Source organism: Acidovorax sp. BLS4 (genome assembly GCF_032929295.1).
Lineage (GTDB): Bacteria > Pseudomonadota > Gammaproteobacteria > Burkholderiales > Burkholderiaceae_C > Paracidovorax.
On the sequence record NZ_CP136797.1, the window covers coordinates 4,705,278 to 4,762,948 of the forward strand.

42 protein-coding genes, 1 tRNA gene and 1 pseudogene (2 of these 44 cut by a window edge) are annotated in these 57,671 nt (G+C 68.2%); 18 read left to right on the forward strand and 26 right to left on the reverse strand.

Going from position 1 to position 57,671, the window contains the following annotated elements; translation table 11 throughout:
• Positions 1–30, forward strand: partial view of an MATE family efflux transporter gene (locus R1Z03_RS21755; protein ID WP_317360456.1) — the end only. 1,341 nt of this gene lie to the left of the window's left edge; 30 of the gene's 1,371 nt are visible here — the last part of the coding sequence; the start codon falls outside the window, past its left edge; the stop codon is at positions 28–30.
• 206 nt (positions 31–236) lie between these two features.
• Positions 237–1,247 carry a tripartite tricarboxylate transporter substrate binding protein gene (locus R1Z03_RS21760; protein WP_317355056.1) on the forward strand — a complete coding sequence of 337 codons (1,011 nt, stop codon included), beginning with the start codon at positions 237–239 and terminating at the stop codon, positions 1,245–1,247.
• A gap of 7 nt (positions 1,248–1,254) precedes the next feature.
• Here the strand turns inward: R1Z03_RS21760 and R1Z03_RS21765 are convergent, their stop codons facing one another.
• The 4 genes from R1Z03_RS21765 to R1Z03_RS21780 all read right to left on the reverse strand — a co-directional run bounded on the left by R1Z03_RS21765 (position 1,255) and on the right by R1Z03_RS21780 (position 7,959).
• Entirely contained in the window at positions 1,255–1,680 is a 426-nt protein-coding gene (locus R1Z03_RS21765; protein WP_317355058.1) for a hypothetical protein, read from the reverse strand.
• Complete coding sequence (locus R1Z03_RS21770) at positions 1,681–6,576, reverse strand: RHS repeat-associated core domain-containing protein (RefSeq protein WP_317355061.1); 4,896 nt, start codon at positions 6,574–6,576, stop codon at positions 1,681–1,683.
• A 65-nt stretch (positions 6,577–6,641) separates the two neighbouring features.
• Positions 6,642–7,073: a DUF1795 domain-containing protein gene (locus tag R1Z03_RS21775; RefSeq protein ID WP_284399712.1), complete on the reverse strand. Its 432-nt coding sequence runs from the start codon at positions 7,071–7,073 to the stop codon at positions 6,642–6,644.
• A gap of 34 nt (positions 7,074–7,107) precedes the next feature.
• On the reverse strand, positions 7,108–7,959 hold the full coding sequence (locus tag R1Z03_RS21780; RefSeq protein WP_317355065.1) for a DUF2345 domain-containing protein: 852 nt from the start codon (positions 7,957–7,959) through the stop codon (positions 7,108–7,110).
• A gap of 81 nt (positions 7,960–8,040) precedes the next feature.
• Here R1Z03_RS21780 and R1Z03_RS21785 point away from each other — a divergent pair, with 81 nt between their 5' ends.
• From R1Z03_RS21785 to R1Z03_RS21800, 4 genes are read left to right on the forward strand one after another with little or no spacing between them, the layout of a single operon-like run.
• Entirely contained in the window at positions 8,041–8,460 is a 420-nt protein-coding gene (locus R1Z03_RS21785) for a phosphopantetheine-binding protein (protein ID WP_317355068.1), read from the forward strand.
• Positions 8,460–17,528 carry a non-ribosomal peptide synthetase gene (locus R1Z03_RS21790; RefSeq protein WP_317355071.1) on the forward strand — a complete coding sequence of 3,023 codons (9,069 nt, stop codon included), beginning with the start codon at positions 8,460–8,462 and terminating at the stop codon, positions 17,526–17,528. Before R1Z03_RS21785 ends, R1Z03_RS21790 begins: the two co-directional genes overlap by 1 nt.
• A gap of 1 nt (position 17,529) precedes the next feature.
• The gene (locus R1Z03_RS21795) at positions 17,530–20,805 is read left to right on the forward strand and encodes an amino acid adenylation domain-containing protein (protein WP_317355074.1); all 3,276 of its coding nucleotides are present in this window, start codon (positions 17,530–17,532) and stop codon (positions 20,803–20,805) included.
• 29 nt (positions 20,806–20,834) lie between these two features.
• Positions 20,835–24,947, forward strand: a complete 4,113-nt coding sequence (locus tag R1Z03_RS21800) for an amino acid adenylation domain-containing protein (RefSeq protein WP_317355077.1) — start codon at positions 20,835–20,837, stop codon at positions 24,945–24,947.
• 50 nt (positions 24,948–24,997) lie between these two features.
• On the opposite strand, the gene R1Z03_RS21805 is transcribed toward R1Z03_RS21800, so the two are convergent.
• The 6 genes from R1Z03_RS21805 to fhuF form a co-directional block, all read right to left on the reverse strand.
• Positions 24,998–27,388 (reverse strand): TonB-dependent siderophore receptor, encoded by a 2,391-nt coding sequence (locus R1Z03_RS21805; protein WP_317355080.1) that lies wholly within the window; start codon positions 27,386–27,388, stop codon positions 24,998–25,000.
• Positions 27,389–27,557: 169 nt separating this feature from the next.
• Positions 27,558–28,589, reverse strand: coding sequence for a FecR domain-containing protein (locus tag R1Z03_RS21810; RefSeq protein WP_317355083.1), 1,032 nt, complete (start codon positions 28,587–28,589; stop codon positions 27,558–27,560).
• Between the two features lie 7 nt (positions 28,590–28,596).
• Positions 28,597–29,208: an RNA polymerase sigma factor gene (locus tag R1Z03_RS21815; RefSeq protein WP_317355086.1), complete on the reverse strand. Its 612-nt coding sequence runs from the start codon at positions 29,206–29,208 to the stop codon at positions 28,597–28,599.
• A 597-nt stretch (positions 29,209–29,805) separates the two neighbouring features.
• Positions 29,806–31,140, reverse strand: a complete 1,335-nt coding sequence (locus tag R1Z03_RS21820) for a lysine N(6)-hydroxylase/L-ornithine N(5)-oxygenase family protein (RefSeq protein WP_317355089.1) — start codon at positions 31,138–31,140, stop codon at positions 29,806–29,808.
• The gene (locus R1Z03_RS21825; protein WP_284429172.1) at positions 31,124–31,993 is read right to left on the reverse strand and encodes a formyltransferase family protein; all 870 of its coding nucleotides are present in this window, start codon (positions 31,991–31,993) and stop codon (positions 31,124–31,126) included. The genes R1Z03_RS21820 and R1Z03_RS21825 overlap by 17 nt, the downstream gene beginning before the upstream one ends.
• Before the next feature lie 229 nt (positions 31,994–32,222).
• Positions 32,223–32,990 carry a siderophore-iron reductase FhuF gene (fhuF, locus tag R1Z03_RS21830; RefSeq protein ID WP_317355094.1) on the reverse strand — a complete coding sequence of 256 codons (768 nt, stop codon included), beginning with the start codon at positions 32,988–32,990 and terminating at the stop codon, positions 32,223–32,225.
• Between the two features lie 248 nt (positions 32,991–33,238).
• Here fhuF and R1Z03_RS21835 point away from each other — a divergent pair, with 248 nt between their 5' ends.
• Both R1Z03_RS21835 and R1Z03_RS21840 read left to right on the forward strand, forming a co-directional pair.
• Complete coding sequence (locus tag R1Z03_RS21835; RefSeq protein WP_317355097.1) at positions 33,239–35,023, forward strand: cyclic peptide export ABC transporter; 1,785 nt, start codon at positions 33,239–33,241, stop codon at positions 35,021–35,023.
• A gap of 192 nt (positions 35,024–35,215) precedes the next feature.
• Entirely contained in the window at positions 35,216–36,274 is a 1,059-nt protein-coding gene (locus R1Z03_RS21840) for a formylglycine-generating enzyme family protein (RefSeq protein ID WP_317355102.1), read from the forward strand.
• 94 nt (positions 36,275–36,368) lie between these two features.
• Here R1Z03_RS21840 and R1Z03_RS21845 read toward each other — a convergent pair whose 3' ends face one another.
• On the reverse strand, positions 36,369–36,764 hold the full coding sequence (locus R1Z03_RS21845; RefSeq protein WP_284429168.1) for a hypothetical protein: 396 nt from the start codon (positions 36,762–36,764) through the stop codon (positions 36,369–36,371).
• A 65-nt stretch (positions 36,765–36,829) separates the two neighbouring features.
• Positions 36,830–37,936 (reverse strand): hypothetical protein, encoded by a 1,107-nt coding sequence (locus tag R1Z03_RS21850; protein WP_317355105.1) that lies wholly within the window; start codon positions 37,934–37,936, stop codon positions 36,830–36,832.
• Positions 37,937–38,144: 208 nt separating this feature from the next.
• On the opposite strand from R1Z03_RS21850, the gene R1Z03_RS21855 reads away from it, so the two are divergent.
• Positions 38,145–38,360 (forward strand): hypothetical protein, encoded by a 216-nt coding sequence (locus tag R1Z03_RS21855; protein ID WP_317355107.1) that lies wholly within the window; start codon positions 38,145–38,147, stop codon positions 38,358–38,360.
• Between the two features lie 251 nt (positions 38,361–38,611).
• Entirely contained in the window at positions 38,612–39,655 is a 1,044-nt protein-coding gene (locus R1Z03_RS21860; protein ID WP_317355109.1) for an alpha/beta hydrolase, read from the forward strand.
• Between the two features lie 84 nt (positions 39,656–39,739).
• On the opposite strand, the gene R1Z03_RS21865 is transcribed toward R1Z03_RS21860, so the two are convergent.
• Both R1Z03_RS21865 and R1Z03_RS21870 read right to left on the reverse strand, forming a co-directional pair.
• A complete protein-coding gene (locus R1Z03_RS21865; RefSeq protein ID WP_317355112.1) occupies positions 39,740–40,318 on the reverse strand; it encodes a hypothetical protein in 579 nt (192 codons plus the stop codon).
• Positions 40,315–40,803 carry a type VI secretion system amidase effector protein Tae4 gene (locus R1Z03_RS21870; RefSeq protein ID WP_317355115.1) on the reverse strand — a complete coding sequence of 163 codons (489 nt, stop codon included), beginning with the start codon at positions 40,801–40,803 and terminating at the stop codon, positions 40,315–40,317. Before R1Z03_RS21870 ends, R1Z03_RS21865 begins: the two co-directional genes overlap by 4 nt.
• Here R1Z03_RS21870 and R1Z03_RS21875 point away from each other — a divergent pair.
• From R1Z03_RS21875 to R1Z03_RS21900, 6 genes and pseudogenes are all read left to right on the forward strand, one after another.
• Positions 40,754–41,047 (forward strand): phage virion morphogenesis protein, encoded by a 294-nt coding sequence (locus R1Z03_RS21875; protein WP_317355118.1) that lies wholly within the window; start codon positions 40,754–40,756, stop codon positions 41,045–41,047. The two genes, R1Z03_RS21870 and R1Z03_RS21875, sit on opposite strands and share 50 nt — an antisense overlap.
• Before the next feature lie 133 nt (positions 41,048–41,180).
• Positions 41,181–42,329 carry a TIR domain-containing protein gene (locus R1Z03_RS21880; protein WP_317355121.1) on the forward strand — a complete coding sequence of 383 codons (1,149 nt, stop codon included), beginning with the start codon at positions 41,181–41,183 and terminating at the stop codon, positions 42,327–42,329.
• Positions 42,330–42,605: 276 nt separating this feature from the next.
• A complete protein-coding gene (locus R1Z03_RS21885) occupies positions 42,606–42,734 on the forward strand; it encodes a hypothetical protein (protein ID WP_317355124.1) in 129 nt (42 codons plus the stop codon).
• A gap of 15 nt (positions 42,735–42,749) precedes the next feature.
• Positions 42,750–43,133: pseudogene (locus tag R1Z03_RS21890) on the forward strand (hypothetical protein); the annotation flags it as partial.
• The gene (locus R1Z03_RS21895; RefSeq protein ID WP_317355126.1) at positions 43,130–43,276 is read left to right on the forward strand and encodes a hypothetical protein; all 147 of its coding nucleotides are present in this window, start codon (positions 43,130–43,132) and stop codon (positions 43,274–43,276) included. The pseudogene R1Z03_RS21890 and the gene R1Z03_RS21895, both read left to right, overlap by 4 nt.
• Positions 43,276–43,500 carry a hypothetical protein gene (locus R1Z03_RS21900; protein WP_317355128.1) on the forward strand — a complete coding sequence of 75 codons (225 nt, stop codon included), beginning with the start codon at positions 43,276–43,278 and terminating at the stop codon, positions 43,498–43,500. The genes R1Z03_RS21895 and R1Z03_RS21900 overlap by 1 nt, the downstream gene beginning before the upstream one ends.
• A 147-nt stretch (positions 43,501–43,647) precedes the next feature.
• Here the strand turns inward: R1Z03_RS21900 and R1Z03_RS21905 are convergent.
• From R1Z03_RS21905 to R1Z03_RS21940, 8 genes are all read right to left on the reverse strand, one after another.
• Positions 43,648–43,735, reverse strand: a tRNA-Ser gene (locus R1Z03_RS21905).
• A 48-nt stretch (positions 43,736–43,783) separates the two neighbouring features.
• The gene (ureG, locus tag R1Z03_RS21910) at positions 43,784–44,452 is read right to left on the reverse strand and encodes an urease accessory protein UreG (RefSeq protein WP_317355130.1); all 669 of its coding nucleotides are present in this window, start codon (positions 44,450–44,452) and stop codon (positions 43,784–43,786) included.
• Entirely contained in the window at positions 44,449–45,189 is a 741-nt protein-coding gene (locus R1Z03_RS21915) for an urease accessory UreF family protein (RefSeq protein ID WP_317355133.1), read from the reverse strand. Before R1Z03_RS21915 ends, ureG begins: the two co-directional genes overlap by 4 nt.
• 11 nt (positions 45,190–45,200) lie before the next feature.
• Entirely contained in the window at positions 45,201–45,884 is a 684-nt protein-coding gene (gene ureE, locus R1Z03_RS21920; protein WP_317355136.1) for an urease accessory protein UreE, read from the reverse strand.
• An 8-nt stretch (positions 45,885–45,892) separates the two neighbouring features.
• Complete coding sequence (gene ureC, locus R1Z03_RS21925; RefSeq protein ID WP_284429153.1) at positions 45,893–47,635, reverse strand: urease subunit alpha; 1,743 nt, start codon at positions 47,633–47,635, stop codon at positions 45,893–45,895.
• 51 nt (positions 47,636–47,686) lie between these two features.
• Entirely contained in the window at positions 47,687–48,019 is a 333-nt protein-coding gene (locus tag R1Z03_RS21930; protein WP_272564743.1) for an urease subunit beta, read from the reverse strand.
• Between the two features lie 48 nt (positions 48,020–48,067).
• A complete protein-coding gene (locus tag R1Z03_RS21935; RefSeq protein ID WP_317355142.1) occupies positions 48,068–48,673 on the reverse strand; it encodes a HupE/UreJ family protein in 606 nt (201 codons plus the stop codon).
• A gap of 54 nt (positions 48,674–48,727) precedes the next feature.
• Positions 48,728–49,030: an urease subunit gamma gene (locus R1Z03_RS21940; protein ID WP_092745910.1), complete on the reverse strand. Its 303-nt coding sequence runs from the start codon at positions 49,028–49,030 to the stop codon at positions 48,728–48,730.
• 134 nt (positions 49,031–49,164) lie between these two features.
• Here R1Z03_RS21940 and R1Z03_RS21945 point away from each other — a divergent pair, with 134 nt between their 5' ends.
• Positions 49,165–52,827, forward strand: coding sequence for an ATP-binding protein (locus R1Z03_RS21945; RefSeq protein ID WP_317355148.1), 3,663 nt, complete (start codon positions 49,165–49,167; stop codon positions 52,825–52,827).
• 11 nt (positions 52,828–52,838) lie between these two features.
• On the forward strand, positions 52,839–53,900 hold the full coding sequence (locus R1Z03_RS21950; protein ID WP_372588285.1) for a response regulator: 1,062 nt from the start codon (positions 52,839–52,841) through the stop codon (positions 53,898–53,900).
• A 41-nt stretch (positions 53,901–53,941) separates the two neighbouring features.
• Here the strand turns inward: R1Z03_RS21950 and R1Z03_RS21955 are convergent, their stop codons facing one another.
• The 4 genes from R1Z03_RS21955 to R1Z03_RS21970 form a co-directional block, all read right to left on the reverse strand.
• Complete coding sequence (locus R1Z03_RS21955) at positions 53,942–54,736, reverse strand: hypothetical protein (RefSeq protein WP_317355152.1); 795 nt, start codon at positions 54,734–54,736, stop codon at positions 53,942–53,944.
• On the reverse strand, positions 54,726–56,573 hold the full coding sequence (locus tag R1Z03_RS21960; protein ID WP_272569783.1) for a potassium transporter Kup: 1,848 nt from the start codon (positions 56,571–56,573) through the stop codon (positions 54,726–54,728). Before R1Z03_RS21960 ends, R1Z03_RS21955 begins: the two co-directional genes overlap by 11 nt.
• A gap of 288 nt (positions 56,574–56,861) precedes the next feature.
• Positions 56,862–57,551 carry a DUF3334 family protein gene (locus R1Z03_RS21965; protein ID WP_317355154.1) on the reverse strand — a complete coding sequence of 230 codons (690 nt, stop codon included), beginning with the start codon at positions 57,549–57,551 and terminating at the stop codon, positions 56,862–56,864.
• A gap of 62 nt (positions 57,552–57,613) precedes the next feature.
• Positions 57,614–57,671 carry the end of a GntR family transcriptional regulator gene (locus R1Z03_RS21970; protein ID WP_284429148.1) on the reverse strand. The gene runs 620 nt beyond the window's last position, so only the last 58 of its 678 coding nucleotides appear in the window; its start codon lies beyond the right edge, outside the window; its stop codon occupies positions 57,614–57,616.

Here is a 57,671-nt window from a genome sequence, read left to right on the forward strand (position 1 = left end):
ATGACGGCCAAGACAGGATCGTCAGGCTGACGCGGGACAGGAATGGGTCGATGCAAACTCTCAGCACTGATCCATAACTAGATACGATGTATATTATGTAAAATCACTAAAGCACGGATGCTTGCGTGATCTGCTTTGAGTCTCACCATGCCACGCCCACCTTGCATTAAGCTGAGCAAGCCCCTGCATCTGCATCACCCGCAGTTTGCTTGACTACAACGATATGGAGACAAGCCATGCGCATTTCACATCCGGCGGTACTCAGCCGCCGTCGCCTCGTTCTCTCAGGCTCTGCAGCCGCCGTTTCGGTTCTGCCATGGCGCATCGGGAGTGCCCAATCCACCTGGCCCACGAAACCACTGCGACTGGTGGTCCCATTTGCGCCCGGCGGCAGCTCCGAAATCGTGGCCCGCGCGGTCGCTGCAGAAATGTCCAAGACCATCGGTCAGAACGTGTTCGTGGACAACAAGCCGGGCGCTGCAGGAAACATCGCCATGCAGGAAGTCGCCAACAGCACCGACGAGCACACATTGATCCTGGGCCATATCGGTACGCTGGCCGTCAACCCCTACATCTTTCCGAAGCTGCCATACGACGCCAACCGTGACTTTGCGCCCATCACGCTGGTGTCCAAAGTGCCAAGCTTGTACGTGGTGCATCCGGATCTGCCGATCAAGAGTCTTTCGGAATTCATTGCCTATGCAAAAGCCCGTCCGGGCCAGCTCAATTACGGTTCTGCGGGAAATGGCAGCGCTGGCCATCTGGCATTCGAGTATTTGAAGATGGTGACCGACACGTTCATGTTGCACGTGCCGTATCGGGGAACGGGCCCCATGCTCACCGACCTGATGGCCGGCCGTCTGCAGGCCGCAGCCGTGGGCGCACCGGCCCTGCTGCCTTTCATCAAGGCCGGGAAATTGCGCTGCATTGCCACGGGAACCGCACAGCGGCTTCCCCAATTGCCGGATGTGCCCACGGTGGCTGAACAGGGGTTCAAAGGTTTCGAAATGACCCAGTGGTACGGGTTGATGGCCCCCAGCAAATGGCCCAAAGCCCATCTGGCCAAACTGGAAACCGAGGCCGTCAAGGCAGCGCGAAGCTCTCTGGTCAAGGAAAAGCTGTCTCAGGAAACGGCTTTGGCGGTTGGAAACACCAGTGCGGAGTTCGACGCTTTCATCAAATCAGAACAGGCTCGCTGGAAACCCGTCATTGCGCGCGCCCAGATCAAACCCGAAGGAATGGGCTGAAGATCAGCTAAGCGCGGCGAAAAAAAGGCCACTGACTCGTGTCGATCGAGAAATCACTGGACTCTTCATCGCCACGAAACTCAAGGCGATTGAGGAAGGGGTCCAAAACGACCGCGGTGAAGCCTCCTGGATCGAGTTGCAGCAATTCGATGGACACGCCTTGGTGCATCCAGCGCTCGCACAGCGAGAGAAAGTCGCCATTCAGAAAGATGCTGCACAGCGATGACGGCTGGAGCGCGTTGATTTGTTCAACGTGCTCCACAAACTTGAGTTGCAAACGCACCAAGCCGTCTTCTGCCACCCAAAACTCGCTGTAGCTTCTTTTGAACCCGAGGTCTTTCTCGTAGAAATTTCGCGCTCGTTCTTCGCCATGGCGCGGTATCGGCACATGGATCCACGTGGCGATGTACTCGTTGGAAAAGGAAGAATCCATTCAGCATCCCAGTTTGGATTTTGGCCGGCCGCTCACAGGCGCCGCGGCTCGCGCGGCAGCAATGGCCGCTGCGTTTCCTCGCGCCGGTTTGACGCCAAGGTCCGTCAAGGCCTGTTTCTCCGCAAGGTAAAAAGAGCTTCGATTTTCTGCGCCATCAGCCCCGATATCGATGAATTTATAACCTTCTGCATGGCGATCATTGATCCAGTCGATATTGCCTTGCACGGCCTTGCGCTCCCATTCGTAGGAACTCATGGTTTCGGTGGAGGCGCCACTGGAACGGATGACTCCAGGCCAGTCCTTCTTGATCGTTCTGAACTCGTGTCCCGACAGCCGGGGGTTCTCTCTCATCGCCTTGGCATAGGCCTCCACGGCGCCCTGCCCCTCTCCGATGATGACGTACTTTTCCAGGCCCCAAGGGTCGGTCCACCGCAATGGATTGTCCGCATAGAGATGCAGATGGCTGCCACCCGCCAGCCCGATGGGGTCGGCGCTGATGAAGCGCCCGATGTCCGGGTCGTAGAAGCGGAACGTGTTGTAGTGCAGCCCTGTGTCACGGTCCAGGTACTGCCCCTGCAGCCGCAGGTTCTGCTCGATCGCCTCGCCCCGGCCGTGCGCCTGCGCCTCGGGGATGGCGCTGCCGTCGATGCGCACCGCCTCCCACTGCTCCTTGAGCGCCCCGCCCCAGGTGCGGTAGCTGGCGCGCCAGCGCACCTGGCCCTCGGGGTCGGTCAGTTCCTCCGGCAGGCCCGAGGGGTCGGCATGGAAGTAGTAGATCTGCGCGCCGTCCGGCGCCTCTTCGCGTGGCGCGGCCTGTTCCCTGGCCCGCCCCGTGGCTGGCACCGTCGCCTGCACAGCTTCGACCGCCCTGCCCCCTTGCGCATCGATGCGCGCCAGCGGCACATAGCCGCCCGGCTCGTACACATAGCTGGTCACCCGCGTCCCGCGGCGTTCCTCGATCAGCCGCATTCCCTCCCACACGAACTCCGTCACTCCGAACGCGTCCTCGCTCGCCACCCGCCGCCCCAGCGCGTCGTAACGGTAGCGCGTGACCTGGCGCGTTGCCTCGGCCGTGCCCGGGCGGCGCACCGTGGTCACGGCCACCAGTTGGTCCTCCGCATCCCACTCGAAGTGCTGCAGCGTGTGCCGCCCGCTCTTTTTCTGGACCAGGCGGCCCAGGCCGTCGTAGGCGTAGCGCTTGTCTTCGTACACGCGCACGAGGTTGTCGCGCAGGTAGCCGCGCGAACCGGCGCCCGCCGGTCCCGCTCCCACCCCATGACTTGCCTGCGAGTCCATCAGGTTGCCGGCGGGGTCGTAGTCGAAACGCTCCTGCGTGCGCTCGGGGCCCGAGGCGCCCGATGCATTCGGCGCGCCCTGCCCGGCCCCCGGCCCCATGCGCAAGGCCTGCAGCACCCGCCCGGTGCCGTCGTACTGGAAGCTGCTGCGCCCCTTGTGGCTGTGCACGCTGTCGCGCAGCTCGCCCGCCGCGCCGTAGCGGTATTGCTTGAGCAGGCCGGTGGCATGGCTGGGGCCGTGCTCGGCCAACTCCACCTGCTGCTGATGCCACTCGCGCTCCCAGCCCTCCGCCTGCAGGCCCGCATCCGAGCGCGTCCAGCTGCCAACGCGCCGCCCCAGCGGATCGAGCAGATAGCGCGTTCCCAGGCTGCCCTGGCTGCGGTGCACTTCGCGGTGCAGCGCATCGCGCTCGAAGTCGGCGATCAGCCGGTGCGCCTCGCTCGCCGGCACGGCAGTCAGGTCATCGCCTTCTTCTCTTGCCGCTTCGCCCCCTTCAACCGCTTCGGCCGCCAGCGATTCCCGCAGGCCCAGGCCGATGCGGTGCAAGTGCCCCGAGCCGTAGCGCAGGTAGTTCACGCTGCGCTGCAGCACCCGGCCGCCGGGCCGGGCGACGGCAGGCAGTTCGGTGCGCGTGCGGTGCCCGAGTGCGTCGTGCGCGTGGCGCAGGCGGTGGGTGTGCCCGGTGACCGCATCCGTGGCGTGCTCGGCCACCAGATGGCCCACGGCGTCGTATTCGAAGCGCACGGTGTGCAGCAGCTCTTCCCGGGCGGGATCCTGGTGGTCAGGTTCGCCATCTCCTTCTTCTACCACCCGCAGGCGCGCGGCCTCCACCACCCGCCCCGCGGCATCGTGCCGGTAGCGCAGGATCTGGCCCTGGCAGCGCTTTTCCATGAGGCGCCCGAGCGCGTCGCGCACGATTTCGGTGCGCCGCGCGGGCATGGCGCTCTGCACCTTAAGTCCTTGCGCCAGGGTGCCTTCGGCGGCCTGGGTTTCGATGTCCCCGAACACGTCATCGCCCCCGCCCGCGTGATGGGTGATGGCGGTGACCTGGCCGTCGGGGTTGTATTCGAGCGCGATGCGCGTGCCGTCCAGGCGCACCTCTTCGATAAGCCGGTCGCCAGCGTCGTAGCCGAAGCGGTAGCTGGCGCCGTTTTCTGTCGTGAACTCGGCCATGCGGTGCGCCGCGTCGTAGCGCACGCCACTTTGCCGCCCTTCGGCGTCCACGCGCCACAGGCGCTGGCCCCGCGCGTTGTAGCCATAGCGCGTGGCGCGCGAGAGTGCATCGGTGTGCTGCACGAGGCGCCCGGCGCTGTCGTGCGCGAAGGTCTGGCTGCTGCCGTCGGGCAGGGCCACGGACACGAGGCGCCCGCGCGCATCGAAGGTGCTGCGGGTGACCTGCCCGAGCGCGTCGGTGACACTTTGCAACTGCCCATGCCCGTCGTAGGCGTAGTGGGTGCTTTGTCCGGAGCAGTCGGTGTGGCGCATGAGCAGCGCGCGCTCGTTCCACACGAGGGTGCTGCGCCCGCCCCGCGCGTCGGTGATCTGCACGGGCAGGCCGCTGGCGTCCCAGGCGGTCTCAGTGGTGCGGCCGTCCGGCGTGGTTTCGGTGGTGGGCAGGCCCCGGTCGTCGTATTCCCAGCGCCAGGTGGCGCCGTCGGGCCCGGTCACGCGCAAGGGCACGAACCAGCGGCTGTCCCACAGGGTACGTGTGAGGCGGCCCAGCGGGTCGATGATGCCGGTCTGCAGGGCGTTCTCGTCGTACTGAAACGTGATGGTGGCGCCGCTGGGCCGTGTGCAGGTGAGCAGTTCGCGCCGCTCGCTCCAGCGCAGCTGCCAGGTGTGGCCCAGGGGGTTCTGGTATCGGGTGAGGTTGTGATGGCGGTCCCATCGCCAGCGCTGGCAGCGGCCCAGCTGGTCGGTGGCGGTCGTTTCGCCGCCGGTGGATTGCGCCCCCCGGTTCGCAATGCCGTCCTCGCCGGTCAGGGTGTAGGCGATGTCGTAGGTTTCGCCGTCCTCGGTCCAGTGGCGCACGACGCGGCGGTCGCGCAGGCGCTGGCCCTGGGGGCCACGCGCGCCGTCCTGGCGCTCGGGGCCGCTGGCCTGCGCGGCGCTCTCCCAGGCGTAGTGGCACGCAAAGCCGCCGGCATCAACCTGCAGGACCATAAGGCGTTCGGCATAGGCAAAGCGCCGGGTGAGGCTGCGCGTGCGGTCGAGCACTTCGGTGAGCTGGCCAGGCACGGGGTCTTCGGGCGAATGACCGGGGCCCTGGCGATCCTGATGGGGACTCTCGGCCGCATAGCGGTAGCTGGCGAGCAGGCCCAGCTGCTCGCCGGGGGCGGCCTGTACCAAGTGGATGGACTGCACCTGGCGGGCCTGCCCCGCGTAGTCCAGCCGCAGCACCCGCCCCAGGTGGTCGGTGAGGCCCACCAAGCGCCGCGCGCTGTCGTAACGCAGCGCGATCCAGTGCCCGAAACGGTCGCGCAGGCGCAGGAGCTTGAGGACATGGGTGCCGGGCTCTTCGGGCGCCGGGCCGAATTGCTCGTGGATGTGGTCGAGGCCGCTGACTTCGAAGTGCCCCCCGGCGGTGCACCCAACGATGAAGCCCTCTCCAGTGTTGAAGAGGGCGTTGCCTGGTTCGACCCAGGGCAGCTCGATGTGCCGCCCCTGCGGATTGACGTAAACGAGGCGCCCGGCCTGTCCACTGCCGGACGCTGGGCGAACCACGTGCAGTTCGATGTCGTAGGGCACGCTCCAGCCCTCGCCGTGCGCGGTGTCCTGACGGTGGTCGTGGTTGCTGTAAAAGCGCCGCCATTCGATGGGCAAAGGCCCGGGGAGCACGAAGTCGGTGTCGCGGCTGCCGTCCAGGACCTTGCCGCCCGTCGCGGGGTGCACGGGATAGCCGATCAGGGACCGGAACCCGCGCCCGAGCCACTCGCCGGCCATGCCGACGACGGCGCCCATGGCCAGGCACCCCACCCGCCCCAGGAAGTTGCCACGCCCCATGGCCAGGCCGACACCGATCTCCAGCGCGGTCTCCCACCACAGCTTGTCGTCGGCGACGTTGAGGTAGGCAGTCTTGTTGCCGCCGAAGAAGACGGTGTCCGCGCCGGTGGCGATCTGCGCGGCGCACATGAGCTTGTCGCCCTTGCGCGCAGCGGGAAAAGTTTCGATGAAGACGCTGTCGGTGCCCTCGGCGATGAAATTGGGATTGGGAGAGGAGTGCTTGGTGCAGGCGGTGAAATCGGCGACGGCCCGCATGGCCAGGCGTTTTTCGATGAGAACGGTGCCCGCCCCCTGCGCGCCCAGCTTGCCCGTGATCTCCAGTTCACCGATGTCCTCGGTCATCTCCTGGATCTTCTTTTCCTTGTAGCTGCTCCAGCCGGTCGCCCCTCCGATAAAGCCGGCCAACAGGCCGCACGCCAGGATCGCCCCGCAGCCCATGGTGGCCACCGATACCCCAGCCAACAGCGCCACCGCACCTGCCACCAGCAAGGTCTCCACCATCCCCGACGCCAGCCGCAACCCCACCCGCGCCAGCCTCGACCACACCGACACGTGCCCGATGTCGTCGCCCAGCCTCGCCGCCGCCAGTCCACCCATGTTTTGTCTCCATCTTTTTTCAAGCCGTGCCTTCAGGCACGTGCGTTCGGGTCGTCGCCCCGTCGTCACTCACGCAAGACGAAACTCCCCAAGACATCGCTCACCATCTTGTGGTGCTCATCGGTGAAAGGGACCGGCAGCGAGAACGTCAGGCTCAGCACCTGGCGCGTGTCCGGCAGCAGGAACAGCGACTGCACGTGGTAAACCGTTTTGCCCTGCTGCTTGTAGCTCACCGAAAACTTCGAGCCGCCGATTTTTTGGCCGGCCCCCAAAAATGCGGGCTCGATCTCGCTGCGGGTGAATTTGCTCACTTGCCGGGAAAGATCGTTCAACTGGCGCTTCAAGAACTCCGGAGGCGTTTCGTCCGCCTCCAGCGGGTCCTTCGAGATCGCGATGGTCATGCCGCCGGAGCCGGGCTCGGGCGCCAGCAGGTGCATGGTGCGGTCCGTCACATGGGGCGGTGCCGTGATGTGGCCTTCTTGGAAGTGATAAAGCATGGTTTTTTCCTCTGGAGGCCTCGGGCGGAGGGCCTCAGCAATTGAGGTTGATCTTTTTCCCGAACTGGTCAAGGTCGTCCTGGAAGTTGAAGACGCCTTTCACGCCATTGAGCACGATCGTGCCATCGGCCTTCAAGGTGATGGACGCCGCGCCGCAAACCAGGGTCACGCTCTCTCCCGCCACCTGCGTGATGTTCTTGCCCGCGTTCACGAACACCGTGTCGCTCTGCGCATTCACCACCACGTTTTCCTTGGCCAGCACGTTGGCGTTCAGGCTGGTGGAGGACAGCGATATGTTCTGCTCCGCCACCAGATTCATGTTGCCGGTTTGGGCCACGGAGGCAACGTCCCCGCCCGAGACCATGTTGCTTTGCCCGCCCGAAGTCACATGCGTGAGCATGCCGGCCTTGGCCAACTGCGTGAGTTGCGCGCCACTGGAGATGGTCACGTGCTGCTGGGCATGCACCGACGTGCTCTGGCCCGAACTGACGACGATGGGCTTGGGACTGATCATGCTTTGCCCTTCCGGGCTCACGATGGACACGATCGGCTTGGTGATGTCCTTGGACAAATCCATCAGGCCACGCGCATCCGGCATGGCAGGGTCGGTGTTGGTGGGCATGGCCGTTTCCGCGCCCCCTCCTCCATCGCCACCCGAGCGGGAACTTGCCATCTTGGCCAGCGAGGCCAAGCCGCCCGCCGCGCCCCCGGTCATGGCCGCAATGCCTGCCCCCATGCTGGCGATCTGCGAGGACTTGGCATCCGCCAATGCGCCGATGGTGGCGTTCACCGACGACACGGCCTGCCCGGCCTCCTGCATGAGTGAAGAGGTGTTGGCCAGCGTCGCACCCAGCTGATCGAACCCGTCCGGGTTGTTGCTCGCCACCTTGGAGGTGAAGTCCTGCGGGTACGTGGTGATCAGCAGCCCCTTGTCCGCCCGGATCGACGCGAGAGGCTGGGCAAGGCGTTGCCGGACTACATGGTGCCGGGGGCGGTGGTGGTGCAGCCGGGGCTGCCGCTGAATGCCAACGGCAAGGTGGACAGGAAGGCACTGCCGAAGGCGCAGTTCGGAGGGGGTTCGGGGTACGAGGCGCCGCAGGGGGAGATCGAAGGGGCGCTGGCGCAGATCTGGGCCGAGGTGCTGGGGGTGGAGCGCGTAGGGCGCAATGACCATTTCTTCGAGCTGGGTGGTCACTCGCTGCTGTCCACCAGGCTGGTCGCCCGCGTGCAGGACCGATTGCACACCGAACTCACGATCCGCCAGGTCTTTCAGTCCCCGGTGCTGCGGGACATGGCTGCCTTGCTCGTGCCAGCACAGGGCCAACGCCCTGCGGCGCAGGCCCTGTCGGACATCGACGCATTGATTGACAGCATGGAGACCCTTTGATGGAAGCCGTTGCCACCCGCCGCATCGCTGAGCGCTTTTCCCGATTGACGGCTGAACAACGCCGCGTCGTCTACCAGAAAATCCGCGCCGAGGGCCTGAGTCCCCACCAGTTCCCGATCCTGCCGCGCGATGCCGCATGGCGGGAGCGTTCGCCACTGTCGTATGCCCAGCTTCGCCAGTGGTTCCTCTGGCAGATGGACCCGCAGAGCACGGCGTATCACATCAGCGCGGCATTGCGGTTGCGCGGCGCGCTGGACGAGGCCGCGGTGCGCGGCAGCTTGGCCGCACTGGTGGAGCGCCACGAGGCGCTGAGAACGGTCTTTCGCACCGGCACGCAGGGCGAGGTCGAGCAGGTGGTCGGCACCGCGATGCCGCTGGACTGGCGGGTGGTGGATCTGACGCCGCAGCCGGTGGCAACAAGGGAAGCCGCTGCGCTCGCCGAAGCTCAGCGCCTTTGCAATGCGCCTTTCGATCTCACCGCGGGGCCACTGTTGCGTGCGGCACTGATCCGCCTGGCACAGGACGAGCATGTGATGGTGGTGGTGATGCACCACATCGTGTCCGACGGCGCTTCGCTGCAGGTGATCGTGGACGAGTTCGTCGCGCAGTACCGTGCCCAGGTGTCGGGCGACCCCGTCAGCTTGGCGCCTTTGCCCATCCAGTACGCGGATTACGCCGCCTGGCAAAAGCAATGGCTGGAAGCCGGTGAAATGGAGCGGCAACTGGCCTATTGGACCCAGCAGCTCGGAGGCGATCAGCCCGTGCTGCAACTGCCGGCCGACCATGCACGGCGGGCCGATGGCCGCTACCGCTGGGCGCGGCACCGCATCGAGTTGGCACCGGATCTGGCGCTGGGGGTGCAGCGCTGTGCCCAGGCCTGCGGTGGGACACCGTTCATGGTGCTGCTGGCCGCATGGCAGATCCTGCTGCAGCGGTGTACGGGGCAGGACGACATCCGAGTGGGCGTGCCCCTGGCCAATCGCCACCGTGTGGAGACGGAAGGCATCGTCGGCTTCTTCGTGAACACCCTGGTGATGCGTGCGGTGGTGGATGACCGCGCCACCCTGCAGTCCGTACTGGCCCGCGTGCAAGAGGCTGCGCTGGGTGCCCAGTTGCACCAGGATTTGCCCTTCGAGCAACTGGTTCAGGCGCTGGGCGTCGACCGCAGCCTGGACCATCCTCCGCTGTTCCAGGTGATGTTCAACCACCAGCGCGGCGATTTCGATGCACTCACCCAGTTGCCGGGCCTCTCGCTGCAGGCCTACGACATCGGTGGGCAGGCAGCGCAGTTCGAATTGACGCTGGACATTCGCGAGCATGCCGATGGCCGGATTCACGCTGCGTTTCATTACGCATCCGAGTTGTTTGATCCGGAGACCATCGAGCGCATGGCCCGCCAGTACCAGGCGGTGCTGCGGGCGCTGACACAACGGCCTGAGCAGGCGGTAGGAGAGCTGGACCTGCTAGATGTCCGTGAGAGAGAGCGGCTGCAGGGTTGGGGAGCGCGCGGGAGGGTGGCTGAGCCGGTGGGGGAGGGTTTCCTGCACGCGCGGATCGAGCGCCATGCGCGGGCGCGGCCGGATGCCGTTGCCCTGGTGCTGGGCGATCGGCAGCTGAGCTACGGAGAGCTCAACCGCCAGGCCAACCAACTGGCCCACCACCTCATCGGTCGCGGCGTGGGCCCCGAGGTCCGGGTGGGCCTGGCGCTGGAGCGGGGCCTGGAGACGGTCGTTGGCATGCTCGCCATCCTCAAGGCCGGGGGGGCCTACGTGCCCCTGGACCCGCAGTACCCAGCCGATCGCCTGGCCTACATGGCGCAGGACAGCGCCGTGGCCCTGGTGCTCACCCACAGCGCCTTGCGCGGATCGCTCGCCTGGGCCGAAGGCCTGCCTACCGTGGAGCTGGACACCCTGGATTGGCAGGGCGAGGCTGGGGGTAACCCCGGCATCGCCGTGCACCCCGAGGGGCTGGCCTACGTCATCTACACCTCCGGCTCCACCGGGCGGCCCAAGGGCGCGCAGCTGAGCCACCGCAACGCCACGCGGCTGCTGGATGCCACCCAGCCGTGGTTCCACTTCGGGCCCGAGGACACCTGGACGCTGTTTCACTCCTACGCCTTCGACTTCTCCGTGTGGGAGATCTTCGGGGCCCTGTGCACCGGGGGGCGGCTGGTCATCGTGCCGTACTGGGTCAGCCGCTCGCCGCAGGACTTCGTGCAGCTGCTGCGCGAGCAGCAGGTCACCGTGCTCAACCAGACCCCCTCGGCCTTCGGTCAGCTCATGGAGCAGCAAGAGGCCTACGAGAGTGGGCTGGCGCTGCGCTGGGTCATCTTCGGGGGCGAGGCCCTGGAGCCGCAGCGGCTCAGGAAATGGATCGAGCACTGGGGCGATGCCCGGCCGAGGCTCATCAACATGTACGGGATCACCGAGACCACCGTGCACGTCACCTACCGGCCCGTGACGCGGGCCGACCTGGATGCGGCGCGCAGCCCCGTGGGCGTGGCCATCCCGGACCTGGGGCTGCGCGTGCTGGACAGCTCGCTGCAGCCCGTGCCCATCGGACTGCCGGGCGAGCTGTACGTGGCGGGCGAGGGGCTGGCGCGGGGGTACCTGGGGCAGGCGGCGCTCACCGCGCAGCGCTTCATCGCTGCGGAGGGGGGACAGCGGCTGTACCGCACGGGGGACCGGGTGCGCTGGAGCGCGGGCGGGGAGCTGGAATACCTGGGGCGCATCGACCATCAGGTGAAGATCCGGGGGTTCCGGATCGAGTTGGGGGAGATCGAGGCGCAGTTGCTGGCGCAGCCCGAGGTGAGGGAGGCGGTGGTGCTGGTGCAGGAGCGCGACAGCGGTGCGAGGCTGGTGGCGTACGTGTCGCCGCAGGCGGGGCAGGCGATCGAGCTCGGGGCGCTGAGAGGGCGGCTGGGGCAGGGGCTGCCGGAGTACATGGTGCCGGGGGCGGTGGTGGTGGTGGCCGAGGGGTTGCCGCTGAACGGCAACGGCAAGGTGGACCGCAAGGCGCTGGGGCAGATGGGGATGGAGGGGGCGGGGGAGCAAGAAGGCCTAAGGGCGCGGGAGTACGAGGCGCCGCGGGGGGAGGTGGAGCAGGCGCTGGCGCAGATCTGGGGGCAGGTGCTGGGGCTGGAGCGCGTGGGGCGCCATGACAACTTCTTCGAAATCGGGGGACACTCCCTGGTGGCGCTGCGCCTTCTTGACCAGGTGCGCCAAAAGGGCTGGCCGGTCCAGGTACGCACGCTGTTTCAGCACCCGGAGCTGGCGGATTTTGCCCAGGCCCTTGTGCAGGAGCCGGCCCCTGCGGAAGTATCGGTGCCGCCCAACGGGATTCCGCCCGGCGCCTCGGCAATCCACCCGGAGATGCTGCCCCTCATCGCGCTGGAGCCCGCACACATTCAGCAGATCGTTGCGCAGGTGCCGGGCGGTGCGAGCAACATCCAGGACATCTATCCCCTGGCGCCGCTGCAGGACGGCATGCTGTTCCACCACCGCCTGCAGCGCGAAGGCGACGCATACATCACGCTGCATGCGCTCGGTTTCGACAGCCAGGAGCGGCTGGAGCGCTTCATTGACAGCTTCAACCAGGTCATCGAGCGCCACGACATTCTCCGCACGGCTGTGCTGTGGGACGGCCTGCCCGAGCCGGTGCAGGTGGTCTACCGCCATGCGCCCCTGCAATTGCAATGGATGGAGGCGGACCGCAATGCCGACGATACGGCGGTGCCTCAGATGGCCGTCGCCGAACGGCTGGCCGCGCTGGTGGACCCCGCGCGTCACCGGATCGACGTGCGCCGCGCACCCATGATCCACGCGGTGGCCGCGCACGATGCCTCTGTCGGCCGCTGGCTGCTGCAATTGCCCAGCCACCACCTGGTGCTGGACCACACCACGCTGGAACTGATCATCCAGGAGATCGCGCTGATCCAGCAGGGCCGGGCGCAGGAGTTGGGCCCGTGCATGCCGTTCCGGCAGTTCGTGGCGCAAGCCCGGCGCGCCAACGGCCAGGCCGACCACGAGGCGTTCTTTCGCTCCATGCTGAGCGATGTGGATGAGCCCACCGCACCGTTCGGGCTGCACGATGTGCAGGGCGATGGAACGCAACTCGCGCAGGCCGGCCTTTTGCTGGAGGCGGGCCTGGCCTCCCAGGTGCGGGCACAGGCTCAGCGGCACGGCGTGAGTGCGGCGACGCTGTTCCATCTGGCCTGGGCCATGGTGCTGGCACAAGCCACGGGCAAGGACGACGTCGTTTTCGGCACCGTTCTGTTCGGCCGCATGCAGGGCGGAACCGGCGCGGATCGCGCCCTGGGTCTTTTCATCAACACGCTGCCCTTGCGCGTAAGGCTCGGTGCGCAGGCCGTCGGTGCCTGCGTGGAGCAAACGCACCGTGCACTGAGCGATCTGCTGCACCACGAGCATGCCAGCCTGGCGCTGGCGCAGCGCTGCAGCGCACTCCAGGGCAACACCCCGTTGTTCTCGGCATTGCTCAACTACCGCTACAGCCCGCCCGCTGAGGGGCCTCAGAGCCCGATCTGGGACGGCATGGAGTGGCTTGGCAGCGAAGAGCGCACCAATTACCCGCTGGAGCTGGCCGTGGACGACCAGGGCACAGGCTTCACGCTCACGGCCAAGGTGGACCGGCGGGTCGATGCGCAGCGCCTGTGCAGCTGGATGAGGGCGGCCCTGGAAGGCCTGGTCGGCGCGCTCGCCACCGAGCCCGGTGCCCGGGTCTGTGAACTGACGGTGCAGGGCGAGGCGGAACGCCAGCAGTCGATGCGGTGGGGAACGAATGCCCGACGCTACGCCCCCTTCGTGCCAGTGCACCGCTTGTTCGAACAGCAGGTGCAATCCCGGCCCCAAGCCATCGCGCTGGTGGCGGGCGATGAGCAACTGAGCTACGAGGCGTTGAACCGGCGGGCCAACCAGATGGCGCACCGCCTGATTCGCCATGGGGTGCGCCCCGACAGCCGGGTCGGCATCGCCATGGAGCGGTCCGCGGCCATGGTCGTCTCGCTGCTGGCGGTGCTGAAAGCCGGCGGTGCCTATGTCCCGCTCGATCCGCAACTGCCGGCCCAGCGGCTGGCCCACATGGTGGCGGACAGCGGCATGGGTTGGCTCCTTACCCAGCCGCAGGTGCGCGCCCGGCTACCGCATACGGAGACATTGCCGGTGCTGGACTACGACTCCGCCGAGCTGGCGGGCGAATCCGAGCGAGATCCCCAGGTTCCGCTGCATGGCGATCACCTGGCCTATGCCATCTACACCTCCGGTTCCACCGGTCTGCCCAAGGGCGTGATGGTGCGGCACGAAGCCCTGGGCCATTTCCTGCGCAGCATGCAGGAGCAGCCCGGACTGGGCGCGGATGACGTGCTGGTGGCGGCCACCTCGCTGTCCTTCGACATCGCCGCGCTGGAGGTGTATCTGCCGCTCGTCACCGGCGCGCGGCTCGTGCTGGCCTCCCGCGAAGTCACGCGCGACGCCTCGGCGCTGGCCCGGTTGATCGAGGACTGCGGCGCCACGGCATTCCAGGCCACGCCTGCGGGGTGGCGCTTTTTGCTGACGAGCGGCTGGAGGCCCATGGCGGCGCGCCGTATTCGCGGCCTGTGCGGCGGTGAGGCCCTGCAGCCGGATCTGGCGCTCGCGCTGCAAGGCCTGGGGCTGGAGCTGTGGAACATGTACGGCCCCACGGAAACGACCATCTGGTCCACCGCGGGCCGCGTCGAAGGACCGCCCCGGCTGGGCCAGGCGATTGCGGCGACCGGGCTGCACGTGCTGGACGGCGCCTTGAATCCGGCACCCGCCGGCGTGCCCGGGGAGCTTTTCCTGAGTGGGGTCGGTCTGGCGCGTGGCTACCAGGGCCGGGCGGGTCTGACGGCCGAACGCTTCATCGCAGGCCCTGGCGGCGAACGCCTGTACCGCACGGGCGATCTGGCACGCTGGGGCGCTGACGGGCAGTTGGAATACCTGGGGCGCATCGACCATCAGGTGAAGATCCGGGGCTACCGGATCGAGCTGGGCGAAATCGAGGCGCAATTGCTCGCGCAACCCGAAGTGCGCGAAGCCGTGGTGGTGGCCAGGGAGGGCGCCACGGGCGCCACGCTGCTGGGCTATGTGGTGGTGCACGCCGGGCAGGGGGATGAGCCGGTCCCGCTGGCAGAGCAACTGGTGGCGCGGTTGGCGGCCACCCTGCCCAGCTATATGGTGCCTGCCGTGGTGATGGCGCTTCCAGCGCTGCCGCTGAACACCAACGGCAAGGTGGATCGCAAGGCGCTTCCGGACCCTGGCGTGGCGCCTGCACGGAATTTCGAACCTCCGCACGGGGCCGAAGAGCAGGCCCTGGCCGCCATGTGGTCCGAACTGCTGGGTGGGGTGCCCGTGGGTCGGCGCGATCACTTCTTCGAACTCGGCGGCCATTCGCTGCTGGCAGCGCAGCTCGCCTCGCGGGTGCGGCAGGCCTATGGCGTGGACCTGGCCTTGCGCCGCATCTTCGAAGAACCCGTGCTGCACGCCATGGCCAGCGACATTCGCAAGGCGCTTCACGGCGGGCTTGCCATGGCAGGCGGGCCGGCCCTGGTACCGGTGGAGCGCCAGGCGCACATGCCGCTGTCGCCAGCGCAGCAGCGCCTGTGGCTCGTGGACCAATTGCCCGGTGCCTCGGTGAAAAGCACCGCTTACAACGTGAGCGCCGCGTTGACGCTCACTGGCGCGCTGCACGTCCATGCGCTGCAGGGCGCCCTGGACACGATCGTGGCGCGCCACGAAGTGCTGCGAACCCGCTACGGCCAGGACGACGAAGGCGAGCCGGTTGCATACATCCTGCCGGCCAGCCCGTTGCCCGTGCCGATGCAGGATCTGTCGGGCCTCGACGCCGCGGCGCAAAGCCTCGCCGTGCAGGCAGCGCTGTCCGCCCACGCCAAAGCGCCGTTCGACCTGTCGTCCGGTCCGGTGTTTTCGGCCGCCCTGCTGCGGCTCGGCAGCGATCGGCACATGCTGCTCCTCTGCGTGCACCACATCGCGTTCGACGGCTGGTCGGAAACTGTTTTCGTGAAAGAGTTCGTGGCCCTCTACGCTGCGTTGAAGGACCATCGTCCCTCGCCGCTGCCGCCCCTCGCACTCCAGTACGCCGACTATGCCGACTGGCACCGCCGCCGGCTGGCGCCGGGGCGCACCGACACGCCAGCCTTCTGGCACGGCTATCTGGCCGGGGCGCCGGCCCTGTCCTCGCCCCGACCGGACCACGAACGTCCGGCCGTTGCGTCGACCGAGGGCCGTTCGGTGCGGCTGCGCATCCCCCGGGAATGTGCCGAGGCCCTGGGGGCCCTGGCGAGAAGGGAGCGGACGACGCTTTTCACCGTGCTGCTGGCGGCTTTCGAGTGGCAGATGCACTGCCAGACAGGCGCGGACGATCTGGTGATCGGCACCGACGTCGCGGGGCGCAACCACTCCGATCTCGAAGGCCTCATCGGCTTTTTCGTCAACGTGCTGCCGCTGCGCTCGCGCATGGAACCCGGGTTGACCTTCCTGCAATGGCTGGCGCGGACCAAGGACAGCACCTTGAGCGCCTTCGAACACCAGGACATGCCCCTGGACCAGATCGTGGAGCTGACCGGGCTGCCTCGCACGCGCCAGCACAACCCGCTGGTGCAGGTGCTGTTCGTGCTGCAGAACCTGCCGCAAAGCCGCTTCGAATTGCCGGACCTGGCCATCGAAGTGGCGACGCAGCCGGTCTCCACGTCCAAGTTCGACCTGGGGGTCTTCGTGGTCGAGGACGCGCAGGGCCTGGGTATCGAATGGGTCTACGCCACGCGCCTGTACCGGCACGAAACCATCGTGCGCGCCAGCGATGCCTGGGTCAGCCTGCTGCAGCAGGTGGTCGCCACGCCCGACGCGCCGCTCGAGCGCTTTGCCCTTCCTCTCTTTCAGGAGCCTTCAATGATGCTGTCTTCGTCGCTTGCGCCGAGCAAGCTGGAAAAACTCAAGAAACTCACCGTCAAGGGCCGTCCTGCCGCAGAGGCCGCGGCACGCTCTCCCGTGCGCATGTCCTTTCTCTCGGCGCAGCGGGAGTTTCCGTTGGTGATCGAGGCCACGGGCAACGACCTCGATCCGGTCGCGTGGGCCCGTGAGCAGCGCGGCTTCATCGAGTCCATGCTGCGCAAGCACGGCGGCCTGCTGCTGCGCAACCTGGGATTGAAGAGCCCGCAGGATTTCGAAGCGTTCGCCGAGACCATCGAGCCCGAGCTGTACGGGAGCTACGGTGACCTGCCCAAGAAGGAGGGGGGTCGCAACACCTATCGCTCCACGCCGTACCCCGAGCGCCAGATGATCCTGTTCCATAACGAAAGCTCGCACCTGGATCGCTGGCCCCGCAAGCAGTGGTTCTTCTGCGAACTGCCGTCGCCGGTGGGCGGCGCGACGCCCATCGTCGATTGCCGGGAGATGCTGCGCCGCCTGCCGGCGGACCTGGTGGACGAGTTCGAGCGCAAGGAACTGCTGTACCTGCGCACCTTCACGCCCGGCCTGGATGTGAGCTGGCAGGACTTCTACAAGACCGATCGCCGGGATGCGGTGGAGAGCCGCCTGGCGGCTGCTGGAATCGAGTGGCGCTGGCTGGATGGCGACACGCTGCAGACCCGCACGCGGTGCCCTGCGGTGATGGTCCACCCGATCACCGGCGAGCGGGTGTTCTTCAACCAGGTTCAGCTGCACCACGTGAGCTGCCTGGAGCCCGAAGTGCGGCAAGACCTGCTCGCCATGGTCGGAATGGAGCGGATGCCGCGGCATGTCTGCTACGGCGATGGCTCTCCGATCAGCGACGAGACCATGGCGCTGGTGGGCGAGGCCTACGAGGCGTGCGCGGTGCGCTTCGACTGGCGCCAGGGCGATGTGGTGATGCTGGACAACATGCTGGCCGCCCATGCCCGGGACCCCTACGAAGGCCCCAGAAAGATCGTGGTCGCCATGGGGGCCATGTACGACCGCGCCGCGCTGCAGGCGGTGCCGCCCGAAAGCGCGCAGGTGCTGTCTGCCGCCGCGTCCGTTCCTTCTCCGATCCCTGGTTGAAATGATGTCCACCCTCACTGATCTCGCTGAAACCACTTTCGCGCTCAGCCCTGAGCAGCGAGCCATGCTGTCGATGGCTGACGAGGACCCTGGAGCAGCGTCGCTGACCCTGGAGATCCGGACCTGCATCGAAGGCCCCCTGGATCCGCAGCGGCTGCGCGCCGCCGTGGAGTCTGCCCTGCGTTCGCACGGCGCCCTGTCCACGGCACTGCGGGCCGTGCCGGGGTATCGCGGGCTGCGGCAGCAGCCATTGGAATCGCTGCCTGCGCTGGACTGGCACGCCGGTGACCTGCGCGCGCCGGCCGCCGAGCGCGCCGCGCCTGCATCCGTCACCGCCCTGGAAGACTGGTGGCAAGGGGTGTCCGCCCTTCCGCTGGACCCGTCGCGTGCGGCGGTGCTGCGCGTGGGACTGGCGCGGACGGCGGACGCGCAACACAGGCTCGTGATCGCCGCGAACGCGCTGGCCGCGGACCAGGGCAGCCTGGTGGCGTTGCTCGATCAGGTCGTGCGTGCCTATGGTGGCGACTCCCCGCACGGGGGCGATGAGCCCTTCCAATATGCCCAGTTCGTGGAATGGCGGCAGGACCTGCAGGAGGGTGACGATGCCCGGCAGGGACAAACCTATTGGCGCAATCACGTGGAAGGCAGCGATGCCTTGCCAGCGCCTCGTCTGGATGCCTTGATGGATGGCCCAGCGGCCGTGTCAGGGAGGCGCCTGGCGCTGCGGCATGCGCAGGCGGTCGAACCGGTGCTCGCGGCCCAGGTCCAAGCTGCGGCCGATTCGGCAGGAACGCAGGTGCACACGCTGCTGCAGGCCGTGTGGTGGCTGCTGCTCTCGCGGTTGGCTGAGGAGCGCCGGTTCGTGGTCGGATGGCAGAACGATTGCCGGGACGACTACGACGTCATGCAAGGCAGCGTGGGCGCGTTCAGCAAGGTGTTGCCGGTGGTGGTGGACATTGCCCCCACCGAAGGGTTTGGGGATTGGCTCCGCCGGTTGGGCGCGACGCTCGATGCGCATGCGCAGGCTCAGGAGTTCTGCCCCATCGACGCACCTGCGCTGCCAGGGCTTGCGCGCTGGGGATTCCTGACCCGCCACGCGCCCGCCCGGCATGCGGTGGAGGGCACTGTCTGGCAGGTCGAGGCCTTGCCTGCGCCCTTGCCTTGCTTCGAATTGGTGCTGGATGCGCACTGGTCCGCCGGGGTGCCTGGCTCGCTGGCAATCCACGCCGCGGAAGGCCGCTGCAGCGAGGCTGCCGCTCAGGCACTGCTGATGCAATTCACCACGCTGCTCGCCGCGGCGGTGGCACAACCCCAAAGGCCGGTGGCCCGCCTTCCCCTGGTCGGTTCGCAGGAGCGCGCGCTTCTGATGTCGCTGAACGATGCGTTGCTGGATGCCGGGCCGCTCACGGTGGGCGAGCACATCGCACGCTGGGCCACACTGACGCCGGATGCCCCAGCCATCGAGGCGGGTGCGGAGCGCCTGAACTACCGTGAGCTTCAATCACGCGTGGACCGCATGGCGCAAGCCCTGCACGTCCACGGGCTGACTGCGGGCGGAGTGCTCGCCATCGAGCTGCCCCGGTCGCTCGATCTGGTGGTCGCCATGCTCGCGGTTTGGCGCGTGGGTGCGGGTTACCTGCCCCTGGAGCCCGAGTGGCCGGCCGCGCGTCGCGAAGCCGTGCTGGCGCATGCCCGGCCAGCGTACGTCCTTCGCGCAACGGAGTTGGGTGTGGAGTCGCCCACGCCAGTCCCATCATCCTGGCGCGACATCCATCTGACCGATCTGCAAAGCGCGGTGCCCTCCGAAACAGGTTGGCAACGCGCGCCGCAAATGGCCGATCTCGCCTACGTGCTCTACACCTCCGGATCGACCGGGCAGCCCAAAGGCGTGGTGATCGGGCAAGCGCAGTTGCTCAATTACGTGGCCAGTGCCACGCAGGCGATGGACCTGGGGCGGTGCCGGCGCTGGGCGCTGACCAGCTCGGTGGTGGCGGACCTGGGCAACACCGCTTTGTTCGGAGCGCTGTTCAACGGCGCCTGCCTGGTCATTGCCGAGCAAAACGAGGTCGAAGATGCGCAGGCGTTCGCGGCCTTCATGGCGCAGCGCCAGATCGATGCGATCAAGATGGTCCCGTCGCACCTGGAAGCGCTGCTCGAGCACGAAGCGCCGGTGCTGCCGCGCACCTTGGTGCTCGGCGGAGAGGCCACGCCCAGCGCCCTGCTGGAGCGCATCGCGCGCCTGGCACCACACTGCCGCATCTACAACCACTACGGCCCGACCGAGGCCACCGTGGGCGTGATGGTGCATGCCCATGGATCCGGCGCTACGCCAGGTGGAGGCACCTTGCCGCTCACCCGCGTGCTGGCCAACAACCGCGTCCATGTGCTCGACGAACACCTGCAGATGGTTCCGCAGGGGGGGCGGGGCATGCTCTTCATCGGGGGCGCGCAGCTGTGCCGCGGTTACCTGCACCGCGAGGCGGGCAGCGACGCGTTCATCGACGACCCCTTCAATCCGGGCGAGCGCCTGTACCGCACCGGCGACCTGGCCTGGCGACTGCCCGGCGGTGGCATCCGGCTGGCGGGGCGTGCCGACCACCAGATCAAGATCCGGGGCTTTCGCGTTGAGCCCGCCGAGGTGGAGGCCGCGTTGCTGTCGCACCCGAACGTGGCACAGGCCACGGTGTTCGCGCGGCCGGGCGATGGCGGTGCGCCGGAACTGGTGGCATGCGCCGTGGCCAGCGGCCCTGCGGCGCTGGCCATGGCGGCCGCCTTGCGGGACCATGTGGCCGCCCGCTTGCCTTCGGCCATGGTTCCCGCGCGCTGCGTGGTCCTGGCGCAGTTTCCCCGGCTTCCCAACGGCAAGATCGATCGGGTTGCGCTGGAGGCCCTGGCCGCCAGTGGAGGCGACGGCATCCCGTCCCGGCCACCGCGCGATGCCCTGGAGTACTTGCTGGCCGAGGCCATGGCGCAGCTTTTGCAAAGAGATGCCATCGGCGTGGACGACGATTTCTTCGACCTGGGTGCGCATTCGCTGCTCGTGATCAAGCTGGTGGCGCGCATCCGCAAGCTGCTGCAGCTGGAGGTGGCACCGGGCCTGGTGTTCGACCACCCCAGCATCTCAGCGCTGGCGGCGGCACTGCGGCAGGGCGAAGGCGACCAGGCCGCTCAGCTGGAGCAGCGGGCCCAGGCGCAGCGCGCGGCAGGTGCCGCGGCCCCGCAGGCCGAGCCGCACCGCGGCGAAGGGGCCGACGCACCCGCGACGGTTCACGCATGAGTCCCCACCGCCTGAAAAACGAAGACACCATGGATTCCATCGCAACCGCTGCCCCGTCCCGCGCCGCCGTCCCGCAGGCGCTTCGCATCCTGCCTTTGCAGGACGTGGAGGATGGCGACATCGTTCCGTGCACTCGCGCGGGCGACGACATTCCCCTGTCGTACGCGCAGGAGCAACTGAGGTTCCTCCAGTGCCTCGTGCCCGGCATGACGGCGTACAACCTGCCCCGGGTGCTGAAAATCGACGGCCCGCTCGATGCCGACGCCCTGGAGCGCGCCTTCCAGGCCGTGCTGGCCAGGCATGCGATCCTGCGCACAGCCTTCATCGAACGGGACGGCGTGCCTTGGCAGACGGTGCGGCCGCAGGTGCCGTTCCAACTCGAGTGCATCGATGCGACCGACCGTGCGGCCGAGCCGGCCGACGCCGTCGTGGCCGAGCTGGTCAGTGGACTGGCATCGCATGTTTTCGAATTGGGTCGTGCGCCTGCGCTGGTGGCGCGCCTCGTGAAACTGGGCGATCAACAGCATCTGCTCGGTGTCTGCCTGCACCACATCGTGACGGACGCGGCTTCCAATCCCATCCTGGCGCGCGACTTGGGAATGGCCTATGGGCAAGCCCTGCGAAGCCCGGGCCCGGTGCACCTGCCAGCGCTGCGCCTGCAGTATGGTGACTTCGCCGTCTGGCAGCGGGCACAGCTGGACAGCGGTGGTTTTGCGCGCCAGCTGGACCACTGGAACGCCCATCTGGGCCCGCACGTTCCGGCGCTGGAACTGCCCCTGGATGGGATCCGGTCGGAGGGGCAGAGCTTTCGCGGCGAATCGCTGAACTTCACGCTGGAACCGGCGCTGTGCGAGCGCCTCCTGAGGCTGTGCCGCGCCGAGCGTTGCACCCCCTTCATGGTGTTGTTGGCCGCCTGGCAGATGCTGCTGTGCCGCTACAGCGGGCAGACCGATTTCGGGGTGGGCGTGCCCAATGCCGGGCGGCACCGCGAATCGCTCCGCGATCTGCTGGGCTTTTTCGTCAACACGCAGGTTTTCCGCGCCCGGCTGTCGCCGCAGCAGACGCTGCGCCAGATTTGTCGCCAGGTCCGGGCCGATGCCCTGGCCGCGCTGGAGCATGCCGATCTGCCACTCGAAGCCTTGCTGGCCAGCCGCAAAGCGGCCCGGGAAGGCGGACGCAACCCGCTGTTCCAGGTGATGTTCAGCTGGCAGGTGGCCGACCCTTCGCTGGTGCTGGACTTGCACGGAGCGCGCGCGGAGTTCATCGATGCCGGCCCGGCCGGCGCCAAGGTGGACCTGTCGCTCAACGCGGTTCTGGATGCCGGTCAGATCCATGCCCGGCTCGAATACAACACCGACCTGTTCGGCCCGGACACGGCACAGCGGCTGCGTGCAGGCTTTATGCGGGTACTGGAGGCCCTGGCGGACCATCCCGATGGGCTGCTGGGAGAGCTGGACCTGTTGGATGTCCGTGAGAGAGAGCGGCTGCAGGGTTGGGGAGAGCGAGGGAGGGTGGCTGAGCCGGTGGGGGAGGGTTCCCTGCACGCGCGGATAGAGCGCCATGCGCGGGCGCGGCCGGATGCCGTTGCCCTGGTGCTGGGCGATCGGCAGCTGAGCTACGGAGAGCTCAACCGCCAGGCCAACCAACTGGCCCACCACCTCATCGGTCGCGGCGTGGGCCCCGAGGTCCGGGTGGGCCTGGCGCTGGAGCGGGGCCTGGAGACGGTCGTTGGCATGCTCGCCATCCTCAAGGCCGGGGGGGCCTACGTGCCCCTGGACCCGCAGTACCCAGCCGATCGCCTGGCCTACATGGCGCAGGACAGCGCCGTGGCCCTGGTGCTCACCCACAGCGCCTTGCGCGGATCGCTCGCCTGGGCCGAAGGCCTGCCTACCGTGGAGCTGGACACCCTGGATTGGCAGGGCGAGGCTGGGGGTAACCCCGGCATCGCCGTGCACCCCGAGGGGCTGGCCTACGTCATCTACACCTCCGGCTCCACCGGGCGGCCCAAGGGCGCGCAGCTGAGCCACCGCAACGCCACGCGGCTGCTGGATGCCACCCAGCCGTGGTTCCACTTCGGGCCCGAGGACACCTGGACGCTGTTTCACTCCTACGCCTTCGACTTCTCCGTGTGGGAGATCTTCGGGGCCCTGTGCACCGGGGGGCGGCTGGTCATCGTGCCGTACTGGGTCAGCCGCTCGCCGCAGGACTTCGTGCAGCTGCTGCGCGAGCAGCAGGTCACCGTGCTCAACCAGACCCCCTCGGCCTTCGGTCAGCTCATGGAGCAGCAAGAGGCCTACGAGAGTGGGCTGGCGCTGCGCTGGGTCATCTTCGGGGGCGAGGCCCTGGAGCCGCAGCGGCTCAGGAAATGGATCGAGCACTGGGGCGATGCCCGGCCGAGGCTCATCAACATGTACGGGATCACCGAGACCACCGTGCACGTCACCTACCGGCCCGTGACGCGGGCCGACCTGGATGCGGCGCGCAGCCCCGTGGGCGTGGCCATCCCGGACCTGGGGCTGCGCGTGCTGGACAGCTCGCTGCAGCCCGTGCCCATCGGACTGCCGGGCGAGCTGTACGTGGCGGGCGAGGGGCTGGCGCGGGGGTACCTGGGGCAGGCGGCGCTCACCGCGCAGCGCTTCATCGCTGCGGAGGGGGGACAGCGGCTGTACCGCACGGGGGACCGGGTGCGCTGGAGCGCGGGCGGGGAGCTGGAATACCTGGGGCGCATCGACCATCAGGTGAAGATCCGGGGGTTCCGGATCGAGTTGGGGGAGATCGAGGCGCAGTTGCTGGCGCAGCCCGAGGTGAGGGAGGCGGTGGTGCTGGTGCAGGAGCGCGACAGCGGTGCGAGGCTGGTGGCGTACGTGTCGCCGCAGGCGGGGCAGGCGATCGAGCTCGGGGCGCTGAGAGGGCGGCTGGGGCAGGGGCTGCCGGAGTACATGGTGCCGGGGGCGGTGGTGGTGGTGGCCGAGGGGTTGCCGCTGAACGGCAACGGCAAGGTGGACCGCAAGGCGCTGGGGCAGATGGGGATGGAGGGGGCGGGGGAGCAAGAAGGCCTAAGGGCGCGGGAGTACGAGGCGCCGCGGGGGGAGGTGGAGCAGGCGCTGGCGCAGATCTGGGGGCAGGTGCTGGGGCTGGAGCGCGTGGGGCGCCATGACAACTTCTTCGAAATCGGGGGCGACTCCATCGTGGCGCTGAAGCTGCTCGCCCGCATGAACCAGAGCCTGGCGGCGGAGCACGCCTTTTCGCTGCAGGACCTGATGCAAAAGCAGACCATCGCGCAGTTGCTGCAAGAAGCCCCGGGCGCGAGCGCTCCGCTGCGGCCCATCCAGCGCCTGGCGGCAGGGGCGAACACCTCGGCGATGCCGCTGTTCTGCATCGCGCCGGCGTTGCGGAACGTGCTGGACTACCAGCCCCTGGCGGACGAACTGGGCAAGGACCGCCCGGTATATGGCCTGTGCTGCACCGACCTGTCGCGCATCGACGCCATCGAGGCGCTGGCCGCCTACCACGTGGATCTGGTGCGCAACGTCTGTCCGCAGGGGCCGGTGGCGCTGCTTGGCTGGTCGCTGGGCGCGACCGAAGCGGTCTACATGGCACACCTGCTCGAAGCCGAAGGGCGCGAAGTGGCGTTCCTCGGCATGGTGGATAGCTTCGTGATGCACGGCGGCATCGTTCCTTACGACTGGCGCGAAGAGGCCCGCACCTTCCTGGCGGACTGGGTGGATGCCGGCGCCATCGACCAGGTGCTGCAGGTGCTCGGCACGGCGGACATGGCCTGCGTGGACTCAGTGCACCACACCACACAGGCTGCCAATGCGCTGGTGGCGCAGTTGGGCATCGATCCGGGCCAGGGGGGCATGGTGGAGAAATTCATGGCCTATCGTCGGCTCGATGCCGCGATCATGAAGCTGCCTCCACTGCCAGAGCTTCAGGCCGTGCCCGATGTCTGGTGGCGCGAGGACCGGCCCCCGCAGGAGGTGACGGCACTGGCGGACCAGCTGGGTGGACGCCTGCGCACGGGCGCATCGATCGGTGCGAGCCACCGTCAGATCATCCAGCACGGCGATCTGCTGCGGGCCTGCCGCCAGGCGATGCGGGCCACCGGGCCCGCGATGCAAACGCCAACGCGGCGGGTCTAAAACACAGCGCCGCCCCCAAGGCCAGGGGGGCGGCTGCACGCCGCCGGGATTTACCAGCGGTACTTAGCGGTGGCCGTCAGCGTGCGCTCACGCCCCATGTAGCACTCGCGGTGGTAGCAGATGGTGTTGTACTTGCGGTCCAGCAGGTTCGTCGCGTTCAGTGCGAAGCGCCAGGGGCCCTGGTCGTAACGCAGCGCGGCATTGAGCAAGGTGAAGCCGCCCTCGGCCGTGGTGTTCGCCTCGTCGTTCTGGCGCTCGCCCACGTAGTTCACGCCCGCGCCCACGCCGAAGCCACCGCCGATCGCGTAGTCCAGCCAGAGCGATGCGGTCTGCTTGGGGATCGTGGCCGGGATCTTGCCCAACTCGCTCGTGTCGGCGCTCTCCAGCACCTTGAGATTCAGCACCGTGAACGATGCGGTGGCGCTGAGCCCGCGCATCAGCTCGGTCTTGGCCTCCAGCTCCAGCCCGCGCGAGCGCTGCTTGCCGATCTGCCGGGCGTCCGACGTGATGCTGTCGTAGGTGACCACGTTGGTCTTGCGCAGGTCGAACAGCGCCGCGGTGAACAGGGTCTTGCCGCCCTCGGGCTGGTACTTGATACCCACCTCCACCTGCTTGCCCCGGCTCGGCTTGAACGGGTTGTTGTTGATGTCCACGCCACTGGTGGGCAGGAACGATTCGGCATAGCTGGCATAAGGCGACCAGCCGCCGCCCAGCAGGTAGTTCAACCCGATGCGGCCGCTGAAGGCATCGTCGCTCTGCGTGGTGCGCTGGGCGCTCAGACGGTTGTCGGTGGTGGTCTTCACATGGTCCTGGCGCCCGCCCAGCGTGGCCACCCAGCGGTCGCCGAAGCGGATCTGGTCCTGTGCGTACAGGCCGATCTGGTCCATCTTCTGCGTGAAATCGGCCATGGGCGTGCGCGGTGTGGGCACGGCCATGCCGTACACGGGATTGAGCAGGTCCAGGTTGGGGCCGACGCCCCGAAAGCGCAGTGCCGTGCCTTCGAGGTGGTTCCAGTCCAGGCCGAAGAGCAGCGTGTGCTGCGCCTCGCCCGTGCGCACCGAGCCCTGCAACTGCGTGTCCAGGGAGCCTTGCTTGAGCCCGTCGTCCCAGGAGCGCGTGCTGCGGGAAATGGTGTGCCCGTCCGCCAGCACCGTATCCGCCCACAGCGCGTTGCGCTCCAGGGCGATGTCGGTGTACCGGGCGTTCTGGCGCACCGTCCAGCCGTTGTTCAATGCATGCTCGAACTGGTAGCCCAGTGAAGACTGGTCCTGCTGGAAGCGGCTGAAGGACGGGTCCCCGTATTTCACGTGCCGCAGAGTGCCGTCGGGCCCGAAGAAATTGGCGTAGTACGGGTCTTCGCCCGATTTGTCCTTGAGGAATTCGCCCAGCAGCGTGAACGAGGTGGCGGCGCTCGGCTGCCAGCGCAGCGACGGCGCGAGGTACAGGTGTGTGCGGTTGATGCGGTCGCCGTTCGGGTAGCGGTCCTGGTCGTTGCTGTCCAGGCCCACGCCCACCAAGCGGAAGCTCAGGTCGCTGCCTTCGCTCAGGGCGCCACCCACATCGAAGGCCAGTTGCTTGCGGTCGAAGCTGCCGTACTGCACCTCGATCTCGCGCGTGGCGTCGGCGCTGGGGGTCTTGCTCACGCGGTTGATGACGCCGCCGGCATCGCCCTGGCCGAAGAGCACCGAAGAGGGGCCGCGCAGCACTTCCACGCGCTCCAGCCCGTAGGGCTCGGTCATGCGGTAGACCACGCCGAACTGCGTCTGCGGCAGCCCGTCACGGTAGCTGCTGGTGTTGCCCGGAAAACCGCGCAGCGAAATGTATTCCCAGCCGCGGTTGTCCGGCCCGTACGTTGCCACCGAGACGCCAGGCGTCTGGGCCACGATGTCCATCAGCTCCAGCGAACCGCGCGCATCCATCTCGGTGCGCCCGATCACCGAGATCGACTGGGGCGTCTCCAGCAGGGCGGTGTCCGTCTTCGTGGCGGTTCTGCTGCGCTGGGCCACGTAGCCGTTCACCGGGCCGTCGGGACGCTCGGTGTCGGCGCCCGCCTTCACCACCACGGTGGACAAGGTGCCGCTGGCGGCCTGCCGGCTGGCGCGGCGAATGGTGTAGCCCCCGCTGGCGGCGCTGCCGGCTTCCAGCGCGCTGCCGGCCAGCATGGACTGCAGGGCCTGCTCCACCGTCAGGCGGCCCGAGACCGGGCGGGACTCGGCCCCGCCCACCAGGTCGCCGGACGCGAACACCGGCACCCCGGTCTGGCGTGACAGCTCGGCCAGCGCGCTGGCCAGCGGCTGGGCGGGCACCTTCACGTCGAAGGCCTGCGGTGCCACGGCTTGCGGTACCTGGGCCAGGGCCGCAGGGCTCCAGCCGGCGAGAAGGGTTCCGAACGCGGCGGCGAGCGCCGCACCCAGGAGGGACTGACGGGGAAAGGAATGCATGGCTTTCTGAAACTCCAGGTAAATCGAACGACAAGGCAGCGGTCCATCGCGGTCCAGGCGCACTGGCCCGCAGTCGGGCGTGGCTTGTGCTTTGTTCCCATGACGTTCGAGCGGGCAGAACGGAGACAGCCCGCGTCTGGTTTCTTTGTCGGGGCGCTGCCCCAGGGTGTCAGCGGGCGCGCAGTTCGACGCCGCCGTCCGCCTGGACATGCACGGTCAGGGGCAGGATCGTGGGGAGCGCGGCCAGCAAGGCCGCGGAATCGCCCGCGCGGAACCGGCTGGACAGGCGCAGATCGCCCAGGCGCACATCGGCCAGCCTGATCGGCTGGGCGCGGTAGGCGTTGACCGTGGCCAGTGCATCGCGCAGCGGTTCGTTCCTGAACACCAGCCAGCCTTCCCGCCAGGCCGACAGCTGGGCCGGGTCCACAGGGCGCACCGGCCCGGCCCGGCCGTCCTGGAGGGCCAGCAGCTCGCCGGGGTGCAGGTCGATCGCTTCGCCCCCTGCAATCGGGTCGTTGCCCGGATGGGCCGTCAGCGGCTGCACGCGCACGTGCCCGCGCTCCACCCCCACGGTGACGGGGCCGCCCCGGTCGCGCACCGTGAACACGGTGCCCACCACCTCGATGCGCGCGCCACGGGCCAGCACCACGAACGGGCGGTCCACATCGCGGGCCACTTCGAAGCGGATCTCGCCCTGGGCCATCCGCACGCTGCGGTGCTGCCGGTACAGCGCCACGTCGATCGCGCTCCGGGGCGACAGGTCCAGCCGGCTGCCCGGGGCGCCGTCCTGCCCGTCGGCCAGCGACACCTTCAGCACCTGCGCAGTGCGTGTGGCGTAGGCGGCAGTGAACACCGGCTGCTGCCAGAGCCACTGCACGCCGCGTCCGGCCAGCAGCCCGGTGCCTATCAATGCGGCGGCGGACAGCAGCAGGCGCCGCGGCATGCGCCGGGCATTGGGCGACGCAGTGCCCGCGGCCGGGTCGCTGAAATGCGCACGCAGTTCGGTCGAGGCGCTGCCGATCGCCTCCCAGCGCCGGCGCGCCTCCTGCGCCGCGGCCTCGTGCTCGCCCGAGCGCTGGCGCCACTGGGCCAGCGTGGCGCGTGCGTCCTGCGCGGCCGGCTCGGGCGCGACATCGGCCTGCACGATGAGTGCGATGGCGTGCTCGATCAGGCGCTCGCGCGGCGCGGCGGTCAGGGACATGCGGGACTCAGGAAAAATCTTCGGCCAGGGTGGCCTCGAAGCCTGCGCGGCCGGATGGGCTCTGGTGTTCGATCAGGCTCGCGCGCAATTCGGCGAACACGCGCGAACAATCGACCGTGGCGCGCACCATGTGCTTGGCCACCGCCATTTCGGTGATGCCCAGGCGCTCGGCGATTTCGGTGCGCGTGTGGCCATAGGCCCTGAACAGCAGGAAGACCTCGCGGCGCCGGGGCGGCAGCCGCTCGATCGCTTCCACCAGCCGGCGCAGCACCTGGCGCTGCGCGGCGAAGTACTCGGACGATGGCACCGCCCCGTGGCGCTCGTCGCCCGCGTGCTGGCTGGCCCAGTCCTGGGCGACCTTGCGCTTGCGGTAATCGTCGATGCACAGGTTGCGTGCCACCCGGAACAGCAGGGCGCGGGGCGATTCGACGGTGGGCAGCGAAGACGGCGCTGCCGATTCGCGCGCCGCTGATCCCTTGGCGGCCACGGCCTGGGCATACACCCGCTCGAAGCTCGATTGCGCGATGTCGGCCGCATAGTGCGGGTCCCTGAGCTCGTACGTCAGGTGCCGGCGCAAGTCCCCGTAGTGGGTCACCAGTTCATGGATCAGATCGCGCATGAGGCCGTTTCCCGCAAATGCCAATGATCGGACCCCAGGCACCGCCACGCGGCGGGCTGCCGATCCGTTCGCGCCGCCGGTGCACGGAGGGCGCTGCAGAATGCGATGGCCTGGGTTCAATGCGAATAGTTCGCATTTGAATCATAGCATGGGGTCGACTGAGCCTTTGTCAGGCGATCTGAAGGCTGCAAAATGCGGAAGTCTGGAAGGTCGCAAAGTGAAGCGCAACGCCACTTGAAGGCACTACCCGTCCATCAACCAAGGAGTCATTGATGAAACGAATTCTGGCCCTCCTGATCGCAGGACTGCTTTTCCCCGTATGGGCCCTGGCGGGTGAGGACCCTGACTCTGAAGGGGTAGAAAAGACGGATCGGTGGAATTTCGCGTTGGAGTCTGAGCGATAACAGTGGAGCCGGCGCCGCGGCCTGGGGCATGAAGGGGTTGCATTGCTCCGCTTCATGGCCACTGGACGGCGTGGCTCATGCAGGGCGCCGTGGCACCTGATCCCCGGATCGGGGTCGGGTCCCACAGCGCCCGATCTGGCGATGGTTGGGCTCCCCGCCTCATCCTTCCTGGGCCTTCGGCCTGCGCGCCGGTTCAGGCGGGGGTCGGCTCCATCGCCCCGCGGGAACGTGCCGCGGCGGCCGGTGTGGCGGCCAGCAGGGCGTTGCCGATCTCCCCGGTGCGCACCGACGTGACCGACAGCAGCGTGTCGCTCAAACCGTGCGAGCTTTCGCAGGCCCCTTGCAGGTAGATGGCCGGCTGGAAGTCCGGCGGGGTCTGCACGCGGTAGTGCCGATCGACCTGCAGGTCGCCCAGGTAGGGCGCCAGGGGCTGGAGCAGGTCCTTGTGCTGCGCCCGCGCATAGCCCGTGGCCAGCACCACGGCGTCGTAGCGCACGGTGCTCTGCTGGCCGCTGTCCTGGTCCGCCAGCGCCAGGTGGATGCCGGCTGCATCGGCCCGCACCGCGCCGACCTCCTGGCGCCGCAGAAAGCGCAGCCGCTCGCCGCCTGCGACCTTCTGTTCGTAGAAGAGCTTGAAGATCTGCTGGATCAGTTCCATGTCGGCCACCGCATAGTTGGTGTGCCAGAACTCCTCCAGCAGCGCCGAGCGTTCCGACGGCGGCCGGCTGTACATGTAGTCGGTGAACTCCACGTTGAAGATCTCGTTCACGAACGGGCTGTCGTCCGAGGGCCGGATCGAGCGGGCCCGCATGATCAGGTCCACCTGCGGCGCGCCGGGCCGGCCCTGCAGGTCCATGAAGATCTCTGCCGCGCTCTGCCCCGCGCCCACCACCGCGATCTTGCGCGCCGCGCCATGCGATGCCATGCCCTGCAGGTAGGTGCTGGAGTGGAAGACGCGCGGGTCGGCCCTGAAGGGCTGGAAGGCGGGCGGAATGTTGGCCGTGCCGCCCACGCCCACCACCAGGTTGCGCGCCAGCCGTTCGGTCACCGTGCCGGCCCGGTTGCGCGAGCGCACGCGCAGGTGGGAGACAGGCGCCGCCTGCGGCGCGTGCGACGCGGTGCCACTGGTGTGCTGCCGCTCGGGCAGCACTTCGAAGACGTCCTCGCCATAGATGCAGTGGTCCTCGAATTGCTCCGCCGCCCAGCTCAGATAGTCGTTGAATTCGCGGCGGCTCGGGTAGAAGCTCTTGAGGTTGATGAAGTCCGGCAGGCGGCCCTTCTCATGCAGGTAGTTGATAAAGGTGAACCGGCTGGTCGGGTTGCGCAGCGTGGCCAGGTCCTTCAGGAACGAGATCTGCATGTGCGACTGGTCCAGCAGCATGTGCGGGTGCCAGGCGAAGGCCGGCTGCCGTTCGATGAACAGGGCGTCCAGGGGCCGGCTGGCATGGCGCTTTTCCTCCAGCGCGATGGCCAGGGCGACGTTGGACGGGCCGAAGCCGATCCCGATGAGGTCATGAATGGCAGGCATGGGATGTCAACTCCTGTGTGGTGAGGGAGGGTGTTTCGGCCAGCAGCGCCAGCCCCTGGTGCAGCGCGGGAAACAGGCTTTGCTGGAAGTTGTTCCAGCGCATTTCCAAGATGGTGTCGTCCGGGGCGATGGGCGTGGCGAGCACGTCGAAGATCACCTCGCCCGAGTCGATGCCCTGGTCCACATAGTGGAAGGAGGCGCCCGTCATCGACACGGGCGGCACGGGCACGGTGGCGCGCGTGGTCCAGTCGATGACCTTCTCCCCCCGCGCGCCGTGCAGCGCATCGAGCGTGGCGTAGGCGCCGCGGCGCTGGTATGGGGAGCCGGGCCGCGTGATGCCCGGGTGGATATTGGCGATGCGGCGCCAGTACGGATTGCCCGGCCGCGCCAGGTCGTCCAGGATCACCAGCAGGCCGTCGAGCACCACGATGTCGGCCTGCAGCGCGTCCAGCTGCTCGCGCAACTGGCGCTCGAACGCCTGCTTGCCCGGCACCCGCTGCGCCGAATCGCGCGGCAGCCGGCGGTAAGTGGAGGGCACCGAGTGCATCAGGTCCTTGAGCGGCCGGCCCTGCGTGCGCAGGCCGTGGGGAAAGATCCAGGGCCGCGCGGGGTCGCAGGAGAAGCCGTAGTCCTGCAGTGCGGCCTGGTCCCGCGGGGATTGCGGATCGTCGTCGAACACGATGCCTTCCAGGGAATAGGCATCGCCCAGCGGCGTCTGGTCCAGTGCCTCGGCCAGGGATTCCAGCGGAGACTTCATGTAGCGCTGGCCCCCTTTGTAGGCCACGTGCCGGCCGGCCTGGTCGGCCGCCGCGTTGCGCAGGGAGAGGACATATGCGAGTTTTGCCTTGGGCATGAGCGAAGTGAGTCCAGTCAAGAGTGGATGAACCGATGGCGTCGATCGGGGTGTGCCGGCGTGCCGGTGCCTGGGCGCGGTGCAGCCTGGGATGCAGCCGTTCCCGGGCTCCCTGTCGGGAAGACGAACGGCGCTGCCATCTGTTCACCGCTGTGCCCGCGCACCGGCTTTGCACGTTCGTTCATGCACCGGCGCGGGCGGCTGCGGTGGGCTGTGGCGCCGCGCATGGTCAGGCGCTCGGCGCTTCGGCCGCCCTGCGGTGCTGCGGCGCCAGCGGGCACGCGCCGCAATGGCTTTCACCGGGCAGCAGGTAGTACAGGCAGCATTGCCGGTGCAGCCGCAGCGGGGCGGCCGTCTCGCCGCGCGGCACCTCGCGCTGCGGGCCGTGCATCGGATTGCTGCCCTCGGGCCATTGCGCGCGCTCCAGCAGGAAGTCGCGGTCGGCCGCCACGGGCGTGCCGGGGCCCACCCGTGCCACGGCCTGCGCCAGGATGAGGTCCAGGCGCCGTGCCGTGTTGCCCCAGAGGATCTTCGGGGCCACCCGCGTCAGTTCGGTCAGCTGGGCAAACAGCGGCGCGAGGTGTTGCCAGAGCAGGGCCGCGTAGCGCTCGGCCGTGGCGGTGCCTCGCATGGGGCGGCCCGCGGCGACGATGTGAAAGCTCTGCACGGTGCCGTGCGCATCCAGCCGCAGCCAGATGTCCTGTGCGCCGGCCGGGAAGGTGTGCTGCAGCACGCTGGCCGCAGCCACCATCGGTGGCAGCAGCCGGTCCAGGTAGTCCAGCGTCCACACGGAGGCCACGGCCCGCAGGTCGTGCAGGCCCGCGCCCCGGTGCCGCGCCTGGCGGTGCAGCACATCGCTCAGGCCGCCGGGCGTGCCCAGCAGCGCGGCCAGTTGCAAGGCGCCAGGCGGCGGCACCGCAGCGCACTGCAGGCCGTCGCCGTGCGCCGCCAGCGCGCCAGGGAACAGGGGTTGCAGCATCGGCATCACGGGGGACATAGGACGGAGACGCAGCAACCCCTGCATTGTTCACGCGGCGGGCCGCGGCCGCGGCATGCCGGCACGGCGCGGGAACGCCGGCATGAACATTTGCGGCGGGCCATCGTCTCGGGGGTGGGTGGCGCGCAAGCGCCGCCGCAGGCTGGCCCCGGGCCGCGCTGTGCGCGGGACGGGTGCCTGCGGTCGTCCATTCCACTCCAGCCGGGCCGCGGGGCGTTGCACGCCACCGGGGCGGAAAGATCCTTCGCATGACATCTCCCAATGGCCCCAGTGGCAACGCCGCCGAAATCAGGCGCCTGCTCCAGCCCTTCCTTCCGTGGATCGCGCTGTCCGCCATCACCGGCATCGGGGCCGGCGCGGCCACCGTCGCGCTGCTGGCCACCATCAACCGGGTGCTCAACACGCCGGGCGGGCTGGCCGGCGGGCTCCTCATGGTCTTCATCTGCCTGTGCCTGGGCGCCCTGGCCGGCCGGGTGGTGTCCGACATGTCCAGCAACTTCGTGGGCCAGCGCCTGGTGGCGCAGGTGCGCAAGGGGCTGGCCCAGAAAATCCTCGCGGCGCCCATCGATGCGCTGGAGCGCTACCGCACCCACCGGCTCATGCCCGTGCTCTCGCAGGACGTGGACATGATCAGCGACGTGGTGTTCGCGCTCTCGGCCACCCTCATCGCGGTGGCCATCGCGCTGGGCTGCCTGATCTACCTGGCCGTGCTGTCGCTGCCGTTGTTCGGCGTGCTCATCGTGGCGCTGGCCATCGGCGCCACCATCCAGGTGGTGGCGCAGTCGCGCGGCGTGGCGGGCTTCTGGAAGGCGCGCGAATACGAAGAGCAGTTGCACAAGGCCTATCGCGGCATCAGCGAAGGCGCCAAGGAGCTGCGCATGCACCGCGCGCGCCGCGCCCGCATGTTCAGCGGGCAGATCGAGCGCGTGGTGGACAGCATCCGCACCGTCAATGGGCGCGCCATCAACACCTATGTGATCGCCACGGCGTTCGGCTCGGCGCTGTTCTTCCTGCTGATCGCGCTCATCCTCGGCTGGGCCGCGCTGCGCGCGCCCGAGCCGGCCGTGCTCAGCGGGTTCGTGCTGGTGCTGCTGTTCCTGAAGGGGCCCATGGACCAGATCGCCTCGGCGCTGCCCGGCGTGGGCCGGGCCAAGGTGGCCTTCCAGCGCATCGCGGACCTGTCGGCCCGCTTCGCCAGCCCCGAGCCGCACCTGCCGCTGCACGCGCAGCAGCGCGAGGCCCGCCTGGACGATGCCATCGAACTGCGCGACGTGCGCTACGCCTTCGATGCACCGCAGGGCGGCGAGCCCTTCGTGCTCGGCCCCATCAACCTGCGCCTGCGCAAGGGCGAACTCGTCTTCGTGGTGGGAGACAACGGCTCCGGCAAGACCACCCTCATCAAGCTGCTGCTGGGGCTGTATGCACCGCAAAGCGGCACCATCGTGCGGGACGGCGAGCCCGTCGTGCCCGAGACGCGCGACGACTACCGCCAGCTGTTCACCACCGTGTTCTCGGATTTCTACCTGTTCGAAGACCTGCTGGGCGGCGAGTCGGTGGGCTCGACCGAGCAGGCCCAGAAGTACCTGGAGCGTCTGGAGATCGCGCACAAGGTGTCGGTGAAGGACGGCGTGTTCACCACCACCGACCTCTCCACCGGTCAGCGCAAGCGGCTGGCGCTGGTGCATGCCTACCTGGAGGGGCGCCCGGTGCTGGTGTTCGACGAATGGGCGGCCGACCAGGACCCCACCTTCCGCCACCTGTTCTATACCGAGCTGCTGCCCGAGCTGCGCGCCAAGGGGCACCTGCTGGTCGTCATCTCCCACGACGACCGCTATTTCCACCTGGCCGACCGCGTGGTGACCATGCAGGCGGGCCGCGTGGCGCAGGACCGCGTGGCCCCCGCCACGGCGGGGCAGGGTGGCGGGCACGGCGGGCCGCCGCCTGCATCGCCGCAGACGGTGCCGCACGGCCCTGGGGTGCCACCGGCCCAGGCCACGAGGGAGGAAGCCCGGGAAGACCTGACGCCAGCGTGATTCCCGGCGCTGTGCGCGCCGTGTGCGGCAGGCACTGCAAACCCTGGTGGGGCGGAAGTTTGCTACTTTTTTTGTAGCGGTATGCCCTAGTGGAATATGCCGTGAAAGCCAATTTGGCTTGAATCATTCGCAGACTGCCACCGCCCGCATACACTGATCCCCTCCGGTCTCCGGGACCCTCAGGGAATCGCCATGCGCCTTTGCACGCTCCGTGTTCTGTCTTCCTTGCCGGCGGTGCTGGGGCTGGCGTTTGCGACCTTCGCGCACGCGCAGCCGCCCGCCGCCACGGTCTGGACCAATTCGATCGGCATGCCCTTCGTGCGCATCCCGGCCGGCCGCTTTCGCATGGGCAGCGACGAATCTCCCGAGGCCCTGGCGGCGTCCTACCCGCTCATGGAGCGCCAGCGCTTCACCCTGCTGGCGGACGAGGCGCCCGTGCACACCGTGCGCATCCGCCGCGCGTTCTACCTGGGCCAGACCGAGGTGACCGTGGGCCAGTTCCGCCGCTTCATCGAGGCGTCGGGCTACCGCGCCGAATCCGAGGCCGACGGCACGGGTGGCTATGGCTACAACCCCCGCTACGACCCGGCCAGCACCGCGCGCGGCGACGCCTTCGAGGGGCGCGACCGGCGCTACTCCTGGCGCAACCCCGGCTTTGCGCAGGGCGACGACCACCCCGTGGTCAACATCACCTGGCACGACGCGCACGCGCTGGCGGCCTGGCTCAGCAGCACCGAAGGTCACCGCTACCGCCTGCCGACCGAAGCCGAGTGGGAATACGCCTGCCGCGCCGGCACGCGCACCCGCTATCCGCACGGTGACGATCCTCAAGGCCTGGTGCGCCACGCCAACACGTTCGACCAGGACGCCGTGCCTTACTGGCCCCGCTGGCAGGCCCAGGCGCTGCAAGGCCACGACGGCCACGCCTTCACCGCACCGGTGGCCAGCTACCCCGCCAATGCCTTCGGCCTGCACGACATGGTGGGCAATGCATGGGAATGGGTTTCGGACTGGCACGGCGACACTGCCTATGCCGAGTCGGCGCGCGACGATCCGCAAGGCCCCGCGCAGGGCGATGTGCGCGTGCGCCGCGGCGGCTCCTGGCACACCTGGCCGCTGTATGCGCGCTGTTCGTACCGCAACTGGAACAGCCCGGACACCCGCTACACGCTGGTGGGGGTGCGGCTGCTGCGGGAGATCGACGGCGCGGTGGCCGCCCGAAACAAGGCGGTGCCGCCCGCCGCGCGCTGAGGGCCGCCCCAGCCCCCGGCCGTGCGCCGCTTGAATGGCGGGCGATCCGCAGCGCGGCGACTGTCGGGCGGCGTGGCTGCACGCCGCCATGCCGTCAGTCCGCGGGTGCGGGCTCCTGCACGGATTGAAGAATCGCCAGCAGCGGATCGTTCGGGTCGGGCCGATGGGTTTCCGGCCGGGTCGGGTCCCAGTCCGGGTTGTTGCGGTTGAGCCATGCGCCGATCACGATGTCGCGCGCCAGTGCCCTGCGCTCTTCGGCCAGGGCTTCCAACGCCTCCTGCGTGGGCGGGGATTCCGACGATGCATCGGGCGCGGGCTCGGATTCGTACAACTGCTGCTCCACGTTGGCCACGGCTTGCTCGAAATCGCGCAGCACATAGTGCGCCAGCAGGGCCCGCTCGTCGAACGGGGGCGGCGGTGCATCGCCAGCGGTTTCAAGGGGCGATGCGTCAGAGGTCACAGGGGTTTCGGCGAGGTATTCGGTGGTCATGGCAGGTCTTGCGAGATGAGGTGGCCGAGGCGGCGATCAGGTTCGTTGTGCGCAATCGACAGGCATCACCAGCTGGACTGGTATCGCTGGTATTGGTGCGACATGCGGTAAGGGTCGAAATGCGCCATGTCGTGCTTGAACACCGATGCCGCATGCGCGAATGATTGGTAGGTGTGCGCCGCCGCCCGGAACGGGTAGGCCGCCTGGTTGAGAGCGGTTTGCGCCATGTGTTCGGCCCGATAGACGGCCGACTGCACCGCATGGTCGATGCGATGCCCCATGTTCTGGATCTTGTGTTCCGCCCGGTGCAGCGCGTTGTCCATGCGGTGCAGGCCGGAGTGGACCGCGTATTCCGCACGGTTCACGGCCGACTGGATGGCCTGATCCGCCCGGTACATGGCGTGGTCCACCCGGTGGGCCGCGGATTGCACGGCGTGGTCCACGCGGTACGCTGCTGACTGCACCGCGTGGTCCACCCTCTGGGCAGCGGAGTGCGCAACCTGTCCCACCTTGTGCCGCGTCGCATTCACGCCATGGGCCACGGCCGCGCCTGCGAGCAGCGCGCCGCCCACGCCCACCATGGCCACCTGGGTCGCCTGGTGAAGGGCTGCGTTGCCATACCGCTTGGCCTGATGGGCCAGCCGGCGCGGATCGAACCGTTCCATCGTCGATGCCAGGGAGGACGCCGCCTGGCGAGCTCCTTGCGACATGCCATGGGCCGTTTCCCCGAAAAACGCACGGGCATGGCCTGCCGCCTGGGAATAGGCCGCCTGCGCGCGGTGCCGATGGTCGGCCTGTGCCAGGCGATGTTCCCCCGCCAGCTGGGGATAGCTGAAGCCCGGGCGGGACGCGGCATGGGACTCGGCGCGGAACGCCGAATAGCCGTTCTTGAGCTTCTGCACGTCGTTTTGCATGCCCTGCGATGCCTGGTGCACGGCGCCGTGGGCATGCATCGCGGCGTTGGAAAACGCCTGCATCATCGGCGAGCGCCCGCGCGGGGCCATGCCACCGTTTTGCGACGGGTTCTCGCGGCCCTGCAGCCCGTTGAAACCGCTCGAGGACTTGCTTTTGCCGGTCGGGGTGCCGGGTGTGGCGGAAGGTGCCGGTTCGGTCGAAGCGCCTGCTGAACCCATGGCGGTCCGCAGCTTGTTGAAGCTGAATATCGATGTCATTTACCGTATCCCATGCAAAAAGAAGGGGCGACTGCAACCGGACGGCCGGCTTCATGTCGTGGCTGAAGGGGATGGTGCCGCCTGGCTGGCCACGCCGCCTGAAGCGGTCCGAACCGATCGGCGTGCAAGCGAAGGCCGTGCAGGCCCGCGGACTTTGGCCGGCTGCCATCCCGCCACCCGTGGGAACACCGTTTGCTAAAGCATCGGCATGTCCACGCAAGACGACGAAGACCCCATCCAGCGTGCGCGCCGGCTTCGATCGGCCGCGGTGGCGCTGCGGCAATCCCTGCACCAGGCGGCCAAGCGCCTGCATCTTGCGCGCACGGCCCTGGCCGAGCAACGCCAACGCGTGGCTCCCGACCGGTTGGAAGGCCCGCGCGCCGCGCGGTTACCACACGACCCGACACGGGGTGGGTTCCGCTGAGGCCGGCAGGTCAGGCACGGGCCAACGCCACCGTTCCTTTCTTTTTCGCGCATTCCTTCGCGCCCCTGCCGGGGCCTGCCTGCGCCCCGTGACCGGGCGCACGGCGCGTGGCGCTGCCCTTGCCGTAAAACTTGCCGTCAAACGCGCCTCCTGTGCGCCGCACGCTGCCCCGGCGTGGCGTCTGACGCGGCCCGGCCCAAGCCCTCCATAGAGTGGCCGCTCATCCATTCACTGTCTCGAAGGAATGTCCCATGAGCGACGAAAAGCACGGCGAGCCCAATCCCATCGTCAACGCACTGTCCAACACCATCGCCGCGATCCGCGCCGACGATGACCAGCTCGAACTGGCCAAGGCCCACGAGGCCCTGCACCCCAAGGCCATCGAGAAACTCAGCGTGCAGGAAGCCCGCAGCCAGCCCACCGTGGCGGATGCCGTGAAACACCTGCTGACCCAGCAAGGCCGCGCCACCGACCCCACCGCGCTGGTGCCCGGCGTGCGCGCCACGCCCCTGTCCATCGACACCGACCACGGCCCACTGCAGGCCACTGTCTATGCACCGGAAGATGCCACCGGCCAGGGCGCCGAGCTGCCCGTGGTGCTGTTCTTCCACGGCGGCGGCTGGGTCATCGCCGACAAGGAGGTCTATGACGGCGGTGCCCGCGGCCTGGCCAAGCAGGCGCACGCCATCGTCGTGTCGGTGGACTACCGCCAGGCACCGGAGCACAAGTTCCCCGCCGCCTGGGACGACGCCCTGGCCAGCTACCGCTGGCTCACCCAGTTCGCCTCCCGCATCGGGGGCGACGCCCGCCGCCTGGCCCTGGCCGGCGAGAGCGCCGGCGGCAACCTGGCCCTGGCCACCGCCATTGCCGCCAGGGACGCCGGCCTGCCGCCGCCCCGGCACGTGCTGAGCGTGTACCCCGTGGCGCAGACCAGCCTCAACACCGAGTCGTACCTCGAAAACGCCATCGCCAAGCCATTGAACCGCGCGATGGTGAAGTGGTTCGTCGACCATTTGGTGCGCACGGAGGACGACCTGGCCGACCCGCGCCTGTCCCTCATCGACGCCGATTTGCGTGGGCTGCCGCCCGTGACCATCATCAATGCCCGCCTGGACCCGCTGCGCAGCGACGGAGCGAAGCTGGAAGACGCCCTGCAAAAGGCCGGCACGCCGGTGGAGCGCCGGGAATACGAAGGCGTCGCGCACGAGTTCTTCGGTGCCGCCGCGGTGCTGGAGAAGGCGCGGCTGGCGCAGGCCTATGCGGGGGAGCGTTTGCGGGAGTCGCTTGCGATCTAGGCTGCGTTCGTCATTGCCGGTAGCGCCTGACGCAGCGCACTCAAAGCGCTATGCGATCCGATGCTTTTGCATCGGTCGGATCGGTCATTGGCGCTTTGGGCAGGCGTTGGGAAATGTCTGCACGGCCTCCGTCGGAGGAATGCCGAAGTCCTCCTTCGGCAAGCGTTTGAATGCCGGCCAGTCAGACGCTTTCAGCGTGGTTGGGCCCTGCGTACAAACTGCGTCGATGTGCGAGGGGTTGGTATGGCAATCGACTGTCGAGAAGATGCAGCGCTCTCCCGCTGCAATCCTTAGCGCGGGTATGTCGCGCTCGGCAATCAGCATGTAGCTGTTGTCCTGATTGGTTTTCAACGGTGATGAAGGGTGTGAGCCTTGAACCAAATACAACAAGCCCGGTATTGCCACCGTGATGGCCGCCAGAGCGGCCAATGCGGAGTACGGATTTTTACCGCGCTTGGTGCGCTGCCTCTTCCACGCGTATCCCATCAAAAGGAATGCGACGAAGGCCCCAGCAACCCAGGAAACCAGCGTCGAACCATTGCATCCGCCATCGCAATCGCCGGCCTGGAAAGTGCGGATGAAAAAGTAGCCGCCGACCAAACAGGACACCACGCCAGCGACCAACAGCGAGAGAAAAAAGGTGATGGATTGACGGTGCTTCATGCAAACGGCCAGAAGACAACGGATCTGGAGTTTTCAAGATCGGAATAGAGCGATGGGAGACGCCCGATGCCGAGGGTGAAACGGGTGAAGTTCTGCCAGGACGGCGTGAGTCGATCCATGTTCCAAAGATCAATGTGATCGCCTGTGGGTGACCTTTCTCCGTCCCGGAGCCAGTAGTCCTTGAAAAACACGATTCCTCTGCGGGCGGCAAGATTCTTGGAAAAGCCTTTACCACCAAATTGCATGGCAGTCGGGCAGTTGATGAAGGGCTTGGACTGTAGCCAATCGGCCAACTCCTGTGCTCTGAGTACCATCCCATTTCCCCGAGCCCCAAATTCGCATCGTGGGCCCTTGAATCCCTTGAAACTTGCCCCTGATTTTTCAAGCGCCATCCCCACTCGGATTGCGCACTGGTTGTCGTAGGCCTTTTTACGCGTGACTGGGTTAACGCAAGCTGCGACAGCAGACCGGCAGGGGCAAACCATGTTTGCCAAGCTGCGCCAGCAAAGGCATCTCAAGGCGCGCGCTGAAGGTGGGGTCGCGGTCGTCACATTCGCAGGGCGCACGGCGCGCATCGCACGCATTCGTCACTTCAGGCAGACCGACTCAGTATCTCCGGGTGGTCCGCTATTTAGCTACCCAGAGCATGGCCTTTTAGGCATTTCATCGGAGGACGTTGAAGTTATCCGCGACATGGTGTTGAGTCGCCTCAATAGCCCGAGTCGTTGAGAGCCGAGAAAAAATCTGTGTGGCTCGCTTATCAGAACTCAAAGCTGCCTGAACTTTGTGGTAGTTTCGAGTTGGCTTGGTGGCGAGAATTGCGTTACGTATTGGACTATAAGGTCGTCAGGAGCAGCCTTTAATGACACTCAAAGTATTTATCAGTTACGCCAAGGAAGACGCGAATTATGCCAATGAACTGTATGCCCGGTTAGAAAATGAGGGTGCATCCCCTTGGCTAGATACGAAAAAGCTGCTTCCAGGGCAGAACTGGGATTTTGAGATCGATAGGGCGCTGAAAGATGCCAATGTGGTGGTGCTCTTGTTGAGTCCGCGCAGCGTAGGAAAACGGGGATTTGTACAGCGTGAAGCGCACGATGCTGTCGAACTGTTGAGATACAAGAAGGAAGGTGATATATACATTCTTCCTCTGCTCATCGAGCCCTGTGAGGTTCCCTCATTCATAGCGGGGAAGCTCCAGTACATCGATATGACGACGGCTGACGCTTACAGTCGTGTGCAAGAAGCTTTGAAGATCGCAGCTGATCAACAAAAAATTGAACTGCAGCGTGGCACAGTGGCGGGACTGCTCAGGGTGTTCACTGAAAGTATTTCCGATGAACAGGAAGGGAACCCCGGATATAAAGTCACCGTTGAGTATCCCCGATTTGCGTCTGTGCAGAACCCTAGCGCTGCACAAGAGCTTTCCATGTTTTTTTCTGGCCGATCCGCAAGAGCGCTGATCCGGTGGCGCAGTAATCAATGGAACCAAGATCCTGAGCTCTACCGGAACGATGACTGGTACGAGCCGAAGAACAATCTTTGGGACGGTTTTGGGATTGCGTTTGCCAACGAAAAATTCTTAAGTCTCACCTGCAACATCGCCACCTATCACGCTGGTGCTGCGCATGGAAATTCAGATTTTCAGACTTTTAATTTCGCCCTAACCGACCGGCTACAGCTCCTCGAGATAGAGGATTTTTTCACCGATCCTAGTCTGGCATTGCCAGTGGTAAGTCAAGTTTGTGTTCGACAGCTATGCAAAGAATACTGGGAAAGAGAAGGGCACCAGCCTGATCAAAACCAAATGGATTGGTTTGCTAGCGGAGCCGGGCCTTCATGGGTCAACTTTCGGTCATTCAATCTGAAGACGGATGGCTTCACGGTCCTCTTTCCCCCATACCAAGTGAGCGGATATGCGCTAGGCCCGTGGAGTGTTGACCTCACTTTTTATGACCTGCGCGAATACCTCAAACCCAAAGGGCCGCACACGCTAGCCAGGGCACTATAGTCAGCAAACCGAGTCACTAGAGACTCACGCGCAAGGTGGGCCGGGAGGGCTCAGGTTCACGCGCTCCTCCGCCTGGAAAACTCAGAGCACCATATAGGCGAGGTGTGCCGGCAGGGTTAGGCGATTGTCCTGCCAGCGAAATGTCTGTAGAGCAGCCACAGCCGACGCTGCTGGATTGCTCAGCGAAGGGGCAGCAACATCAGTGCATGCCCCCTAGGAGTTTTCCAACAAGACACGCCTCAGGAACACGCACGCTGACTCGAAAACCTCGCGCGCATGGGCACCGTGATGGCCGTGCGGCGCGCCAAGCCCGCACGCTGCCGGGTCCAACTGGGCGAGAACACCACCGACTGGCTGTTCTGGCTCGCGGGCCGCGCCGCGGGTAAGCAGGGCAGCCACTGGTGACCGCCCGTCGCGGGCGAACAGTGCCTGGTGGTGGCCCCAGGCGGCGGCCTCACGCAGGGCGTCGTGCTGCAGGGTGCCTACAGCGACCAGATGGACGCGCCGAGCGATGAAGCCGGCGTGGACCTCATGCAGTGGACCAAGCGCGAATCGGCTGAATACCGCCAGCAGCATTACACCGTACACACCGACCGGAGCATTGTGCTGGAGGCTGGCGACGGCTGCCGCGTCACCATGCAACCGGACGGCATCACCCTCCAAGTGGGCGGCGCTGTGCTGCACATCGGCCCCGACCGACTCACCAGCACCGTGGACATCGTGGCCCGGAGCTTAAGCGCCGTGCAGCACGTCCACAGCGGTGTGCGCATCGGCAACGACAACACGCAGGTGCCCGTCCGATGATGAACCGCCCCACCGGGCAGCGCCTGGGAGCGCTGGAACACCTGCAGCAGAGCATCGGCAACATCCTGGCCACGCCCATCGGCAGCCGGGTGATGCGCCGCGCAGGCCAGCCAGCCAGCCAGTGCCTGGCGCCGTGCTGGTGATGCTGTGGGTGACCAACCAAGCCCAGGCCGAGCCCGTGCGCGCCGTCGCCGATGCGGCGCTGAAAGCCGACGCCGCCCGCATGCTGGGCGTGCGCCTGTCCGTAAGCACCGCCCACCGCGTGCAAGCCCTCCAGGCGCAGCCGGACACCTACAGGGCGGTCATTCCAAGGATGCGCTTCGGCACAGATGTTTCTGTAGGCCCTCACGTAGGCGGTAAAACTTGAATTGAGGTTGTTGAGTGGCTGAATGTCAGCTGATGAGTTGCTGTATATAAAGCCAGCCATTAGGGCGTAACACGTTGATTCGTATGGGCCAAATTTTTGGGGAAGGCGAAAAAAAAGCGCCTCGTAAGGCGCTTGTTTTTGCTGAGGTGGCGGAGACTGTGAGATTCGAACTCACGGACGGTTGCCCGTCGGCAGTTTTCAAGACTGCTGGTTTAAACCGCTCACCCAAGTCTCCGCAAACTGGCGCGTATTCTAGCCGGCCTCTAAACCCCGCCCCCGCGCGTTAGGCCGCCTGCAGCAGGCCTTTCTTTTCGATGAAGGCCACCACCTCGTCCAGTCCCTGCAGGGTTTTCAGATTGGTCATCACGAAAGGCTTGGTGCCGCGCATGCGCGTGGTGTCGGCGGCCATCACGTCCAGGTTGGCGCCCACGTGCGGGGCCAGGTCGGTCTTGTTGATGACGAACAGGTCGCTCTTGGTGATGCCGGGGCCGCCCTTGCGGGGGATCTTCTCGCCTGCGGCCACATCGATCACGTAGAGCGTGAGGTCGCTCAGCTCGGGGCTGAACGTGGCCGCGAGGTTGTCGCCGCCGCTTTCGATGAAGACGACGTCGGCGTTCGGAAACTGCGCCAGCATGCGGTCGATGGCCTCCAGGTTGATGGAGGCGTCTTCGCGGATGGCGGTGTGGGGGCAGCCGCCGGTTTCCACGCCCAGGATGCGTTCCGCGGGCAGGGCGCCGCTCACCGTGAGCAGGCGCTGGTCTTCCTTGGTGTAGATGTCGTTGGTGATGGCGATGAGGTCGTGCTTGTCGCGCATGGCCTTGCACAGCATTTCCAGCAGGGTGGTCTTGCCCGAGCCGACCGGGCCGCCGATGCCCACGCGCAGCGGGGGCAGGGGCTTGGTGCGGTGGGGGATGTGGTGCAGTGCGGTGGTGCTGGTGGTGGTGGTGTTCATGATCGGAAGAGGCGGGAGTATTGGGTTTCATGCTGCGCCGACAGGATGGCGAGCATGGGCGAGAAGGCCTGGCGGTCCGCGTCGCCGGTGTGCAGCGCGGCGTCGGTGGCGGCGGGAATGGCGGCGGCCAGCCGGGCCAGGATGCGCTGGCCCGCGCTCTGGCCCAGGGGCACGGCCTTGAGGGCGGCCTGCACCATGTTCTCGGCCCAGCCGAAGGTGTAGGCCAGCAGCACGTCGCGCGCGCCGGCTTCGGTGCTGGCGGCGGCCAGGGCGAAGGCGACAGGGTAGGTGGGGGTGGGCGGCAGGGCGGCGAGCGCGGCCACGTCGTGCAGCCGGGCGGCGTCGCCCGCGTGCTGGTTGCGCAGCCAGTCGGCGAGCGAGCGGCCCATCTGCTCGGTCTGCAGGCGCATTTCGCTGGTCTCGCGCGTTTGCATCACCCAGTCGTTCAATTGGCGCACGCGGGCGTGGTCGGCGGCGCGCCAGGCGGCCAGGGCCTGCTGCAGCACGGCCATGTCGCCGCGCGCCTGGGTGAGCTGCAGTTGCGCGGCCAGCCATTCGGCGGCGGCGGCTTCGGTGGTGACGCCGGCGCGCTCCACCGCCACTTCCAGCCCTTCGGAATACGAGAACCCGCCCACCGGCAGCGCCGGCGAGGCCAGCCAGATGAGCTGCAGCAGGCTGGCGGCGGGCAGGGCCGTGGGGGCTTGGGGGGGTGGGGCGTTGCAGTCGGGGGCCGTCATCCCGGCGTCAATCAAGGGTGGTGGTGCGGGTGATCGCACTTCGCATGGTCATGGTCGTGGCCATGGGCGTGCGCATCGCCGTGATCGTGGTCATGGCTTGCATGGCGGTGCCCATGGTCATGCCCATCGCCGTGCGCGGGGCCGGCGGCGTCGTGCGAAGGGGCTGCGCGGTCGTGGTCGTGGTCGTGGCCATGGGCGTGACCGTGGTCATGGCCGTGGTGCCCGTGCCCATGGTGTCCGCCCGCCGCATAGGCGCCGCCCTCGGGCTCGAAGGGGGCATCGATGGCGTTCACGATCAGGTGCATGGCGCGCAGCATGTCGGCCAGCACGTGGTCGGGCTCGATCTGCAGGTGGGTGGGCGTGAGTTCGATGGGCACGTGCCGGTTGCCCAGGTGGTAGGCGGCGCGGGTCAGATCGAAGGCGGTGCCGTGGTGGGTGCAATGGGTGATGCGCAGCACCGCCTGGGGCGCGGCGATCACGCGGACCAGGGCGCCGTCCTCGGCCACCAGCACGTCGCCGCCGCGCACGGCGGTGCCCCGGGGCAGGAAGATGCCCAGTTCCCGCCCGGTGGAGTCGGTGGCGGCGAAGCGGCTTTTCTGGCGCGTGTCCCAGTCGAGTTCGAGGGTGGCGGCGCGCTTGACGAGCACGGGCGCGAGGCCCTTGCCCTGGGCGATGAGTTTGGAGACTTGAAGCATGCGTGCGATCAGAACAGAAAGTAGCGTTGCGCCATGGGCAGCACGGTCGCGGGCTCGCAGGTGAGCAGCTGGCCGTCGGCGCGCACGGTGTAGGTCTGCGCGTCGATCTCCATGCGCGGCGTGTAGTGGTTGTGCACCATGTGCTGCTTGCGCACGCCGCGCACGCCGCGCACGGCGCTGAGCGGCTTGGCCAGGCCGAAGCGCTCGCCGATGCCCGCGGCCAGCCCGGCCTGCGACACGAAGGTGAGCGAGGTGCGGGCCAGCGCACCGCCGAAGGCGCCGAACATGGGCCGGTAGTGCACGGGCTGCGGCGTGGGGATGGAGGCGTTGGGGTCGCCCATGGCGGCCATGGCGATGAAGCCGCCCTTCAGGATCATGGCGGGCTTGACGCCGAAGAAGGCGGGCTTCCAGATCACGATGTCGGCCCACTTGCCCACCTCCAGGCTGCCCACCTCGTGGCTGATGCCGTGGGCGATGGCGGGGTTGATGGTGTACTTGGCCACGTAGCGCTTGATGCGCGTGTTGTCGTTGCGCGCGGTGTCGCCGTCCAGCGTGCCGCGCTGCGCCTTCATCTTGTGGGCCGTCTGCCAGGTGCGCAGGATGACCTCGCCCACGCGGCCCATGGCCTGGCTGTCGCTGCTCATCATGCTGATGGCGCCCAGGTCGTGCAGCACGTCTTCGGCCGCGATGGTTTCCTTGCGGATGCGGCTCTCCGCAAAGGCCAGGTCTTCGGCGATGGAGGCGTCCAGGTGGTGGCACACCATGAGCATGTCCACATGCTCGTCCAGCGTGTTCACCGTGTAGGGCATGGTGGGGTTGGTGGAAGACGGCAGAAAGTTCGCCTCGCCCACCACGCGCAGGATGTCGGGCGCATGCCCGCCGCCCGCGCCTTCGGTGTGGAAGGCGCAGATGCCGCGGCCCGCCACGGCGGCGATGGTGTTCTCGACGAAGCCGCTCTCGTTGAGCGTGTCGGAGTGGATGGCGACCTGCGTGTCGGTGGCGTCGGCCACGTCCAGGCAGTTGCTGATGGCCGCGGGCGTGGTGCCCCAGTCCTCGTGCAGCTTGAGGCCGATCACGCCCGCGTCGATCTGCTCGTGCAGCGCGTCGGGCAGGCTGGCGTTGCCCTTGCCGAGAAAGCCGAGGTTCATGGGAAAGGCGTCGGCCGCCTGCAGCATGCGCTCGATGTTCCAGGGCCCCGAGGTGCAGGTGGTGGCCAGCGTGCCGGTGGCCGGGCCGGTGCCGCCGCCCAGCATGGTGGTCACGCCGGAGGCCAGGGCCTCTTCGATCTGCTGTGGGCAGATGAAGTGGATGTGGCTGTCGATGCCGCCCGCGGTGACGATGTTGCCCTCGCAGCTGATGATCTCGGTGCCGGGGCCGATGACGATGTCCACGCCGGGCTGCGTGTCGGGGTTGCCGGCCTTGCCGATGGCGGCGATGCGCCCGCCCTTCAGGCCGATGTCGGCCTTGACGATGCCCCAGTGGTCCAGGATGAGCGCGTTGGTCAGCACCGTGTCCATGGCGCCCCCGGCCGTGGGGCCGGTGCCCTGGCCGTCGCGCGTGCGCTGGCCCTGCGCCATGCCGTCGCGGATGGTCTTGCCGCCGCCGAACTTCACCTCTTCGCCATAGGCGCCGGCGCGCAGCGTGTAGTCCTGCTCCACCTCGGCGATGAGCCCGGTGTCGGCCAGGCGCACGCGGTCTCCGACGGTGGGGCCGAACATCTCGGCATAGGCGCGTTTGGACACAGTGGCCATGGGAATGCTCTCCAGCTCTCGGGCGGTTCGAAAAAGGAATGGGGTCGGTGTTCAGGCGGCGGCCGGGGCCGGCGGCTCACCCAGCGGCCCCTGCGTGAGGCCCCGAAAGCCGTACACCGTGCGGTCGCCCGCGTAGTCCACCAGCTCCACGGTGCGCTGCTGGCCGGGCTCGAAGCGCACGGCCGTGCCGCTGGCGATGTTCAGCCGCATGCCGCGCGCGGCGTCGCGGTCGAAGCCGAGCGCGCCGTTGGTCTCGGCGAAGTGGTAGTGCGAGCCGACCTGGATCGGCCGGTCGGCGGTGTTGCGCACCACCAGGGTGAGGGTGCGGCGGCCGGTGTTGAGCGCGTGCTCGCCGTCGTCGATGAGGAGTTCGCCGGGGATCATGGGGTGGGCTCGCAGTGGGATGGTGCAGTGGTCGATGCGTTGGGCCGCTCAGGCCATGCGCACGAGCAGCGTGGCGCCCAGCAGCGCGGTCGAGGCGCCCGCCACCACGGCCAGCCAGCGGTGGCGCGCCACCACGGCATGGCCCAGGGCGATGCCGGCGGCGTGCAGCGCGGCGGTGGCGATCACCATGCCGGCCAGGGCCAGCCATTGGCCGCTGCCGCCCAGTTCGGTGCCGTGCGCCGCGCCGTGGAAGAACGCGAACGCGCCGGCCAGCCCCGCGGCCAGCGGCAGGGCCAAATGGCGGCGCCAGGCGACCAGCAGGCCCAGCACCAGCAGCGAGGCGGCGATCATCGGCTCCACCGCCGGCACCGCCACGCCCAGGAAGCCGGCCGTGGCCCCCGCCACCATCAGCGCCACGAAGGCGGCGGGCGCCAGCCATACGGGGCGCACGGCCAGCGCGCTCCACACGCCCACGGCCAGCATGGCGGCCAGGTGGTCCAGGCCGGTGAAGGGATGGACCAGGCCGTCGAGGAAGCCGGCGTCGGCATGCAGCGCATCCTCCGCGCCATGGCCCGGGTGGGCGAAGGCGAGGGCGGGCAACAGCAGCAGCGCGGCGGCGGAGACGAAGGAGCGGGTTTTTGCTTCTTTTTTCATAGCATCAAGGGCAATGGGTACTAGGGCGTGAGAGGGATTTGGTTCAAAAACCCGTCACACGATGGGTTGGTGCACGGTGACCAGCTTGGTGCCGTCGGGGAAGGTGGCCTCGACCTGGATGTCGGGAATCATCTCGGGCACGCCTTCCATCACGTCGGCCCGCGTGAGCACCGTGCGGCCCTCGCTCATGAGCTGGGCGACGGTCTTGCCGTCGCGCGCGCCTTCCATCACGGCGGCGCTGATGAGGGCCATGGATTCGGGGTAGTTGAGCTTGAGTCCGCGCGCGCGGCGCCGCTCGGCGAGCAGCGCGGCGGTGAAGATCAGGAGCTTGTCTTTTTCGCGGGGGGTGAGTTCCATGGCGCAGCGGGCGGTGGGAGGGCAAAGGGGACGGAATGCCGCATGGTAGTCAGCAATCGCCATGCCCGTCCATACGCCGGATGGAGGTGGTGGCCCCGCGTGGCATGGAACCTGCACCCCGCGCCCCTGCCCCCATGACGCCCGCCAGCCCCGCCACCGCCCCCGCGGCCCCTTCCCCGGCCCCTTCTTCGCCAGCGCCCGCCGACCACCTGGCCGCCGTGCCGCAGCAGGTGGTGAAGGTACGCCGCGACTACAACAGCTGGGTCGCCACCGAGACGATGGAGGACTACGCGCTGCGCTTCACGCCGCAGCGCTTTCGGCGCTGGTCCGAATGGCGGGTGGCCAACACGGCGTTCGGCGCGGCCTCGTTCCTGGTGCTGGAGGCGGTGGGCGCCACGCTGCTGGTGCAGTACGGCTTTTTGAACGCCTTCTGGGCCATCGTGGCCACGGGGCTCATCATCTTCCTGGCAGGCCTGCCGATCAGCGTGTACGCCGCGCGCTACGGCGTGGACATGGACCTGCTCACGCGCGGGGCGGGCTTTGGCTACATCGGCTCGACCATCACCTCGCTGATCTACGCCACCTTCACCTTCATCTTCTTCGCGCTGGAGGCGGCCGTGATGGCCTATGCGCTGGAGCTGGCGCTGGACATCCCGCCGCGCTGGGGCTACCTCATCTGCGCGCTGGCGGTGATCCCGCTGGTCACGCACGGGGTGTCGGCCATCAGCCGGCTGCAGGTCTGGACGCAGCCGCTGTGGCTGGTGATGCTGGTGGTGCCGTTCGTGTACGTGCTGGCGCGCGATCCTGGTGCATTCACCGGGGTGATGCACTATGGCGGTGAATCCGGTGCGGTCTCCACGTTCAATATGCCCTTGTTTGGTGCGGCGCTCACCGTGGGCATCGCCCTCATCACCCAGATGGGCGAGCAGGCCGACTACCTGCGCTTCATGCCCGCGCGCACGCCGGCCAACCGCTGGCGCTGGTGGCTCGGGGTGCTGGCCGGCGGGCCGGGCTGGGTGGTGCTGGGCGTGGTCAAGATGCTGGGCGGCGCGCTGCTGGCATACCTGGCGATCCGCCACATGGTGCCCGTGGAGCGCGCGGTGGACCCGAACCAGATGTACCTGGCGGCGTACGAATACGTGTTCCCGCACTACGGCTGGGCGGTGGCGGCCACGGCGCTGTTCGTCGTCGTCTCGCAGATCAAGATCAACGTGACCAACGCCTACGCCGGCTCGCTGGCGTGGAGCAACTTCTTCTCGCGCCTGACGCACAGCCACCCGGGGCGGGTGGTGTGGGTGGTGTTCAACACGCTCATCGCGTTCATGCTCATGGAGATGAACGTGTTCAAGGCGCTGGGGCAGGTGCTGGGGCTGTATTCCAACCTCGCCATCGCCTGGATGATGGCGGTGGTGGCCGACCTGGTGGTGAACAAGCCGCTGGGCCTGTCGCCCCGGGGCATCGAGTTCAAACGCGCGCACCTGTACGACATCAACCCGGTGGGCGTGGGGGCCATGGCGCTGGCTTCGGGGCTGTCCATCGTGGCGCACCTGGGGCTGTTCGGGCCGCTGGCGCAGGCGTTCTCGGCCGTGATCGCCATGGTGACGGCCTTCGTCGCGGCGCCGCTCATCGCCTGGGCCACGCGCGGGCGCTACTACCTGGCCCGGCCCGCCGGTGCCCAGGCGCCGGCCGTGGGCACGCCCGGGGCCTGGGCGGTGCAGCGCTGCGTGGTGTGCGAGCGCGAGTACGAGGCGCCCGACATGGCGCAATGCCCCGCCTACCGCGGCACCATCTGCTCGCTGTGCTGCACGCTGGATGCGCGCTGCGGCGACATGTGCAAGCCCCACGCGCACCTGGCCGTGCAGTGGAGCGCGGCCCTGCGCTGGGTGCTGCCGCGGCGGGTGTGGCGCATGCTCGACACGGGCCTGGGCCACTTCCTGCTGCTGATGCTGGTGATCGCCCCGCTGCTGGCCGCGGTGTTCGGGCTGTTCTACCACCAGGAGCTGCAGACGCTCACCCCCCTGGCGCCCGACAGCGGCCCGGGCACCGCCGCCGTGCCGGGCACGCATGCCGCGCTGCGATCGGGGCTGCTCAAGGCCTATCTGGCGCTGCTGGTCATCTCGGGCATCGTGGCGTGGTGGCTGGTGCTGGCGCACAAGAGCCGCAAGGTCGCGCAGGAGGAATCCAACCGCCAGACCCACCTGCTGCAGCGCGAGATCCACCTGCACCGCCAGACCGACCAGGCCCTGCAGGAGGCCCGCCGCATCGCCGAGCACGCGCGCTCGCAGGCCGAGCAGGCGCGCGGCGTGGCCGAGGAAGCGCGCGAGGAGGCCGAGGGCGCCCGGCTGCTGGCCGACCAGGCCAACCAGGCCAAGAGCCGCTACATCAGCGCCATCAGCCACGAACTGCGCACGCCGCTCAACAGCATCCTGGGCTATGCCCAGCTCATGGGCGAGGACGCCGCCGTGCCGCCGCACCGCCAGCAGGCCGTGAGCGTGATCCGCCGCGGCGGCGAGCATTTGCTGTCGCTCATCGAGGGCACGCTGGACATCGCCCGCATCGAAAGCGGCAAGCTCACGCTGCAGGTGCGGCCCATGCGCTTTGCCGACTGCCTGCACGAGATGTGCGACATGTTCGAGCCGCAGGCGCGCGCCAAGGGGCTGGCGTTCCGCTTCGAGCCGCAGGGCACCTGGCCCGAGTGGGTGCGTGGCGACGACAAGCGCGTGCGCCAGATCCTCATCAACCTCATCGGCAACGCCATCAAGTTCACCGCCAGCGGCCATGTGCGGCTGGCGGTGCGGCACGCGCGCGAGCTGGCCCTGATCGAGATCGAGGACAGCGGCCCGGGCCTGACCGAGGCCGAGCGCGCCAGCATCTTCGAGCCCTTCGCGCGTGGCGCGGCCAGCAGCCAGGGCGCCGCGCCCGGCGCGGGCCTGGGGCTCACCATCGCCAAGATGCTCACCGAACTGATGGGTGGCGAGATGACGGTGACCAGCACGCCGGGCGCGGGCGCGCTGTTCCGCATCCGCCTGTTCCTGCCCGAGGTGCACCCCGGCGCAGTGGGCGAGGCCCTGGGCCCCGCGCGCCTGCGCGCGCCGCGCCGGGGCTACGCCGGCCCGCGCCGCCGCCTGCTGGTGGTGGACAACGAAGAGGCCGACCGCGAGCTGCTGGTGCAACTGCTCGCGCCGCTGGGCTTCACCCTGCGCACCGCCGCCAGCGGCCACGACGCGCTGGACCTGATCGCGGCCGGCTACCGGCCCGATGCGGTGTTCATGGACCTCGCCATGCCGGGCATCGACGGCTGGGAGACCATCCGCCGCCTGCGCCAGCTCGAAGCCGCCGTGCAAGGCGCGCAGGCGCCCGCGCACATCGCCGTGGTCTCCGCCAACGCCTTCGACAAGGGGCTGGAGAACGATGGGGGCATCCGCCACGAGGATTTCATCGTCAAGCCCGTGCGCCACAGCGAGCTTCTGGACTGGCTGGAGCGTCGCCTGGCCCTCGTCTGGATCGAGGATGGGCCGGCGCCGTCCGCGCCACCCGCTCCGAGCCCGACCTCGGAGCCGCCCCGGGGTTCCGCCGCCGATGCGCTGCCCGACCCGTCCCGCCTGCCGGCCCTGTCCGAAGCCGTCGAGCTGGGCTACTACCGCGGCGTGCTCAACCAGCTGGGCGCCATCGAGGCCGCGCAGCCCGGCTGCGCGGCCTGGGTGGGCGAGGCGCGCGACCATGCGCGGCAGTTCCGTTTCGAGGCCATCGCCCGCATGGTGGCCGAGGCCGCCGCATCCCATCCTCCTTCCCCATGACCGCGACCGCCATGCTCCCCACCGATGCGCTGCCCCTGGATGCCACCGCGCAGGCGCTCGACCGCACCCGCGCCGATGTGGTGCTGATCGTGGACGACGTGCCCGATAACCTCGCCGTGCTGCACGACGCGCTCGACGAATCCGGCTACACCGTGCTCGTCGCCACCAATGGCGAGACCGCGCTGTCGCGCGCGGCGCAGGCGCTGCCCGACGTGGTGCTGCTCGACGCGATGATGCCGGGCATGGACGGTTTCGAGGTCGCGCGGCGGCTGAAAGGCCTGCCGGCCACCGCGCACATCCCCATCATCTTCATGACCGGCCTGACCGAGACCGAGCACCTGGTCGCCGCGCTGGACGCGGGCGGCGTGGACTACGTGACCAAGCCCATCAAGCCCAAGGAGGTGCTCGCGCGCATGAACGTGCACCTGCAGGGCGCGCGCCGCGCGCGCCAGGAGATCCGCCAGGCCGGCCAGGCGCGCAACGCGCTCGACGCCTTCGGCTACGCCAGCATCACCGTGCGCGCGAGCGACGGCCGGCTCATGTGGCAGACCGCCCTGGCGCGCGAGCTGCTGCACGGCTACTTCGGTGGCGGTGCGGCCACCGGCGCGGCGGGCGAGGCCGTGCCGGTGCCGGCCTTCGCGCCCGCGCCGGTCACCGAGTGGCTGCAGGCGCAGTTGCCCCGCCTGGCCGATCTGGCCGCGCAGCAGCTGGAGCCGCCGCGCCTGGTGGTGGAGCAGGGCGCGCGCCGCCTGTCGTTCAGCCTGCACCAGCAGACCGGCGACAGCGAAGGCGGCGGCGACTGGCTGATCGTGATGCGCGAGGTGTCCGACGCCGCCGTGATCGAAGCCATGGGCCTGTCGTTCAAGCTCACCGCCCGCGAGGCCGAGGTGCTGTACTGGCTCGTCAAGGGCAAGACCAACCGCGACATCGGCGACATCCTGGGCGCCAGCCCCGCCACGGTCAAGAAGCACCTGGAGCGCGTGTACGTGAAGCTGGGCGTGGAAACGCGCACCGCCGCGGCCGGCATCGCCATGGCGCGCATCCGGCAGACGCATCCGCAGTTCGAGGGCTGAGCGCCACGGCGTGCGGGCCCCGGTGGCTGCAGCGCTGGGCGCTAGAACCGCACCCCGGTGGACAGCCGCAGCATGTTCTGCGGCGTGAAGTTGACCTGCGGGTCCCATGCGGCGCGCACGAACCACTCTGGCCAGTCGTAGCCCACCGACAGGCCGGCGCGGCGGATGAACCGGCCGTCCACCGTGCCCTGCTTGGCCAGCAGGTCCACGGTGAGCCGCTGGCCGCCGGGCCGCGGGCTGCGCCACACGAGGTGCAGGTTCTGCTGGTCGGGGTTCTGCCGGTTGTCGCGCACCAGCTGCAGCGCCAGGGTGTCGCCGCTCGCGAAGCGGTGGCTGCCGTACACGCTGTAGGCGTCGTTGGGGTCGAAGTTGAGGTTGGCGTAGTTGCGCAGGTTGGTGCGCCCCAGGCCCGCGCCCACCACCCAGGTGGTGCCGGTCTCCACGGCCAGGCTGCCGCCGACGAAGCCGCCCGAGGCGATCTGCACCGAGGGCAGCACCCGCCAGTCGCCGAAGGCCATGGTGCGGTCCCATCCCGCGCGCGGCATGGAAAAGCCGAGCGCGGGCGAGCGGAACGCGCCCACCCACCAGTGGTCGTCGCCGCGGGTGTAGCGCAGGTTCACGTCCAGCCCGGGCCCCGAGGGCAGGCCGCCGCCGGACACCTGGTAGAGGCCCGTGGTCAGCTTGAAGGGCAGCGGCGTGTCGGGATCGGTGTCGGTGGCCGCGCGGGCGGCCGGCGCGGCGAGGGCCGCGGTGCCGAGGGCCGCCAGCACGGCGGCGCGCGCCAGGCGGCGCAGCGGGGCGGACAGCCGAGGGGAGGGCAGGGCGTCAGCTCGCACGGCGGCCGATCTCGATCAGGCGGTTGTCCGGCAGCCGGAAGTAGTCGGACGCGCGCGCCGCGTTGCGCTGCAGCGATCCGAACACGGCCTTGCGCAGGGCGCCCAGCCCTTCGAGCCGGCCCGTGCCCAGCGAGGCGCGCGAGGTGAAGTACGAAGTGGACATGGACTCGATGTGCAGGCCCTTCTGGTAGGCCAGCAGGCGCAGGTATTCGGGCACGTCGGGCCGCTCCATGAACCCGTGGCTGGCGGTCACGCACCACACGCCGTGGCCCAGTTCCTGGGCGTGCAGGCGATCGGCGGCCGGCACGCGCGGCACCGGGCGGGTGCGCACGGCCAGCACCACCACGCGCTCGTGCAGCACCTGGTTGTGCTTGAGGTTGTGCAGCAGCGCGTGGGGCACGCTGTCGGCGTCGGCGGTCATGAACACGGCGGTGCCGCGCACGCGGTGCGGCATGCCGTGCGCCAGGGCCTCGATGAAGGGGGCGAGCGGCATGCGCTCCTGCGCCGCCGCCTGCTCGGCCACGCGCCGGCCCTTGGCCCAGGTGGTGAAGACGAACATGACCAGCGCCGCCACCGCCAGGGTCAGCCAGCCGCCGTCGGCGATCTTGAGGCTGTTGGCCACGATGAAGGTCACGTCCACCAGCGCGAAGCAGCCCACGCCCAGGCCCACGGCCAGCGGGTTCCAGCGCCACAGCCGCAGCGCGACCACGCCGGCCAGCAAGGTGGTGGTGAGCATGGTGAGCGACACCGCGATGCCGTAGGCGGCCGACAGCGCGCTGGAGCTGCGAAAGGCCAGCACCAGCAGCAGCACGCCGGCCATGAGCAGCCAGTTCATCGTGGGCAGGTAGATCTGGCCGATGGCGGTGCCGGAGGTCTGCACGATGCGCATGCGCGGCAGGTAGCCCATGCGGATGGCGTGCGCCGTCATGGAGAACGCGCCCGAGATCACCGCCTGCGAGGCGATGACGGTGGCGCAGGCGGCCAGCACCACCACGGGCACGGTGGCCCAGGGGGGGAAGAGCCGGAAGAACGGGTTGTCGATGGCCGCGGGGTTGGCCAGCACCAGCGCGCCCTGTCCGAAATAGTTGAGCACCAGCGACGGCAGCGCGATGAACAGCCACGCCAGCCGGATGGGCGTGGCGCCGAAATGGCCCATGTCGGCATACAGCGCCTCGCCACCCGTGAACGCGAGGAACACCGCGCCCAGTACCGCCAGCGACTGCGCCGGGTGCGTGGCCAGGAACTGCACCGCCCAGCGCGGGTCGATGGCCTCCAGCACGTGCGGGTTCTGCGTGATCTGCCAAAGGCCGGACACCGCCAGCACGCCGAACCACAGCACCATCACCGGCCCGAACACGCGGCCCACCGATTCGGTGCCCCGGCGCTGCACGAGGAACAGGCCGATCAGCACCAGCAGCGTGATGGGCACCACGTAGGGCTTGAACACCGGCGTGGCCACCTCCAGCCCCTCGACAGCCGACAGCACCGAGATGGCCGGCGTGATGAGGCTGTCGCCATAGAACATGGCCGCGCCGACCAGGCCCAGCCCGGCGACGGCCTTCCACGCCCACGGGCGGGCGCCGCCGCGCTCCAGCGCCTGCGCGGCCAGGCCCTGCAGTGCCAGGATGCCGCCTTCTCCGTCGTGGTCTGCGCGCAGCACGAACACCACGTACTTGAGGGTGACCACCAGCATCAGGCCCCACAGCACCAGCGACAGCAGGCCCAGCACCGCGGCGCGGTCCAGCGCCACGCCATGCTCGGGGTTCAGGCATTCCTTGAAGGCGTAGAGCGGCGAGGTGCCGATGTCGCCGAACACCACCCCCAGCGCGGCGATCATCAGGGCGGATCGGGCGGCGAAGCCGCGGGCAGCGGGCGCGTGTCCGGGCGCCGGAGTGGAGGTCATTGCGGAGTGCGGGGGCAGTGAAGGGTCGGCGCATTGTGCGCCGGCGGCCGCGCGCGGTCACGGGCGGCGCGAACCGGGTGATGCCGGCGCGCAACGCTGTGGCAAGGCTTGGGGCCGAAAAGGCCTCCAGCGCAATTTCCACTAGGGCATATTGCTATTAATTAAATAGCGTATCAGTGGCGGTGCCTTCGTGGCCCGCCACCGCATCGGCCCGCCCCGCCGTCACATGCCCAGCGACTTGAGCAGGTCGTCCGTGTCGCTGGACGACGCGGCGGCCGGCACCGGGGCCGCGGCCTTGGGCTCGCCGGCCTGGGCGATCAGCGCGTCGGGATCGGGGGCTTCCTGCGGCTCGAAGTCGTAGAGCTTGATGAACTCGGTGCGGTCGATCGCCAACTCCAGATAGAAGATGTGGTTGCTGGCCGTGTAGAAGGTCACTCGGCGCGCCTCGGGCTTGTCCAGGTTGGCGTCCACGCTCAGCATCACCTGCTTGTTCAGCGCCAGCATCTTGGGCTGGTTCTGCGTGATGTGGGTCTGCAGCTCGCGGCGCACCTTGCCGGTGAAGTCGCCCACCACCTGGTTCATCAGCTCGCCCATCACGTTCGACACCTCGTCCGAGGTGTAGGAGCTGGCCAGGTCGTCCTTGGACATGCCCATGCTCAGCAGGTAGCTCTGGTAGAGCTCCATCGCCGCTTCCTTCGAGAAATTGATGATCACCAGGCCCGAGAACCCGCCGTCGAACAGCACGAAGCAGCCGATGTCGGGGCGCAGGCAGGTCTTGGTGATGCGCTGGACCATGCCGGAGTAGTGGATGGGGCTCTGCGTGGCCACGCTGAGCACCCGGGTCACCGAGTTGCAGAGGCTGATCAGCAGGTCTTCGGTGCCGTAGACGATGGAGGGGGTTTGTGCGCTCATGGTGTGCAAGGGGAAAGGGGAGGGGGACGAAAAAGGGGCTCTGGAAAAAAGGCCGGGGCGGTTCAGCGCTCCGGGGTGTCGGAGATGCGCCGGGCATACACCGCCAGCACGATGCGCTCC

Coding starts and splice junctions, on each gene's coding strand:
- R1Z03_RS21825 (WP_284429172.1), bottom strand. CDS start 31,993: ATGCCCAAGGCAAAACTCGCATATGTCCTCTCCCTGCGCAACGCGGCG.
- R1Z03_RS21840 (WP_317355102.1), top strand. CDS start 35,216: ATGCGCCTTTGCACGCTCCGTGTTCTGTCTTCCTTGCCGGCGGTGCTG.
- R1Z03_RS21945 (WP_317355148.1), top strand. CDS start 49,165: ATGACGCCCGCCAGCCCCGCCACCGCCCCCGCGGCCCCTTCCCCGGCC.
- ureE (WP_317355136.1), bottom strand. CDS start 45,884: ATGCTTCAAGTCTCCAAACTCATCGCCCAGGGCAAGGGCCTCGCGCCC.
- R1Z03_RS21775 (WP_284399712.1), bottom strand. CDS start 7,073: ATGCTTTATCACTTCCAAGAAGGCCACATCACGGCACCGCCCCATGTG.
- R1Z03_RS21815 (WP_317355086.1), bottom strand. CDS start 29,208: ATGCGCGATCTGATCCATGAACTGGTGACCCACTACGGGGACTTGCGC.
- R1Z03_RS21895 (WP_317355126.1), top strand. CDS start 43,130: ATGATGAACCGCCCCACCGGGCAGCGCCTGGGAGCGCTGGAACACCTG.
- R1Z03_RS21885 (WP_317355124.1), top strand. CDS start 42,606: ATGGGCACCGTGATGGCCGTGCGGCGCGCCAAGCCCGCACGCTGCCGG.
- R1Z03_RS21790 (WP_317355071.1), top strand. CDS start 8,460: ATGGAAGCCGTTGCCACCCGCCGCATCGCTGAGCGCTTTTCCCGATTG.
- R1Z03_RS21950 (WP_372588285.1), top strand. CDS start 52,839: ATGCTCCCCACCGATGCGCTGCCCCTGGATGCCACCGCGCAGGCGCTC.
- R1Z03_RS21870 (WP_317355115.1), bottom strand. CDS start 40,803: ATGGTTTGCCCCTGCCGGTCTGCTGTCGCAGCTTGCGTTAACCCAGTC.
- R1Z03_RS21805 (WP_317355080.1), bottom strand. CDS start 27,388: ATGCATTCCTTTCCCCGTCAGTCCCTCCTGGGTGCGGCGCTCGCCGCC.
- R1Z03_RS21850 (WP_317355105.1), bottom strand. CDS start 37,936: ATGACATCGATATTCAGCTTCAACAAGCTGCGGACCGCCATGGGTTCA.
- R1Z03_RS21965 (WP_317355154.1), bottom strand. CDS start 57,551: ATGAGCGCACAAACCCCCTCCATCGTCTACGGCACCGAAGACCTGCTG.
- R1Z03_RS21960 (WP_272569783.1), bottom strand. CDS start 56,573: ATGATCGCCGCGCTGGGGGTGGTGTTCGGCGACATCGGCACCTCGCCG.
- R1Z03_RS21835 (WP_317355097.1), top strand. CDS start 33,239: ATGACATCTCCCAATGGCCCCAGTGGCAACGCCGCCGAAATCAGGCGC.
- R1Z03_RS21765 (WP_317355058.1), bottom strand. CDS start 1,680: ATGGATTCTTCCTTTTCCAACGAGTACATCGCCACGTGGATCCATGTG.
- ureC (WP_284429153.1), bottom strand. CDS start 47,635: ATGGCCACTGTGTCCAAACGCGCCTATGCCGAGATGTTCGGCCCCACC.
- R1Z03_RS21770 (WP_317355061.1), bottom strand. CDS start 6,576: ATGGGTGGACTGGCGGCGGCGAGGCTGGGCGACGACATCGGGCACGTG.
- ureG (WP_317355130.1), bottom strand. CDS start 44,452: ATGAACACCACCACCACCAGCACCACCGCACTGCACCACATCCCCCAC.
- R1Z03_RS21800 (WP_317355077.1), top strand. CDS start 20,835: ATGGATTCCATCGCAACCGCTGCCCCGTCCCGCGCCGCCGTCCCGCAG.
- R1Z03_RS21795 (WP_317355074.1), top strand. CDS start 17,530: ATGATGTCCACCCTCACTGATCTCGCTGAAACCACTTTCGCGCTCAGC.
- R1Z03_RS21760 (WP_317355056.1), top strand. CDS start 237: ATGCGCATTTCACATCCGGCGGTACTCAGCCGCCGTCGCCTCGTTCTC.
- R1Z03_RS21880 (WP_317355121.1), top strand. CDS start 41,181: ATGACACTCAAAGTATTTATCAGTTACGCCAAGGAAGACGCGAATTAT.
- R1Z03_RS21915 (WP_317355133.1), bottom strand. CDS start 45,189: ATGACGGCCCCCGACTGCAACGCCCCACCCCCCCAAGCCCCCACGGCC.
- R1Z03_RS21865 (WP_317355112.1), bottom strand. CDS start 40,318: ATGAAGCACCGTCAATCCATCACCTTTTTTCTCTCGCTGTTGGTCGCT.
- R1Z03_RS21935 (WP_317355142.1), bottom strand. CDS start 48,673: ATGAAAAAAGAAGCAAAAACCCGCTCCTTCGTCTCCGCCGCCGCGCTG.
- fhuF (WP_317355094.1), bottom strand. CDS start 32,990: ATGTCCCCCGTGATGCCGATGCTGCAACCCCTGTTCCCTGGCGCGCTG.
- R1Z03_RS21860 (WP_317355109.1), top strand. CDS start 38,612: ATGAGCGACGAAAAGCACGGCGAGCCCAATCCCATCGTCAACGCACTG.
- R1Z03_RS21855 (WP_317355107.1), top strand. CDS start 38,145: ATGTCCACGCAAGACGACGAAGACCCCATCCAGCGTGCGCGCCGGCTT.
- R1Z03_RS21845 (WP_284429168.1), bottom strand. CDS start 36,764: ATGACCACCGAATACCTCGCCGAAACCCCTGTGACCTCTGACGCATCG.
- R1Z03_RS21930 (WP_272564743.1), bottom strand. CDS start 48,019: ATGATCCCCGGCGAACTCCTCATCGACGACGGCGAGCACGCGCTCAAC.
- R1Z03_RS21900 (WP_317355128.1), top strand. CDS start 43,276: ATGCTGTGGGTGACCAACCAAGCCCAGGCCGAGCCCGTGCGCGCCGTC.
- R1Z03_RS21810 (WP_317355083.1), bottom strand. CDS start 28,589: ATGTCCCTGACCGCCGCGCCGCGCGAGCGCCTGATCGAGCACGCCATC.
- R1Z03_RS21820 (WP_317355089.1), bottom strand. CDS start 31,140: ATGCCTGCCATTCATGACCTCATCGGGATCGGCTTCGGCCCGTCCAAC.
- R1Z03_RS21940 (WP_092745910.1), bottom strand. CDS start 49,030: ATGGAACTCACCCCCCGCGAAAAAGACAAGCTCCTGATCTTCACCGCC.